Origin of the sequence: Streptomyces sp. NPDC005794, assembly GCF_042871445.1 — a bacterium.
In the GTDB taxonomy this organism is placed as follows: domain Bacteria; phylum Actinomycetota; class Actinomycetes; order Streptomycetales; family Streptomycetaceae; genus Streptomyces.
Genome location: NZ_JBIAIN010000023.1, coordinates 1 through 54,088 on the forward strand (window position 1 = coordinate 1; position 54,088 = coordinate 54,088).

A 54,088-nucleotide genomic window follows, 5' to 3' on the forward strand; every position below is an offset into this window, starting at 1 on the left:
ACGCTGTTGAGTTCTCAAGGAACGGACGCTTCCTTCGGTCCCGTTTCACCGGGGCCCTCCGGGCGCTTCCCTTCGTTCTTGCGTTTCCGACTCTACCAGACTCTTTCGTGTCCGATTCCCGGTCGAAGCGGGTTCTTGCTTTTTCGCTTTCCAGTTCTTCGCTTTCGCGTTTCCCTTTCGGCGTGGTCACTACATTAGCCGATTTCCTCGGCGACTCATAATCGAGCCGTTCGGGAGAATTTCGGCATGCCGAAATCACACCCGCCAGGGGTGAATCGTAGGTAGTGGTTGGCCCTCTCACGATGCTTCGGTCCGGTCCGATGGACCACACCAAGAACAACTGCATCCGTTCAAGCGGCTCGGACTACACTAGGGAAACAGCAGGGGCGAGTCAAGTTGCGCGGCGGCGGGGCGTGTGAGCCCGGTAAGGGCTGACCGTGGGGTCGCCGTCGATCCAGAAGCGCCAGGGCTGGTGTGAGCCGTCGCCGCCAACCCCCGTGCGGGGACCGCTCCGGACCTGGTCGGGAGATGGCGGAGTACCCCGTAGGACGGACAGCGGCCGCTGCGGGCCGTGCACCACGTCCACCCCGTTCAACGCGCGGTCGACGTCGAGGGCGGTGGCCAGTCGCGCCGGCCCTTTGGCCAGTTCTCTGTCATACCGGGCCGAGAATCGACGTTTGCGGGCCATCTCCGCTCCGATGCCGATCTCCCCGGCCCGGAGCAGGACACCGCTCGCCATGCCCTCGGGGCCACAGACCAGATTGAGGCAGTGCCACATGCCGTACGTGAAATAGACGTACGAGTGACCCGGCGGTCCGAACATCACGCTGTTGCGCGCTGTCCGGCCGCGGAAGGCGTGGGAGCCCGGGTCGATCTCGCCCGCGTACGCCTCCACTTCCGTCAGGCGCAGCTCGATGGGGCCCTCGTCCGTGGTCCGGACGAGGGTGCGGCCCAGAAGATCGGGCGCCACGTCCAGCACGGGCCTGTCGAAGAAGTCCCGCGTGAGCGGCGTACGGTCCATGCCCTCGTTCATGGCGTCCGAGGGTACTGGGCTCGGCGTGGCGGGAACCGGCTACGGTCGTGGCGCGTATGTAGAGGTCAGGACCAAGGAGGAAAACATGGGCTTCAAGCGGTTGCTCGCGAGCATGGGTGCCGGCGGTGCTTCGGTCGAGACCGAACTCACCGAACTCAATGTCGTCCCCGGCGGGGTCGTCCAGGGCGAGGTCCGGATCCAGGGCGGCTCCGTGGACCAGCAGATCGAGGCTCTCTCGGTCGGCCTGCAGGCTCGGGTCGAGGTCGAGGGCGGTGACCAGGAGACCAAGCAGGACATCGAGTTCACCAAGCTGCGCCTGGGTGGTGCCTTCCAGGCGCAGGCCGGTGCGGTACACGTCGTGCCGTTCGGGCTGGAGATCCCCTGGGAGACGCCGATCACGATGTTCGCCGGGCAGCAGCTGCGCGGCATGAACATCGGGGTGACCACCGAGCTGGAGATCGCCCGCGCCGTGGACTCGGGCGACCTGGACCCGATCAACGTGCACCCGCTGCCCGCGCAGCAGGCCATCCTGGACGCCTTCGGGCAGCTGGGCTTCGGCTTCCGCAGCGCCGACATGGAGCGCGGCCACATCCGCGGCACCCGCCAGCGTCTGCCGTTCTACCAGGAGATCGAGTTCGTCCCGCCGCAGCAGTACCGGGGGCTGAACCAGGTCGAGCTGACGTTCGTCGCGGACGACCGGGAGATGGACGTCATCCTGGAGATGGACAAGAAGCCGGGTCTCTTCAGTGAGGGCAGCGACTCCTACCGCGCCTTCCAGGTGGGTCTCACCGACTTCCAGGGCACGGACTGGGCCGCGTACCTCAACCAGTGGCTCGCCCAGGTCGGCGGCCAGCGCAACTGGCTCTGACGCCCCTTAGGGTCGGTGGGAAGACACCGCACAGCCGATCCAGGAGAGGTGCTGACGTGACCGAGCCGAAGAGGGCGCCGCTGCCGCACGACTTCCATCCCGAGGTCCCCCCGTTCACCGTGGTGAGCGAGGACCTCGCACAGGGGGCCGTGCTGACGGACGCCCAGGTGTACGCGGCGGGGAACACCTCGCCGCAGCTGCGGTGGGAGGGCTTCCCCGCGGAGACGAAGAGCTTCGCCGTGACGTGCTTCGATCCGGACGCCCCGACGGGCAGTGGGTTCTGGCACTGGGTGCTCTTCGACATCCCCTCGTCCGTCACGGAGCTCCCCGCCGGTGCGGGCAGCGGGGCGTTCGAAGGGCTGCCCGAGGGTGCCGTCCAGGCGCGCAACGACTACGGGGCCAAGGAGTTCGGCGGTGCCGCGCCTCCTGCCGGTGAGAACCACCGCTACGTCTTCACCGTGTACGCGGTGGACACCGAGAAGCTCGGCGCGGACAGCGACGCCTCGCCCGCCGTCGTCGGTTTCAACCTGCGGTTCCACACGCTGGGCCGAGCCCAGCTGATCGGGGAGTACGCCGCCCCCGAAAGCTGAAGGTTCGCCTGCCGTTTGCCCTGCCCTGGTCTTGGAGAGATCAGGGCAGGGCACTTTTTATTGCGTTGTCCGTCACGGCTCACCCGGACAGAGTTGATCCGGGCCCGCCGACAGACGGGCGGCACAGGGGAGGTGGGCAGGATGCGGGACACACTGGTGCTCAACGCGAGCTTCGAGCCACTGTCGACGGTGACGCTCAACCGTGCGGTGGTTCTGATCCTTCAGGACAAGGCCGTCGTCGAGCAGTCGCATCCCGGGCTCCGTATGCGTGGTGCCGCCGTGGACATTCCGGTCCCCAGGGTGATCAGACTCTGCCGGTACGTACGGGTGCCGTTCCGAAGACACGCGCCGTGGTCCAGAAGGGGTGTTCTCATACGGGACCAGCACCGGTGCGCGTACTGCGGGCGGCGGGCGAGCACCGTGGACCATGTGGTGCCGAGGGCCCAGGGGGGCCAGGACACCTGGTTGAACACCGTGGCCTCGTGCGCGGAGGACAACCACCGCAAGGCGGCCCGGACGCCGGAGCAGGCGGGCATGCCTCTGCTGCGTCAGCCGTTCGTGCCTTCGCCGGCGGACGCGATGCTGCTCGCGTTGGGGGCCGGCGACCGGTCGGCGCTGCCGGAGTGGCTGGCGCACTCTGCGGCGTGACGCCTTGGACGTGTGCGGAAGCCCGCTCCCCCGTACCGGAGGGGGCGGGCTTCCGTCCGTCAGCGCAGCAGCAGCTGGACGATGGCCGCGGTGCCGACGACGACGATCAGGGTGCGCAGGAAGCGCGGGCTGAGCCGGCGGCCGACCTTGGCGCCTATCTGGCCGCCGATCGCGGAACCCACCGCGATGAGCACGACGGCCGTCCAGTCGAAGTCCGCGACGAAGAGGAAGAAGAGCGCGGCGACGCTGTTGACGACGGCGGCGAGGACGTTCTTGACGGCGTTGAGGCGCTGCATCGTGTCGTCGAGCAGCATGCCCATCAGGGAGAGGTAGATGATGCCCTGCGCCGCCGTGAAGTAGCCGCCGTAGACGCTGGCGAGCATCAGGCCCGTGAACAGGAGGGGCCCGCCGTCGGGTCGGGCGGGGGTGCCGGTGCGGTCGCGGCGGCGCTGGACCGCTGTGCTGATGCGGGGCTGCAGAATGACCAGCACGAGCGCGAGGGCCACCAGGACGGGGACGATCGTCTCGAACGCCGTGGCGGGCAGGGCGAGCAGGAGGGCGGCCCCGGTGAGTCCGCCGATCAGTGCGCCGACGCTCAGCTTCAGTACGCGGCGGCGCTGGCCTGCGAGTTCCTCGCGGTAGCCGATGGCTCCGCTGATGGCCCCCGGGATCAGGCCGAGCGCGTTGGACACGGTGGCGGTGACCGGTGGCAGACCGGTCGCGAGGAGCACGGGAAAGGTGATCAACGTGCCGGAGCCGACGATGGTGTTGATCGTGCCCGCGCCGACCCCGGCCGCGAAGACCGCGAGAATCTCCCAGATGGACAAGGCCATCTCCTTCGATGGTCAGTGACGCCTCCCCGCCATGAAGGTCGAGGGGCCTCACTGATCATGCACGAAGGTGTGTCCCGGTCAGTCGACCGGGGGCTGCTCCCGGCGTTCCACGGCGTTGCCGTTGTTGCCGTTGTTGCCGGTGTTGAAGCCGGGGACTCCGCCGCCGAGGTTGCCGAAGGCGCCGCTGAGGCCCTTGAGCGCGTCGCCGATCTCGCTGGGCACGATCCAGAGCTTGTTGGCATCGCCCTCGGCGATCTTCGGGAGCATCTGGAGGTACTGGTACGAGAGGAGCTTCTGGTCCGGGTCTCCGGCGTGGATGGACTCGAAGACCGTACGGATGGCCTGGGCCTCGCCCTCGGCGCGCAGCGCGGACGCCTTGGCCTCACCCTCGGCGCGCAGGATCGCGGACTGCTTCTCGCCCTCGGCCGTGAGGATCGCGGACTGCCTGATGCCTTCCGCGGTGAGGATGGCGGCGCGCTTGTCGCGGTCGGCGCGCATCTGCTTCTCCATCGAGTCCTGGATGGAGGTGGGCGGCTCGATGGCCTTGAGCTCGACGCGGTTGACGCGGATGCCCCACTTGCCGGTGGCTTCGTCGAGGACCCCGCGGAGCGCCGCGTTGATCTCCTCGCGGGAGGTCAGGGTCCGCTCGAGGTCCATGCCGCCGATGATGTTGCGGAGCGTGGTGACGGTGAGCTGCTCGATCGCCTGGATGTAACTGGCGACTTCGTAGGTCGCGGCGCGGGCGTCGGTCACCTGGTAGTAGATGACCGTGTCGATGTTGACGACGAGGTTGTCCTGGGTGATCACCGGCTGCGGCGGGAACGGGACGACCTGTTCGCGGAGGTCGATCCGGTTGCGGATCGAGTCGATGAACGGGACGACGATGTTCAGCCCGGCGTTGAGCGTGCGGGTGTAGCGGCCGAAGCGCTCCACGATGGCGGCACTGGCCTGCGGGATGACCTGGATCGTCTTGATCAGGGCGATGAAGACGAGCACCACCAGAATGATCAGGACGATGATGATCGGTTGCATCGTGTGCCTCGTGCCCTTCGGTTGCCGGCGGATCGCGGTGATCGATGTCCAACTGCCATGGTCGTCATGGCCGTTGCACTCTCATGATGATCGACTTCGAGTGTGTCAGACTGCGGGCTTCCCCGTGACCGGTTCGCTCACATGACCACGGCCGTCGCACCGTCGATGTCCACGACGTCCACCTGCCGACCGGGTTCGAAGGTCTGGTCGCCGTCGAGCGCGCGGGCGGACCAGACCTCGCCGGCGAGCTTGATGCGCCCGCCACTGCCGTCCACCCGTTCCAGCACGACGGCCTGACGGCCCTTCAGCGCGTCGATTCCGGTGGCCTCCCCGGGCCGGCTCGCACGGTGTCTGGCCGCGATCGGGCGGACGACGGCGATCAGCGCCACCGACACCACGACGAAGACCAGGACTTGGGCGACGACGCCCCCGCCGAGGGCCGCGACGACCGCTGCGGCCACCGCCCCGACGGCGAACATCCCGAACTCGGGCATCGCGGTCAGGACGAGGGGAATGCCCAGTCCCACCGCTCCGATCAGCCACCACACCCACGCATCGATGTCCACAGGGTCATCGTAGGACCGAGAGTGCGCTCGCCGACAGGGCGCCGCAGAGGTTGGCCGTGGTGCGACTACCCGCCGAGGGGAAGTCCGCGGGCGGTGTAGCGGTCGCCGTGGTGCTCGACGACGAGCGGCAGGCCGAAGCAGAGGGAGAGGTTCCGGGAGCTGAGCTCGGTCTCCATGGGGCCTGCGGCGAGCACCTTGCCCTGACGGATCATCAGGACGTGGGTGAAGCCGGGCGCGATCTCCTCGACGTGGTGGGTGACCATGACCATGGAGGGGGCGTACGGGTCGCGGGCCAGCCTGCCGAGGCGGCGGACCAGGTCCTCGCGTCCGCCGAGGTCGAGCCCGGCGGCGGGCTCGTCGAGGAGGAGCAGCTCGGGGTCGGTCATCATGGCGCGGGCGATGAGGGTGCGCTTGCGCTCGCCCTCGGAGAGCGTGCCGAACTTGCGGTCGAGGAACTCGGTCATGCCGAGGCGGTCGAGAAAAGCGCGGGCGCGCTCCTCGTCGACGGCTTCGTAGTTCTCGTGCCAGGTGGCGGTCATGCCGTACGCGGCGGTGAGCACCGTCTGCAGGACGGTCTGGCGCTTGGGGAGCTTTTCGGCCATGGCCACACCGGCGATACCGATGCGGGGGCGGAGCTCGAAGACGTCGGTGCCGACCCCGCCGAGCCGCTCGCCGAGGACCGTGGCCGTGCCGGTGCTCGGGAAGAGGTAGCTGGAGGCGAGGTTGAGGAGGGTGGTCTTGCCCGCGCCGTTCGGCCCGAGGATGACCCAGCGCTCCCCCTCCTTGACCGACCAGGAGACGTCGTCCACCAGAGCGCGTCCGTCGCGGACCACGGATACGTCCACCAGCTCCAGTACATCGCTCATGGCGCGTTGTCTCCCCATACAGTGTCGAGATCGTCGCGTGCCTGTGGGCACAGCTCCCAGGGAAAACCTACGCCACCCGTGGAGTGCTCAGGCCGTGGGGCCGTTCCCTAGGCTGTTCCCATGCTTTCGGAACCACGCTCAGGGCGGCTTGCCGCATGGGGAAACGCGCTTATGGCGGGACTTGCGTCACCGGACGACGCGGCGCTCGCAATCGTCGGCGAGGACGCGGTGCACCGCGTCGAGGGGCTGCCGGGTGAGGCGGGGCCCGTCGGGCTCACGCTGGCGCTCGGCCGGCTGAGGGGGCTCGGCGCGACCGGTTTCCGGGTCGCCCTGCCGGTGCCCGGGCATCCGCTGGGGCTCAGCGGGCCGCCGGACTTCAACGCCCGGGCTCTGGAGGCGGAGGAGGCGGTGGTCACGTCGGGGGCGCCGTACGGGCTCGTACCGGAGGTGAGTGAGGTGGGGCCCGCCGGGGATCTGCATGTCGAGGTGGTCTGGCGCTGTCTGTCTGTCCGGGAGGCGCCGCCTGCCGATGTGCCGTCGCTGGGTGAGGCGGAGCGGGAGCTCGCCGAGGCGTTGCGGGACGCGACGGCGGTACTGTCGCGGCTGGATGTCGCCGGTTCCGGGCCGGTCGCGGAGGCCGCGGTGGATGCCTACCGGGCGCGGGCGGAGCGGGGACGGGAGGTGCTGGCTCCGGGCTATCCGCCGAGGGCGGTCCGGGTGCTGGAACTGGCTCAGCGGGTGGGGCTGCTGGTGTCGGTGGCCCATGAGAACGGGCACGGCGGCGCGGTGAGCGCTTCCGAGATCGCGGCCCGGAGTGAGGCGCTGCGGCCGGTGGAGCGGGTGGCCCGGCGGGCGCAGGTCGCGGCGTACAACGCGTACGTGGAGGAGCGGGGGCGGTAGTCCCCCGGCCGCCGGAGGGCTCGGGTGAGCCCTCCGGCGGCGAGGTGCGAGGCGTCGGTCAGCCGTTCAGGCCGAAGTTGCCGAAGGCCGGGTTGAGCAGGCCCACGACGTTGACCGTGTTGCCGACCACGTTCACCGGGACGTGCACCGGGACCTGGACGACGTTGCCCGAGATGACGCCCGGGGAACCGACGGCCGTGCCGTGGGCACCGGCGCCACCGTGTCCCGTGGCGGAGGCGGCTCCGGCACCGGCGGCGATGATTCCGCCCGCGATCATGGTGACGGCTGCGGCCTTCTTCAGGTTCTTCACTTCAGGATCCTCCTCGCGTCGCCGCGGCCGACCGCCGCAGCACGCATGGAGAACGCCCGTACGCCGCCGAGGATGCGCCGTACGGGTGACATACACCCGACAGTATGAATCGCGGACTGGAGTGAACCCGTCCGCTTGTCTGACAAACTCCCCCGTCGGCAGCGCCGCCGTCAGCCCGCCGCTCCGTGCCGGACCGCCCACAGCGCGGCCTGGGTCCTGTCCGACAGGTCGAGCTTCATCAGGATGTTCGAGACATGGGTCTTCACGGTCTTCTCCGACAGGACCAGCGCCCGGGCGATCTCCCGATTGGAGCAGCCGTCGGCGATCAGTCCGAGCACCTCCCGCTCCCGCTCGGTCAGGGTGCTCCCCCGCCCCGTGCCGTTGCCCGTGTCGTCATGGGCCAGCAGCGCGCCGGCGACCTCCGGCTGGAGCAGGATGTGGCCGGCGTGGACCGAGCGGATGGCGCCGGCCAGGGCGTCCGGGTCGACGTCCTTGTACACGTAACCCGATGCTCCCGCCCGCAGGGCGGGCACGACCGTGCGCTGTTCGGTGAAGCTGGTGACGATCAGTACCTTGGCCGGATTGTCCAGCTCCCTGAGCCTGCGCAGTGCCTCGATGCCGTCCGTGCCCGGCATCTTGACGTCCATCAGGACCACGTCGGGCCGCAGCTCCTCGGTCCTGGCGACGCCCTCGGCCCCGTCGGACGCCTCGCCGACGACCTCTATGTCGTCCTGGACCTCGAGGAACGTACGCAGTCCCCGGCGGACCACCTGGTGGTCGTCGACCAGCAGGACCTTGATGATCTTGTCAGCCACAGGGGACCTCCATCTGGATCGTGGTGCCCTTGCCGGGCTCCGAAGCGACGGTGAGCCGGCCGCCGACGCCGCCGGCCCGGTGCCGCATCGACACGAGGCCCAGGTGCCGTCCGGCGCGCCGGACGGCACCGGTGTCGAAGCCGCCGCCGTCGTCGGTGATGCGCAGCACGGCCGTGGTCGCCTGCCGGGTGAGTGTGACGGTGACCTGCCCGGCGCCCGAGTGGCGCAGGGCGTTGTGCAGGGCCTCCTGGGCGACCCGGAGCATCGCCTCCTCCTGGGTGGCGGGCAGGGCTCGCACCCCGGAGCTCTCGAACGTGACCTGGGCGCTGTGGGCGCGGTTCAGGACCTGGATCTGGGTACGGAGGGTGGCGACGAGGCCGTCCTCGTCCAGGGCGGCGGGGCGCAGCTCGACGACGGCCGCGCGCAGCTCGTCCACGGCTTCCCCGGCCAGGTCGGCGACCTGCTGGAGCTCGCCCTTGGCCCGTGCCGGGTCGCGGTCGACGAGAGCTGCGGCGGCCTGGGCCGTGAGCCGGAGCGAGAAGAGTTTCTGGCTGACGGCGTCGTGCAGCTCGTGGGCGAGCCGTGAGCGCTCCTCGGCGATGGTGAGCTCACGGCTGCGTTCGTAGAGCCGGGCGTTGGTGAGGGCGATGGCCGCGTGCTGGGCGAGGATCCCGAGGAGCTCCTCGTCCTCCTCCGTGAAGTTGCAGCCGTCCGTCGGCCTGGGACAGCGCTTGTTGGCGAGGAAGAGCGCGCCGATGGTCTCGTCGCCGTCCTGGATGGGCAGGCCGAGGAAGTCGGACATGTCGGGGTGGGCGTCGGGCCACCCCTCGAAGCGGGGGTCCTCGCGGACGTCGGCGAGCCGCTGGGGTTTCGCCTCGTGGAGCATCGCCGCGAGGATGCCGTGCTGCCGGGGCAGCGGTCCGATGGCCTTCCACTGTTCGTCACTGACCCCGTCGACGACGAACTGGGCGAAGCCGCCGTGGTCGTCCGGCACTCCGAGGGCGGCGTACTCGGCGTCCAGGAGTTCGCGGGCCGAGGCCACGATGGTCTTGAGGACGTCCCTCACCTCGAGGTGCCGGCTCATGGCGAGCAGCGCGGCACTGACCGCGGCGAGGCCCGACGGTGGGCGATGACTCATGTGCTCACCGTACCGGCGGGGGTACGGCCGTCGTATCGGGCTGCGGGCCCCCGCCGCATGGGGCCTGGGTCCTAGGCCGAAGTACCTCGGGCGGCTGCGGCCGATGGACGACGCGGCGGACGCGGACTGGGCGCCGTTCCTACGTTGGTGGCGTCGGAGCGTCACGAGGTTCGAGGGGATGGCTGTCATGCCGATCGCAGTGATCACGGGTGGATCGAAGGGGCTGGGGCGCGCGCTCGGCGCGGCTGGTCAACGCGGCACGGGCGGGTGGGGGCAGGGCGATCGCCGTGAGGCCGACGGCGGTGCGGGCCCTGGAGTCCGCGGCCGGGGACGACGGGGCGGTGCGGGCCGCGGCGGGCTGGACGGATCTGGTCGTGACGCCGCGGCGCGGCGTGCGGGTGGTGGACGGGCTGCTGACCGGGCTGCACGAACCGGAGGCCTCGCACCTGCTGATGCTGGAGGCCGTCGCGGGACGGGAGGCGCTGCGGCAGGGGTACGCGCAGGCATTGGGCCACCGGTATCTCTGGCATGAGTTCGGGGATGCCCACCTCCTGCTGCCTCCTGCCCGAAATCCCCTTACGCCCCGCATTACAGGAGCAACTTTCAGTGAGCCCGGAGGGGGCCCCGTGTGAGCCCAGGCATAGGACCCACGTCACTTACGAAGAGGGATAGTTGACCCATAACGGGCAACTCACCATGACTCAAACCGGACAAGGAGGAAGGAACGAGACCCTCACCCACTACCCGGCTTCGTACGTCACACCTTTGCCAGGCCATTTTGCTGGAGCTAAGAATTGCAGCTGTCCCCGACGGAGATGCCCCCCGGCGCTTCCGTCCGCGTCCTCGCCGAGGACCCCTGCTATTCGAAGAGGTACGACTGTATGTCCGTGTCCCGCATCTCCAGCCGTAGCCGTCGCCTGAACAAGGCGCAGAAGCTCTCCGTCGCGGGGGTCTCCACCCTGGCAGCCGCCGCTCTCGCCTTCTCGCTCGTCCCCGACGACGCCTCGGCCACGACCGAGCCGCAGGCTGCCTCGGCCGCCCAGCCGGTGGCCTTCACCGGCTCGCAGGCGAAGGACGTCCGCGCCAGTGTCATCGAGCAGAACTCGACGGCCGAGCAGCTCGTGAAGGCGGCCGACGCCGCCAAGGCCAAGGAAGCCGCCGCGAAGAAGAAGGCCGCAGCCAAGGCCGAGGCAAAGGCCAAGGCCGTCGCCGAGGCCAAGGCCGATGCGAAGAAACGTTCCGCCAAGAAGGCCAGCCGCGCGGCCGACCGCAAGCCGGTCTACGCCAACAACCTGGACGGCTGGATCCGTGAGGCTCTCGCCATCATGGACAAGAAGAACATCCCCGGTACGTACGAGGGCCTGCACCGCAACATCATCCGCGAGTCCAGCGGTAACCCGCGCGCCATCAACAACTGGGACATCAACGCGATCAACGGCGTCCCGTCCAAGGGACTGCTGCAGGTCATCAAGCCGACCTTCGACTTCTACCACGTCAAGGGCACCAAGCACGACCAGTACGACCCGGTCGCCAACATCACCGCTGCCGCCAACTACGCGGCGGACAAGTACGGCTCGATCGACAACGTCGACAGCGCGTACTGAGCCACGCACCGAGCAGAACCTGGCAGAGCTGACCTGCCGGTCCGCAGCGTCGCGTGACCGGCGGCACATGCCGAAGGGCGGCACCCCACGGGGTGCCGCCCTCGGGCGTTTCCAGGACCGGTACGGCCCGGCGCGCGTTACTTCCGCATCACCTCGGGCTCATGGCGGCGCAGCATCCGCGAGACCGCGAAGAAGAGCACGGCGCTCATGAAGAGCATCACCGCGATGTTGATCCCCCACTGCCCGGCCGAGTGCTCCCAGAGCGGGTCCAGGTCGGTCGGGTTCTTCGGGTCCCACGGCGGCATGAGGTGGGCGAGGTCCAGCGTGGTGCCGGCCGCGGCCACCGCCCAGCGCGACGGCATCAGCCAGGCGAACTGCTCCAGGCCCGGCGATCCGTAGACCTGGAAGAGCACACCGGTGAAGACGACCTGGACGATGGCGAACATGACGAGCAGCGGCATGGTCTTCTCGGCGGTCTTCACCAGCGCGGAGATCATCAGGCCGAACATCATCGAGGCGAAGCCCAGCGCGATGATCGACAGGCAGATCTCCACGGCCGGGGGCATGAAGAGGCCCTCCTCCGGCAGCTCGCGGGTGGAGAAGCCGATCCCGCAGATGATCACGCCCTGGAAGGCGGTGATCACACCGAGGACGATCACCTTGGACAGCAGGTAGGCGGAACGGGAGAGGCCGGTGGCCCGTTCCCGCTCGTAGATCACCCGTTCCTTGATCAGTTCACGTACGGAGTTGGCCGCGGCGGCGAAGCACATGCCGACCGCGAGGATCAGCATGATGGTCCCGGCCTTGCCGTTGAAGCGGGACGGCGGATCGGGTTCCGCCAGGCCGAACTCCGCCGGGATGACCACGCTGACCACGCCGAGAACGGCCGGCAGGAGCACCATCAGGAGCAGGAAGCCCTTGTCGGACACGATCACCGAGACGTATCGGCGCATCAGCGTCCACAGCTGGGCCAGCCAGCCCGACGGCTTCGGCGGACGCATCTGCTGCGGCGACGGCATGTGTACGGACTGTGCGGCGACGGCGTCGATGTCCGCGGCGTACATCTGGTAGTGCTGCGAGCCGCGCCAGCGTCCCGCCCAGTCGTACTCACGGTAGTTCTCGAACGCGGAGAAGACGTCGGCCCAGCTGGTGTAGCCGAAGAAGTTCAGCGCCTCCTCGGGCGGGCCGAAGTAGGCGACGGAACCGCCGGGCGCCATCACCAGGAGCTTGTCGCAGATGGCCAGCTCGGCCACGGAGTGCGTGACCACGAGGACCGTACGGCCGTCGTCGGCGAGGCCGCGCAGCAGCTGCATGACGTCGCGGTCCATGCCCGGGTCGAGGCCCGAGGTCGGCTCGTCCAGGAAGATCAGCGACGGCTTGGTCAGCAGCTCCAGGGCGACCGACACGCGCTTGCGCTGGCCACCGGAGAGCGAGGTGACCTTCTTGTCCTTGTGGATGTCGAGCTTGAGCTCGGCGAGGACCTCGTGGATCCGGGCGGTGCGCTCGGCCTCGGTGGTGTCCGCGGGGAAGCGGAGCTTGGCCGCGTACTTGAGGGCCTTGGTGACCGTCAGTTCCTTGTGCAGGATGTCGTCCTGCGGGACCAGGCCGATGCGCTGGCGCAGCTCGGCGAACTGCTTGTACAGGTTCCGGTTGTCGTAGAGGACGTCGCCCTGGTTGGCGGGCCGATAGCCGGTGAGCGCCTTGAGCAGGGTGGACTTGCCGGAACCCGACGGGCCGATGACGGCGATCAGCGACTTCTCCGGGACGCCGAACGAGACGTCCTTGAGGATGTCCTTGCCGCCGTCGACCGTCACCGTGAGGTGACGGGCCGAGAAGGAGACCTCACCGGTGTCGACGAACTCTTCCAGCCGGTCCCCGACCAGCCGGAAGGTCGAGTGACCGACACCGACGATGTCGTTCGGACCGATGAGAGCGGTACCGGACTTGCTGAGCGGCTGGCCGTTGACGTACGTGCCGTTGTGCGAGCCGAGGTCGCGGATCTCGAAGCGGCCGTCGGGCGTCGCCCGGAATTCGGCGTGCAGGCGTGAGACCTGCAGGTCGGAGACGACCAGCTCGTTCTCCAGCGCACGGCCGATGCGCATGACGCGGCCGAGGTCCAGCTGGTGGAACGTGGTGGGGCTGCGGTCGCCGTAGACCGGCGGCGCCCCCGCCGCGCCACCGGGACCGCCCGCCCCGTGGCCCTGCTGGTGCGGGACCGGGGCCTGCTGCATCTGCTGCATCTGCGGTGCCTGCTGCCAGGCCGCCTGCTGTTGCTGCGCGGGACCACCACCCGGCCAGCCGGCGGCGCCCTGCGGCTGCTGTGCCTGGTGCTGCGGCTGTTGCGCGGGGGCCTGCTGCGCTTGCTGCGCAGGAGGTGCGGGCGCCGTCTGCACTCCCGCCGCCGCCTGCCCGCCGTGGACTCCGGCGCCCGCCGCGGCGGTGAGGCTCAGCCGCGGTCCGTCGGTGGCGTTGCCCAGGTGGACCGAGGTTCCCGGGGCGATCTCCATCTGCTGGATACGGCGGCCCTGCACATAAGTGCCGTTCGTGCTGCCGTGATCCTCGATGGACCAGCTGCGGCCGTTCCAGCTGATCGTGGCATGCCGCCACGACACTCTGGCGTCGTCGATCATCACGTCGCCCTGCGGATCACGTCCGAGGGTGTACGGCCTGGACGGATCGAGCGCCCAGGTCCTTCCATTCAATTCCAGTACGAGTTCCGGCACTCCGCGCCCCACTAGTTGTCCCCCGAGTTGCCCCCGTCGCAGGAGGCCTAGGGATGCTGAACATCGTGGGGAACTATTCCAGGAGCGGTCCCGTAACGGAAAGCCGGGAGGCGTGAAGACGGCGCGGAAGCTATGCGTCCCTCCCCCGACTCGGGAGGAATGCGTCCGGAGCATCCCATCCGATGCGCCCGGTTCCCGGGCCGTCGTCCCCACCGGGTACTGTCCGGCACTCGGGACGGCTTCTGGACCCGCCCTGCGGCCCTATACGGTGGGACCACCATGAGCGCACCTCAGCCACCTCGGTCACCCCGGTCTCCTGAGCCCCCCGAGTCTCCTCGGGGCACGGACGCCCCCACGCTTCTCGTCAAGATCTTCGGGAAGGACCGGCCTGGTATCACCGCCGGACTTTTCGACACCCTCGCCGCCTACGCCGTCGATGTCGTGGACATCGAGCAGGTCGTCACCCGTGGCCGCATCGTCCTGTGCGTCCTGGTGACCTCGCCGGCCCCGGGCGGCACGACCGAGGGCGACCTCCGGGCGACCGTGCACAGCTGGGCGGAATCCCTGAAGCTGCAGGCCGAGATCATCTCGGGCACGGGCGACAACCGCCCGCGCGGCGACGGCCGTTCCCATGTGACCGTGCTGGGACACCCGCTGACAGCGGAGTCCACAGCGGCCATAGCGGCCAGGATCACTTCCACCGGCGGCAACATCGACCGGATCTTCCGCCTGGCGAAGTACCCCGTCACCGCCGTCGAGTTCGCGGTGTCCGGCACCGGGACCGAAGAACTGCGGACCGCGCTGGCGACGGAGGCCGCCGGCATCGGCGTCGACATCGCCGTCGTGTCGGCCGGGTTGAGCCGCCGGGCGCAGCGTCTGGTCGTCATGGACGTGGACTCGACGCTCATCCAGGACGAGGTCATCGAGCTCTTCGCGGCCCATGCGGGCTGCGAGGCCGAGGTCGCCGCGGTCACCGAGCAGGCGATGCGCGGCGAACTCGACTTCGAGCAGTCCCTGCACGCGCGCGTCGCACTGCTGGCCGGGCTCGACGTGTCGGTGGTGGAGAAGGTCCGGGCGGAGGTCCGGCTGACCCCCGGTGCCCGCACCCTGATCCGGACGCTGAAGCGGCTCGGCTACCAGGTGGGCGTGGTCTCGGGGGGCTTCACCCAGGTCACGGACGACCTCAAGGAGCGTCTGGGGCTCGACTTCGCCTCCGCCAACACGCTGGAGGTCGTCGACGGCAAGCTCACCGGCCGCGTCGTGGGCGACATCGTGGACCGGGCGGGCAAGGCCCGGCTGCTACGCAGCTTCGCGGCCCAGGCGGGGGTGCCGCTGGCGCAGACGGTGGCGATCGGTGACGGCGCGAACGATCTGGACATGCTGAACACCGCGGGCCTGGGTGTCGCCTTCAACGCCAAGCCGGTCGTCCGCGAGGCCGCCCACACGGCGGTGAACGTCCCGTTCTTGGACACCGTGCTGTATCTGCTCGGGATCACCCGTGAAGAGGTCGAGGCCGCCGACGGCCTGGTGGACTGACCACGCGGGTCCGGTACGACGGGGCGTCGGCACACAGGGTGTGCCGGCGCCCCGCCGCAGGCGGTCGGTCAGTCGTTCGGCGTCCAGTACTCGACGAGTGTGCCCGCGCCGTGTTCCAGGCTCTTCCAGGAGCCGGAGAACTCGACGACGGCGTAGGCCGCGGTCGGGAAGCCGTCCCTGGTCATGCGGGCGAGCGCGTCGCCCTCGGACCGGCCGGAGAGCGCGTCCGCGGCACCGTGCATACCGGGATTGTGGCCGATGACGAGCAGATTCCGCACGTCGTCGGGGGTCTCGTCGAACAGGGCGATCAGTTCGCCGAGGGAGGCCTCGTACAGCCTCTCCTCGTACACGGTCCTGGGACGCTGTGCGAATTCGTGGACCGCGAGCTTCCAGGTCTCGCGGGTCCGGGTGGCGGTCGAGCACAGAGCCAGGTCGAAGACGGTTCCCGAATCGGCCAGCTTGCGGCCGGCGACGGGCGCGTCCTTCCTGCCCCGTTCCGCCAGTGGCCGCTCATGGTCGGACTGCTGCGACCATTCCGCCTTTGCATGCCTGAGAAGGACGATCCTGCGAGGTGTATCGGCGCTCATACAGCTCAGCTTCGCACGAAATGCGCCTCCGGGCGCAGGGTGTTGACGGGCTCCCTCGCTGGGGGTGATGACGGGCGGCGAGGTGTGTAAGGGGCCGGTCAGGCGGGCATCAGGCCAAGAATGTGCCCGAACAGCCGTCCGATCGCGGGGTCACCGGCCGCCGCGTGCGCCTGGCCGGGTTCGACGATCAGCAGGAGGAGCGCGGCGAAGGCGAGGGCGGGCAGCACGACGGCCCACCACGGCAGCCGGGCGTCGGCGACGGCCGTGGCGGGGCGGTGGGTCCGGGTGTTCGTACGGGCCGGCATGTCCGCCTCCGTGGGTCCTCGGCTGTGTTACCCAGAACCTACGGGCCGGCCGGCGGCGGTCCCATCCGGTGACCCACCCACTCGACCCTGAACCTGGCCCCCTAGGGGACAGGGGGGCCGGCCCCACCCCCAAGGGCTCAGGGGGAGGCGATCGTGGCGATCACGCCGATGACTACGGAGATGAGAAGCATCGTCCCGAACACGAGGAGGAGCTTCTTCTGGCCGTTCTGGGGATTCGGATCGAGCACTGGCATGCGCACAGTCTCGCATCTCAGCATTCGTCCTCGATCTTCCGGTCCCGCCCCGCGAGCATTCCCGCGACGGTCTGGGGCACGAGGAGGCCCGCCATGAGGGCGAGGGGCAGCCCCCAGCCGCCGCTGTGCTGGTAGAGCACGCCGACCAGCAGGGGGCCGGGGATCGAGAGCAGGTAGCCGGTGGACTGCGCGAAGGCGGAGAGCCTGACGACCCCCGCGCCGGTGCGTGAGCGCATCCCGATCATGGTGAGGGCGAGCGGGAAGGCGCAGTTGGCGATGCCCAGCAGCAGCGCCCAGAGCCAGGCGCCGCCCGCCGGGGCCAGGTAGAGGCCGGCGTAGCCGAGGAGCCCGCAGCCACTGAGGACGAGGACGATCGGACCCTGGGTCCGCAGCCGGGAGGCGACCCGGGGAATGACGAAGGCGAGGGGGACGCCCATCGCCATGGTCACGGCGAGCAGGACGCCCGCGGTGCCTGCCGGGATCCCCGCGTCACGGAAGATCTGCGGCATCCAGCCCATCGTGATGTACGCGGCTGTGGCCTGCAGCCCGAAGAAGCAGGCGAGCGCCCAGGACGTACGGCTGCGGGTGATCCGGAGCGCGGGCGGAGCCGGAGTTCCGGCGGCCCGCCCGGAGATGTCCCCGCGGTCCTTCACGAACGGGATCCACGGCAGGACCGCGACCGCGGCCAGTGCCGCCCAGACCACCAGCCCCGTCTTCCAGCTCCCGCCCAGCGCGTCCGTCAGAGGCACGGTGAGGGCGGCCGCGAGGGCGGTGCCGAGGGCCAGGGCCATCGAGTAGAGGCCGGTCACGGTGCCCACCCGGTCGGGGAACCAGCGCTTGACGATGACGGGCATCAGGACGTTGCTGACCGCTATGCCCATCAGGGCGAGGGCGCTGGCGGCGAGGAAGCCGGCGGTACCGCCCACGAAGGGGCGCAGCAGCAGACCGGCGGTGATGGCCACCATGCCCGCGCAGACGACGGCGCCGGCGCCGAACCGGCGGGCCAGCCGGGGCGCCATGAAGCCGAACAGCGCGAAGCAGAGCGGCGGCACGGAGGTGAGGACACCGGCGACGCTGCCGCTCATGTGCAGTCCGTCCCGGACCTCTTCGAGGAGGGGGCCGAGGCTGGTGATGGCGGGCCGGAGGTTGAGCGCGGCAAGGACCAGGCCGAGGGTGACGATCCGCAGCACCCAGGGGGAGGGACCGGGCGCGGACGTGCCGGACGCCGGGGCGCCGGGGGCTGCGGGAGGGCTCAGGGTCGGGGTCTCGTCGTGACGCATGAGACCCATCATAGAATCATGGGATGATTGACTGTCCACTTCCGTTCTCTCCCTGAGACAATCGGGGTGACGATCCGACGGGCCCGCACCTCCCGGACCACCTCTTCCGGACCATCCCCCCGAACACGAGCAAGGAGCACCATGGCGCTGACGTCCACGCGGCGTTCGGCACTCGCCGATCAGGTGATTGCCCAGCTGAGGAACCAGATCACCGCGGGCGAGTGGCCGGTGGGCTCACGCATCCCCACCGAGCCCGAGCTGGTCGAGCAGCTCGGGGTCGCCCGCAACACGGTGCGCGAGGCGGTGCGCGCCCTGGCGCACAACGGACTGCTGGACATCCGCCAGGGCTCCGGCACGTACGTGGTGGCGACCAGCGAGCTGGCCGGGGTGATGCAGCGCCGCTTCGCGGACGCCGACCCGCGGCACGTCGCCGAGCTGCGCTCCACGCTGGAGTCCTCGGCGGCCCGGCTCGCCGCCGCGCGGCGCACGGACCGGGACCTGCGGCAGCTGGACACGCTGATGGCGCGGCGCGAGGAGACCTGGGCGTCGGGTGACGCCGAGGCCTTCGTGGCCGCCGACGCGACCCTGCACCTCGCCGTGGTCGCCGCCTCGCACAACGACGTGCTGACCGAGCTCTACGCCGACCTCAACGACCTGCTCCGCGACTACCTGCGCGACGACGTGGGCTCGAAGCTCGGGCCGGAGGAACTCATGGACCACGCGCGGCTCGTCGAGGCGATCCGGGCGGGCGACGCGGAGACGGCCGCCGCCGAGGCCGCGGCCCACGCGCTGGACTGTCTGCGGGAACGGGCCTGAGGGCTGACCGCTCAGGAGGTCACCGAGTGGCTGATCCAGGCCGAGCCGACCTCTTTCCAGCAGCGGTCCTCGAGCTTGACCGTCCGGCCCGGCTGCACCGCGACCGCGCCGCCGTCGGCGTCGACGTCCCACCAGCGCGCGCACTCGGTGTGGAGCTGGACGAGATCGGTCGTGGGGTACGGGTTGTGGCAGTAGGCGATCACCCGGGATCCCTCGACCGACGTACGGCATTCGGAACCCAAGGGCTCCGGTTCCGGTGCGAGGGGCGCCGCTGCTCCGCTCCCCGCCCGGTTGGCCGCGCTCACGGCCATCGGGGCCAGGAGCCCCGCGACGACGGCGGCCGCTGCGAGCAGGGCCCAGGTTCGGCGACGTGTGGAGCGCACAGCGATCTCCTCCCCACAGCCTGACCAAAAGTCCGGTTCCACCACATTCTGCGGTGGGGCGGCCATCTTTTCGACTCGAGCGCCGGGAGAGCCTGTCGGCAACGCACGACGGCCGCGTACCCGGGCGAGGGGTACGCGGCCGTCCTGCGTGCCGTGAGCGGTCAGGCGCCCATCATGTGCACGCCACCGTCGACGTGGATGATCTCGCCCGTGGTCTTCGGGAAGAAGTCCGAGAGCAGCGCGACGACACCGCGGCCGGCCGGCTCGGGGTCGGCCATGTCCCAGGCCAGCGGCGACCGGGTGTTCCAGACCTCGGCGAGGTCACCGAAGCCCGGGATGGACTTGGCGGCCATCGAGCCGATGGGGCCCGCCGAGATCAGGTTGCAGCGGATGCTGTCGCCGCCGAGGTCACGGGCGAGGTAGCGGGAGGTGGCCTCCAGCGCCGCCTTCGCCGGGCCCATCCAGTCGTACTGCGGCCAGGCGAACTGCGCGTCGAAGGTGAGGCCGACGATCGAGCCGCCCTCGCTCATCAGCGGCTTGCAGGCCATGGCGAGCGACTTGAGCGAGAACGCCGAGACGTGCATCGCGGTGGCGACCGACTCGAAGGGCGTGTTCAGGAAGTTGCCGCCGAGCGCGTCCTGCGGCGCGAAGCCGATGGAGTGCACGACGCCGTCGAGCGAGCCGAGCTCGTCCTTGACGAGGCCCGCGAGCCGGTCGAGGTGCTCGTCGTTGGTCACGTCGAGCTCGATGACCTTGGCGGGCTTGGGCAGCTTCTTGGCGATGCGCTCGGTCAGCGTCGGCCGGGGGAAGGCCGTCAGGATGACCTCGGCGCCCTGCTCCTGGGCCACCTTGGCGGTGTGGAAGGCGATGGACGACTCCATCAGCACCCCCGTGATGAGGATGCGCTTGCCGTCGAGAATTCCGCTCATGGTGATCAGTGACCCATGCCCAATCCGCCGTCAACGGGAATGACGGCTCCAGTGATGTACGACGCGTCGTCGGACGCGAGGAAGCGCACCGCGGCGGCGATCTCGGCGGGCTGCGCGTAGCGGCCGAGCGGCACCTGCGACACGATGCCCTTGCGCTGCTCGTCGGTGAGCACCTGGGTCATGTCGGTGTCGACGAAACCGGGTGCGACGACGTTGAAGGTGATGTTCCGTGAGCCCAGCTCACGGGCCAGCGACCGGGCGAAGCCGACCAGGCCCGCCTTGGACGCCGCGTAGTTGGCCTGTCCGGCCGAGCCGAGGAGGCCCACGACGGAGGAGATCAGGACGACACGGCCCTTCTTGGCGCGCAGCATCGCGCGGTTGGCCCGCTTGACGACGCGGAAGGTGCCGGTGAGGTTGGTGTCGAGCACGGACGTGAAGTCGTCCTCGGACATCCGCATCAGCAACTGGTCCTTGGTGATACCGGCGTTGGCGACCAGCACCTCCACGGGACCGTGCTTCTCCTCGATCTCCTTGTAGGCCTGCTCCACCTGCTCGGTGTCGGTGATGTCGCACCGGACCGCGAGAACGCCCGCTTCGGTGAGCGCCTGTGGCGGCTCCCCCGAGCGGTAGGTGACGGCGACCTTGTCGCCGTTGTCGGCGAAGGCGCGGGCGATGGCGAGGCCGATGCCCCGGTTTCCTCCGGTGACGAGAACCGAGCGGCTCAACGGATCACCCTTTCCTTGGCGGTCTGGTACATCGAAAACCTATCGGTACCACTCCACATCCAGGGAATCGGCCTCTGACAGCGCCGCCGGGCCGCGACTGTCGGGTTCCCACAGTCGCGGCGGCCGCCTCAGTCCGCCGTGCCGGGCGCGAACGCGACCAGCCCCGCCTCTCGGGCCGCGTCGAGCATCCGTTTGTCGTACGTGATCAAAGAATCGATGGCATCGCCGATCGCCAGCGCGCTCGCCACATGGATGGCGTCCAGGGACCGCAGAGAGGCAGGAACCCTGGCGGCCAGGTCCCGGACCTCTTCAGTGAGAAGGATTTCGGTGACCATGGAGTCGAGATCCGCGAGAGCATGAGGGAACGATCCGACTCTGTCGAGCTGCCGAACCGTCTCCACCACACCGACCGTACTGGTGGCGATGGGCAGTCCAGGTCGGTCGGCCAGGAAGCTCCTGAGTTCTCCGGCGTTGGTCCGCCCGGTCAGCAGAGTCAGAAGGGCGGACGAATCCATGTAGATCAACGGCCCTCTTCCTCTCGCTCGGCGAGAAGGAGTGCCACCGGGTCGGGCGCGTCCTCAGGGAGTTCGTACGCGGCCATGCCGGCGAGTTCCGAGGTGGTGGCCGACTTGAGCCGTATCTTCCCCTGTGCGACGAGGTCGGAGTAGCGCGCCATGGGCCCGGAACTGGGGAGAAGCATGGCGATGACATTGCCATGACGGGTCACCTGGACCGCCTCACCCTTCTCCACGCGGGCGAAGACGGCGCTCGGGTTGTACGAGAACTCGCGAACGGAGATCGTGCTCACGGGGGGCTCCCTTCGACGTCCCACGGAAAAGTACCTACATTCGTGAATTGTACCTACAACGAAGGCAGTACGGGCCAGGAGCTACACGGTCGGGGACGGCAGTTTCGCCGCGCGAGAGCTCGTGGGCAGCGACTCCGCGAGGGTTGCGGCAAGCCGGTCGATCCGGTTCCTCGGCTCCTGATGCGGCAGCCCCAGATCCAGCACGTGCCGGTGCAGCCTTATCTCACCGCCTCGACATCGCGTGAGGGAGCGGCCCGCTCGGGCTCCGGTCCGACGAGCGGCTCAAGACGGGACGCGAAGTGGCTGATGTCGACGATGCGCGCGTCCGCGTCGGCGACGCGGCCCGTCAGCTCACTGGGCAGGTCGCGGACGAAGTCGAGCGGTGCGTCGAGGTTCTGCCAGGCGACGGACCGGGTGTAGTGGGCCGCGTCGTCGCTCGGCGCCGAGTAGCCGGCGGGTCCTCGCACCACGCCCAGGTACGCCTTCGGCCCGTCGGTGCACACCACGATGTCCCCCTCCTGTTATCCGGGAGAGGAAGATGTGGAGCTCCTCGGCCCGGCGGTCACGCTGGGCACCGGTCGCTCCGGAGTCGGCATCGTCGACGGCTTTACGGACCCGCTGCGGACCTGTGCCCTGCGGTAGCGGTGGCAGCCTGTCGGCAGGCAGCGTCACCACGCCTTCGTCGCGCCAAAGGGTACGAATCAAGCTCGCACCCCGCTGGTCCGCACCCCGGATGATCCAGACCCGGCGCGGACGCTGCGGAACGCCCTCCTGGCCGGGCTCCTCCCCCAGCACGAGTGCGGTGAGCTCCTCCGCTGTCAGCCGTCTGTCTGACAGCGGAGGTACGACATCGAGGCTCGACCTCGCCTCGTCGAACAGCTCGTCGCGTTCGAGGAGCAGCCGCCATGCCTCGGTCTCCGCCGATGCCAGCCATCGGGACGGGTCCCCTCCTGCAAGCAGGCAGCCAGCGCCTCCGCGTCCACGTCGTACTCGCCCGCCACGTCCTCCAGACTCACCCACCGTTCGTCGGGCAGCGTGGACAGGACTTTGGCGGCGGCGTCGAAGCCGGTCCTTTTGCTGACCCAGTAGTCGTATCGGGCGTTCGCCTCCCAGAGGAAGGTGACCTCATCCGGGTAGGCGCCGAGCGCTTCGAGGCCCAGACCGGTCAGCCGCCAGATGCGGTTGGCGCGGGTCAGCCACCCGGCCTTGCTCAGCGCGGTCGCGGTGTAGCCGAGATTGGTGTCCACGTCGCTCTTCGCCCTGGGGCCACGAGCGGCGACCCAGTCATCCGCCAGGGCAGGATCAGCCCGGTGGATCGACCGCTTCACTTCGCGGAGGGAAGGCCGTCCGGGAGATGCTCGGCAAGGACGGTCGCTGCCAGACGGACGGCACGGGCGCTGATCTCGAATGCGGTGGGCACAAATTTCTTTCGTGGGGCCGCGGAGTGTTCAGTCGAGGGCAACGGGTGTAGTTGGCTCCACGGCGCCGTTGACGGTGACCAGCAGCAGGTCACCGACGGTCGCGTCGTCCCCGAGTCCCAGGTCCGATACGGGCCGTGACCCTGGAATCTCACGTGCGGCGACCGGCATGAGATGAAGCTCGTTCTTCTCTCCCTGGAAGGCGAGCAGCACACAGGTCTCGTCTGCATGGATCTTCGACGCCACAGCGCTGAGGCGGTCGGGGAGCACGGCGCAGACCACGGTCAACCGCTGCCTTTCGGCCCGGGGGAAGGCCGAGATCATTTCCAGCAGCCCGGGGGCGGAGAGGGTGCCTTCCAGCAGGCGCGCCACACCTGCCCGGTCGCCTGACCGCTCGTCCTCCTGCGCATGCACGAACCGCACGATCGGCAAGCCGTCGTCCAGCACCTGTTGCCAGCGGGGCAGCATGAAGTCGATGTGCAACGCGTCCTCACGGGTCGCTCCCGCGTCGCCGACACGCTCGCCGAGGCCGGCCAGCCAGGCATTGATCTCGGCCCAGCGCCAGACGAGCGAGCGCCCGACCGTGCCCTCCGGGTCCGGAAACGCGCCGGCGTCTGATCGGCGCTCCCCGTTCACCCATTGGAGGACGTTCTGCCGACTGCGGCCTGTCCGCTCTGCGATATCCGACACGCCCACCAGATCGGGGTCCAGCCGCAGCAGTCGCAGCTGGGGCAGAGCGCTTCTCAGCCGTACGACCAGGCGGTGTGCGGCGTCGATGGCGCTGTCTCCCGACTCGGACAGGTCAAGCAGGTGCTTGTCCCTGTGCTGAGTGAGCAGTCCGTCGAACTCGTCGAAAATGACGCCGACCGCCAGGTCGTCGTCCACGCTGATGCCGTCCACGACGAATAGAAACTCGTACTCCATCTCGCCCTCGCCCCCCTTTGGCTGTGCTGTCACATGCCTACGCGCCAGGGTTCGCCACCCCTGTGAGGCAGACTTACCCAGGACCCATGCGTTGTCAAACGACAACACCCCCGCCAGGGGCACGGCGCGGGTCACCTTCCGGGAGCGGGCAGAGCTTCGCGCGCCGCGCGAGGTTACGTGCCGCGCGCCCCGGGTTCTTCGCCGTACCCGGGACCGGGATGGTGAGGCAGCCCCCTTCGGGGCGGGAGCAGGCAACGGACCTGCTTGCCTACGGGTGTCAGCGCGACGTCCCAGCCGGGCGCGAGGAGGTCCATCAGCGGGAGCCCATGACCGGACTCGGCGGCAGGGTCGTCGAGTTGGAACCCTGAGCGATGCGGCAGGCGGCGCCGGTCGGGGTCGTGGAGCCGGACCCACACTCCGGCCGGGTCCGACTCGACCTCTGCGATCAGGGGGACGCAGTCGCCGCAGGCATGGACGGCGTTGCCGTAGAGCTCGGAGAGGACGAGCTGGGCGGAGTCGACGAGGTCGCGAGCGACGCCCGCCCCGAGCAGGGTCGCCTCGGTGAGGCCACGGACCGCGCGGAGGTTGCGCGGGGAGGCGGACATGCGGAGGGCGAAGCCGGCAGGGGTCGGGGTGAGGTGGTGACCCGGGTCACCACCAGGTAGTCGTGTCCGCAGTCGCGGCAGAATGCCAGAGGAATCAGCGACTTTTCCCGGTGCTCAGGCACGCTGACCTGGTACTGGCTGGTCAGGTGGCGTTGCCCGGCAGGTTCGAAGCTGGTGTAGACCGTGTCGCCCTTGGAGAGGAACTGGTGCAGTCGGAAGGCGAACAGCGGGCGCCGATGCTGCGGGTGCCGCGCCTCGGCGCCCGCCCGGAGAATAGCCTCGATGGCACCTCGGCACAGGGTCTCGGGCTGCCCGCTCGCCTTGGCGAGTGCATGGCCCGCGTAGGGCACGGTGAGGTGTCCGGCGCACGAGCCGCCCGCCGGACTTCTTGTCCTCCACCAGGCCGAAGAAGTCCTCCACGTGCTCCTTGGAGCGGGAGTAACGGCGGCACCCATGGTGCAGGAGACCTTCGTCGACAAGCTCCGCGACGGTTCCCCCGCTACGGAAACTGGGGTTGAGCGAAATGCGCGGGTCCGGCCAGCGGGCCTTGCGGTTTCGCTCCTCGTCGAGGTGCCGTTGGATATCCCGGTCCCGCACGCCGATCAGCGAGCTGGTGAAAGCGTCATAGTCCCATTACCTGCCGTGATGCGCGGCCCTGCCGACATCACTGCCGGCCCCCCGGCCATCGGTGACGATCAGCCTACTGCCGCACGACACCCTCGGGACCCGGGAAACGTGTGGCCGACCGGAGCCGTGCCGTTGCATGGTTCACTCCGAGGTACTCAGAGAGAAGGGGAGCCCTTCGTGGCCCACGAGGTAGATCAGTCGTTCCTGGCCCTGCCGTTGCGCGCCCTCGCCGACGCGGCACTCGCCCGCGCCCGTGCGCTCGGCGCCGTACACGCGGACTTCCGGTTCGAGCGGGTGCGCGGCGCGTCCTGGCGGCTGCGGGACGCCCGGCCGTCCGGGACGTCGGACACCACCGACACCGGGTACGCGGTCCGGGTGGTGCACGGCGGGGCGTGGGGGTTCGCCTCCGGGGTGGACCTGACGATGGACGCGGCGGCGAAGGTGGCCTCGCAGGCCGTCGCCATGGCGAAGCTGTCGGCGAAGGTGATCGCGGCGGCCGGTTCCGACGAGCGCGTGGAGTTGGCGGACGAGCCGGTGCACGGCGAGCGGACCTGGGTGTCGTCGTACGAGCGGGACCCCTTCGACGTACCGGACGCGGAGAAGGCCGGGCTGCTCGCCGAGTGGAGCGCCCGGCTGCTGGCGGCCGACGGGGTCGCGCATGTGGACGCCTCTCTGATGACCGTCCACGAGAACAAGTTCTACGCGGACACGGCGGGCACCGTCACCACCCAGCAGCGGGTGCGGGTGCATCCGCAGCTGACGGCGGTGGCCGTGAACGGTACGACCGGTGAGTTCGACTCGATGCGGACGATCGCTCCGCCGGTGGGCCGGGGCTGGGAGTACCTCACGGGTACCGGCTGGGACTGGGACGCCGAGCTGGAGCGCATCCCGGGGCTGCTGGCCGAGAAGATGCGGGCGCCGAGCGTCGAGGCGGGGACGTACGACCTGGTCGTCGACCCGTCCAACCTGTGGCTGACCATCCACGAGTCGATCGGCCACGCGACCGAGCTGGACCGTGCGCTGGGCTACGAGGCGGCGTACGCGGGAACGTCGTTCGCGACGTTCGACCAGCTGGGGAAGCTGACGTACGGCTCCCCCGTGATGAACGTGACCGGCGACCGCACCGCCGAACACGGCCTGGCGACCATCGGGTACGACGACGAGGGCGTCGAGGCCCAGTCCTGGGACCTCGTCAAGGACGGGACCCTGGTGGGCTACCAGACGGACCGGCGGATCGCGAAGCTGACGGGCCTGGGCCGGTCCAACGGGTGCGCGTACGCCGACTCCCCTGAGCACGTCCCCGTGCAGCGCATGGCGAACGTCTCGCTGCAGCCGGATCCGGGCGGGCTCTCCACGGAGGACCTGATCGGCGGGGTGGAACGCGGGATCTATGTGGTCGGCGACCGGTCCTGGTCGATCGACATGCAGCGCTACAACTTCCAGTTCACCGGGCAGCGGTTCTTCAGGATCGAGAACGGCAGGCTGGCGGGCCAGCTGCGGGACGTGGCGTACCAGGCGACGACGACGGACTTCTGGGGCTCGATGGAGAAGGTCGGCGGTCCGCAGACCTATGTCCTGGGCGGCGCGTTCAACTGCGGCAAGGCCCAGCCGGGTCAGGTCGCGGCCGTCTCGCACGGCTGCCCTTCCGCCCTCTTCCGAGGCGTGAACATCCTCAACACGACGCAGGAGGCCGGACGATGAGCCGGGTCAGCAAGCCCTACGAGATCGTCGAGCGCGCACTGGAGCTGTCCACCGCCGACGGCTGCGTGGTCATCGCGGACGAGAACTCCTCCGCCAATCTGCGCTGGGCCGGAAACGCGCTCACCACGAACGGGGTGACGCGGGGACGGACCCTGACCGTGATCGCGACCGTGGACGGCGCCGAGGGAACGGCATCCGGTGTGGTGTCCCGCTCGGCCGTCACCGCCGACGACCTGGAACCGCTGGTGCGGGCCGCCGAGGCCGCCGCGCGCGGCGCCGGGCCCGCCGAGGACGCGCGGCCGCTGGTCTCCGGTGTCCCGGCGTCCGCCGACTTCACGGAACCGCCGGCCGGGACCGGCTCCGATGTCTTCGCCGATTTCGCCCCCGCGCTCGGTGACGCCTTCGCGCGGGCCCGCTCGGGCGGCCGTGAGCTGTACGGCTTCGCCCACCACCAGCTGAACTCGACGTATCTGGGTACGTCGACGGGGCTGCGGCTGCGCCATGACCAGCCGAACGGGACGCTGGAGCTGAACGCCAAGTCCCCCGACCGGACCCGTTCCGCCTGGGCGGGCAGGGCCACCCGGGATTTCAAGGACGTCGACCCGGCGGCCCTGGACGCCGAGCTGGCACAGCGCCTCGGCTGGGCGGAGCGCAGGATCGAGCTGCCCGCCGGACGCTACGAGACGCTGCTGCCGCCGACCGCGGTGGCCGATCTGCTGATCTACCAGTACTGGTCGGCGGGCGCCCGGGACGCCGCGGAGGGCCGGACGGTCTTCTCCCGGCCGGGCGGCGGTACGAGGATCGGCGAGACGCTGTCCGAGCTGCCGCTGACCCTGCGCAGCGATCCGCACGCTCCGGGGCTGGAGGCCGCCCCCTTCGTGATCGCGCACTCCTCGGGTGACGGCTCCTCGGTCTTCGACAACGGGCTGCCGCTGGCCCCGACGGACTGGATCAAGGACGGCCGGCTGGAGCGGCTGACCACGACCCGGCACTCCGCCGGGCTGACGGGCCTGCCGGTCGCCCCCTCGATGGACAACCTCGTCCTGGACGGCGGCGGTGAGCGGTCCCTGGAGGAGATGGTCGCCGCGACGACCGGCCGGGCCCTGCTGCTGACCTGCCTCTGGTACATCCGGGAGGTGGATCCGGCCACCCTGCTGCTGACCGGTCTGACCCGGGACGGGGTCTATCTGGTGGAGGACGGCGAGGTCGTCGGCGAGGTGAACAACTTCCGGTTCAACGAGTCGCCGGTCGGGCTGCTGTCCCGGGCGTCGGAGGCGGGCCGTACGGAGAAGACGCTGCCGCGCGAGTGGGGCGACTACTTCACCCGGGCCGCCATGCCCGCGCTGCGCATCCCCGACTTCCACATGAGCTCGGTCAGCCGGGGCGTATGACCGCCATAGACTGACCGGGCAACCGATCGAACCCAGTCGAACCCTCAGAGGAGAGAAACGACCGTGACGGACATCGTCGACGAGCTGAAGTGGCGCGGGCTGTTCGCCCAGTCCACCGACGAGGACGCATTGCGCAAGGCTCTCGCGGACGGCCCGGTCACCTTCTATTGCGGCTTCGACCCGACCGCGGCGAGTCTGCATGTGGGCCACCTGGTGCAGGTGCTCACCATGCGCCGGCTCCAGCTCGCGGGGCTGAAGCCGCTCGCCCTGGTCGGCGGGGCCACCGGCCAGATCGGTGACCCGCGGCCGACCGCGGAGCGCACGCTGAACGACCCGGAGACCATCGCCGCGTGGGTCCAGCGGCTGCGCGGGCAGATCGAGCCCTTCCTCACCTTCGAGGGCCCGAACGCCGCCACGATGGTGAACAACCTGGACTGGACCGCGGGCCTGTCCGCGATCGAGTTCCTCCGGGACATCGGCAAGCACTTCCGGGTCAACAAGATGCTCACCAAGGACTCGGTGGCCCGTCGGCTCGAGTCCCAGGAAGGCATCAGCTACACGGAGTTCAGCTACCAGCTCCTCCAGGGCATGGACTACCTGGAGCTGTACCGGCGCTACGGCTGCACCCTCCAGCAGGGCGGCAGCGACCAGTGGGGCAACCTCACGGCGGGGATCGACCTGATCCACCGCCTGGAGCCGGGCGCCGCCGTGCACGCCCTGGCGACACCGCTGATGGTGAAGGCCGACGGCACGAAGTTCGGCAAGTCCGAGAGCGGAGCCGTCTGGCTCGACCCGGAGATGACGACGCCGTACGCGTTCTACCAGTTCTGGCTGAATGTGGACGACCGGGACATCTCGACGTACATGCGCATCCTCAGCTTCAAGAGCCGCGAGGAGCTCGAGGAGCTGGAGAAGCTCACCGAGGAGCGTCCGCAGGCGCGTTCCGCTCAGCGGTCGCTGGCCGAGGAACTGACGACGCTGGTGCACGGCGGCGCGCAGTGCGCGGCGGTCATCGCGGCGTCGAAGGCGCTGTTCGGCCAGGGTGAGCTCGGCGAGCTGGACGAGGCGACGCTGAGTGCCGCCCTGTCCGAGGTGCCGCACGCCCAGGTGACCGAGCTGGGCCCGGTGGTGGACCTCCTGGTCGAGGTCGGGCTGTCCGCCAGCAAGTCGGCCGCCCGCCGTACGGTCAAGGAGGGCGGGGCCTACGTGAACAACACGAAGGTCACGGACGGCGAGAGCGCTCCGGCGCGCGAGGAACTGCTGCACGGGCGCTGGCTGGTCCTGCGCCGGGGCAAGAAGAACCTGGCAGCCGTCGAGGTCACCGCCGGCTGACGCCGACGAGCACGGCACTGCGGCCGGTCACGCGTGACGCGTGGCCGGCCGCGGTGCCGTGTCACCCCCGGGTCAGGCTCTCTGCCTCTTGGCCCGGTTGCCCCGGATGGACTGCCAGAGCATGTCTCCGACCCCGACGACGACCACGGCGCCGATCAGCTGCAGCACATGGCGGATCCAGTCGATCCCCTTGGTGTCGTTGACACCGATCCAGGTCGCGACGGCGTTGCCGAGGATGCTGCCCAGGATGCCGAACACCACCGTCAGCCAGAGGGGGATGCTCTGTTTCCCGGGCAGGATCGCCCGGGCGAGCAGGCCCAGTACCAGACCCACGATGATTGCCCACAACCAGCTCATATCGCCTCCTCGTGCGGCGCGGTGTGCGCGCGTTCGCCCAGTCTCGGCCTGCCGGGCGTACGCCGCATGCCGGACAGGGCCGTACGTGGAACCGCGGTACGGGCCCGTGCGTACCGGGCTCGCCCCGGCCTCGAATGCGGCGGACGCCGGGCGTACCGTAGGAGCGGCGCCGTCCGGGAAGTCCGGCACAGAGATCTGGTGGTGGAATCACTATGCGGAAGCAGAGCGGCACGGAGGTCTTCCGGATCACGGGCGCCCGGCAGGGCCTCGCCGATGATGTACGCGGCAGGCAGCGGCGCTACATCATCTCGATGTCCGTGCGCACCGTCTCCGTGGTGCTGGCCGCGACCCTGTGGAACGTCGAGAGGCATGTGGCCGTGGTGGCGCTCGCGTTGGGCGTTCTGCTCCCTTATGTCTCGGTGGTCATCGCCAACGCCGGCCGGGAGAACACCCCTTCCCTCCCGTCCACGTTCGTGCCCGCGCCGATGCGGCCCGCCCTCGGCGCGGCCCCTGCGACCGGTCCCGCCGAGCCCGCTCCGGAGCCCGGCGCCGCCGGTCACGGAGGCGCTTCGCGCCCTGCGGACTGAGCAGGAGCACTCCACGAAGCCCAAGAGGGCTCAGATCAATCGTGCCGTTCCGGTGCACCGGACCCCGACCCCCGTGACATACTTCGTGGGCGCTCCGCATCCCCCGTCGGAGCGACGGACCGACGCCGGGCAGCTCCCCCCGTGGCTGCTCGGCGTCGCCTTTCTCCGGCGGGGAGATGTGCGCAACGGTCCCGGACGGGACCGCTTAGGGTTGAGGCCGTGAACCTCCCCGACACTTCCGCCGAGAGCGCCACCGGCGCACCCGTCTGTTCTGCCAAGGGCTGCCGTGCCGACGCCGTATGGGTGCTCGCCTGGAACAACCCGAAGCTGCACACTCCGGAGCGCCGCAAGACCTGGCTGGCCTGCGACGAGCACCGGGAGCATCTGTCCTCGTTCCTCGGTGTGCGCGGCTTCCTCAAGGACGTCGTCACACTCGCGGAGTGGGAGTCCTCAGCCGCCGATCGCTGACATCGGGCGGTCGGGCTGCAGGAAGGTGGGGTCGTCGAGGCCGGAGCCCGCCTTCTTGCCCCACATCGCGAGCTTCCAGATCCTGGCGATCTCCTCGTCCGGCGCGTCGGAGCGCAGGGCGCCGCGCAGATCCGTCTCCTCACGGGCGAAGAGGCAGGTGCGGACCTGTCCGTCGGCGGTGAGCCGGGTGCGGTCACAGGCCTGGCAGAAGGGCCTGGTCACGGAGGCGATGACGCCGACGCGGTGCGCACCGCCGTCGACGGTCCAGCGCTCCGCGGGTGCGGATCCGCGCTCCTCCTCCCCTTCCGCGGTGAGGGTGAAGCGCGTGCGCAACGAGGCGAGGATGTCACCTGCGGTGATCATTCCGTCGCGCTTCCAGCCGTGCTGTGCGTCGAGCGGCATCTGTTCGATGAAGCGGAGCTCGTAGGCGTTCTCCACGGCCCAGGCCAGCAGCTCCGGGGCCTCGTCCTCGTTGAGGCCGGGCATGAGGACGGAGTTGACCTTGACCGGGGTGAGTCCCGCTGCGCGGGCGGCCTGGAGTCCTTCCAGGACGTCCTTGTGCCGGTCACGGCGGGTGAGCGTCTTGAAGACGTCGGGGCGCAGGGTGTCCAGGGATACGTTCACCCGGTCCAGGCCTGCCGCCTTCAGGGCGGCGGCGGTGCGCTTGAGCCCGATGCCGTTGGTGGTGAGCGACATCCTGGGGCGGGGCTCCAGGGCGGCGCACTGCTCCACGATGGAGACGAGGCCGGGGCGCAGCAGCGGCTCACCGCCGGTGAAGCGGACCTCCGTGATGCCGAGATCGGTGACGGCTATACGGATGAGCCGGACGATCTCGTCGTCGCTGAGCAGCTCGGTCTTGGAGAGCCACTGCAGGCCTTCTTCGGGCATGCAGTAGGTGCAGCGGAGATTGCACTTGTCGGTCAGGGAAACACGCAGGTCGGTGGCGACCCGGCCGTAGGTGTCGATGAGCACTGTGGGCCCCCTCCCCCGGGTGATGTCCGCGCGGTTGCGGTCTGACTCCTCCGAGAGTACGCGAGACCGGTGACATCGAGGGGGCTCGGTTGACACGAGGTGCCACGGGGCCCCGTCGTAGGTCTCTACGACGGGGCCCCGTCAAGGCGCGGCAGGCGGCAGGCGGATCAGTGGGCTCCGGTGCCGGTGAGCGACTTGACCTCGAGTTCGGCGTACTTGCCCTTGTCGGGCTCCTCCTTGGACAGGACCGATCCGACCCAGCCCAGCAGGAAGCCCAGCGGGATGGAGATGAGGCCGGGGTTCTCCAGGGGGAACCAGGCGAAGTCCACGTCCGGGAACATCGAGCTGGCCTTCCCGGAGACGACCGGGGAGAACAGCACCAGGAAGACGGACGAGGCGAGACCGCCGTAGATGGACCAGAGGGCGCCCTGGGTGGTGAAGCGCTTCCAGAAGAGGCTGTAGAGGATGGTCGGCAGGTTGGCCGACGCGGCGACGGCGAAGGCCAGGGCCACGAGTCCCGCGACGTTCAGGTCGCGGGCCATCGCGCCGAGTGCGATGGAGACGACACCGATGGCGACGGTGGCCCACTTCGCGGCGCGCATCTCCTCCTTCTCCGTGGCCTGTCCCTTGCGGATGACATTGGCGTAGATGTCGTGGGCGAAGGAGGACGAGGAGGCGAGGGTGAGGCCCGCGACGACGGCGAGGATCGTGGCGAAGGCGACGGCCGAGATGACGGCGAGCATGATCGCGCCGCCCGTGGTGCCCACCCCGCCGAGGTACTCGGCGAGCTGTGGTGCCGCCGCGTTGCCCGCCGGGTTCTTCGCCGTGATCTCCTCCGGGCCGATCAGGGCCGCGGCGCCGAACCCGAGGGCGATCGTCATCAGGTAGAAGGCCCCGATGATGCCGATGGCCCAGTTGACCGACTTACGGGCGGCCTTGGCGGTCGGCACGGTGTAGAAGCGGATCAGGATGTGCGGCAGGCCGGCGGTGCCCAGGACGAGCGCGATGCCGAGGGAGATGAAGTCCAGCTTCGAGATGTCGGTGGCGCCGTACTTGAGGCCCGGCTCCAGGAACGCGGCGCCGTGGCCGCTCTTCTCGGCCGCGGTGCCCAGGAGGTCGGAGACGTTGAAGTCGAACTTCCAGAGCACCATGACCGTCATCAGCAGTGCGCCCGCGATGAGCAGCACGGCCTTGACCATCTGGACCCAGGTGGTGCCCTTCATCCCGCCGATGGTGACGTAGACGATCATCAGGACGCCGACCAGCGCCACGATGAGGATCTTGCCCGCGTCGCTGGTGATGCCGAGCAGCAGCGAGACGAGGACGCCCGCACCCGCCATCTGGGCCAGCAGGTAGAAGATCGACACGACGATGGTGGAGACACCCGCGGCGGTGCGTACGGGCCTCTGCCGCATCCGGTAGGCGAGGACGTCGCCCATGGTGTAGCGGCCCGAGTTCCGCAGCGGTTCGGCGACGAGCAGCAGGGCGACGAGCCAGGCGACGAGGAAGCCGATGGAGTAGAGGAAGCCGTCGTAGCCGAAGAGGGCGATGGCACCGGCGATCCCGAGGAAGGACGCCGCCGACATGTAGTCGCCGGAGACGGCGAGGCCGTTCTGGAAGGCGGTGAACTGCCGCCCGCCCGCGTAGAAGTCCGACGCGCTCTTGGTCTGCCGGCCGGCCCAGACGGTGATGCCCAGGGTGGCCGCGACGAAGACCGCGAAGAGGCTGATGATCAGCGGTCGGTGCTCGGTCGTCGACGACGACGCGGCGAGCTGGATCACGGTGTGCGATGCGTACCCGGCGCTCATGCGTCGGCCTCCAGACGGGACTTGATGGCCGCCGCCTGCGGGTCGAGCTTGTTCGTGGCGTGGCGCGAGTAGAACCAGGCGATGAGGAACGTGGTCGCGAACTGCGCGAGGCCGAACACGAAGGCGACGTTGAAGTTCGCGAAGACGATCTTGCTCATGAAGTCGTCGGCATAGCTGGACAGCAGCACGTACAGCAGGTACCAGGCGATGAAGCCGACGGTCAGCGGAAAGGCGAAGGAGCGGTGGGAACGACGCAGTTCGGCGAACTCCGCACTGTTCTGCGCCTCGAGGAACGCCTCGGTCGTGGGCTGGACGGGACTGCCGTCCTCAGGGCTCTGGGGCGGCGGTGCTTCGGTGGCCACGGATTCTCCTCGCGACGCGGGTGCGGTAGTGGGAACGGTGGAATTCACGGGGAGTCCTCTGCGAAGTGAGGGTTCGTGCACGACTCCCTGTGCAACGGCACGGAGAGCGCGACGAAGCGGTTCACCGCAGGTTCGGTCTTCTCCGGCCGAGTCATACGGACGCGACTCGCGGAGGTCACACCTCGAACTCACTTGCCCGTATCCGTTGATGCGCCGGGAAGATCAGCGATAACTTCACTGGTCATGTACCGGACCGGACACGCCTGTGTCCGACTCCACCGGCACGGATGATGTGGAGAACCCATGGCTCATCTGGCATCCAGACGGACTCGCGTACTCACGCTGCCCGTCGGACTCGCGCTCACGGCCTCGCTCGGCTTCCTCCCGACGGGGGCCGCGGCCGCGGCACCCGCGGACGAGCCGACGGCTGTGGTTCGCACGGACGGCCCCCAGCTGTCGTACGTCGTGAACACGCGGGCGGGTCACGGCACCGTCAAGCAGGTACGGAAGGCGATATCCGCGGCCGGCGGAACCGTCGTGACGTCGTACGACACGATAGGCGTCATCGTCGTCCACTCGACGAACCCGGACTTCGGCGCGACGATCCGCAAGGCCAAGGGCGTCCAGTCGGCCGGCGCCACACGCACCAACCCGATCGTTCCGCAGGCGACGAAGGACATCGGGGTCGAGCAGCCCCTGACCGCCGCACAGGCGCGGGCGGCATCCGAGGACGCGGTGGCGGGCCAGGACCCCCTGGAGCCCCTGCAGTGGGACCTGCCCGCCATCAAGGCGGACAAGGCGCACGAGAAGTCACTCGGCAGCAGCAAGGTCACGGTCGCCGTCATCGACACGGGTGTGGACGACACGCACCCGGACCTGGCCCCGAACTTCGACCGTGCGGCCTCGGTGAGCTGTGTGTCCGGCGTCCCGGACACCACGGACGGCGCCTGGCGGCCCGCGGCCGGTGAGAGCGACCACGGCACGCACGTCGCGGGCACCATAGCCGCCGCGAAGAACGGCACCGGCGTCACCGGCGTCGCGCCCGGGGTGAAGGTCTCCGGCATCAAGGTGTCCACGCCGGCCGGATTCTTCTACGCCGAGGCAGTCGTCTGCGGCTTCGTCTGGGCCGCCGAGCACGGCGTCGATGTGACCAACAACAGCTATTACACCGACCCCTGGCTGTTCAACTGCAAGAACGACCCGGACCAGGGCGCCCTGGTCGAGTCGGTCACCCGCGCCACGCGTTACGCGGAGGGCAAGGGCGTCGTCAACGTCGCCGCGGCCGGCAACTCCGACCACGACCTGGCGCTCGACGCCATCGAGGACACGACGAGCCCCAACGACACGACGACGGTCACGCGCACGGTCGACCCGAGTGCCTGCCCCGACATCCCGACCATGCTGCCGGGTGTCGTGACGGTCTCCGCGACCGGTGCGAAGAACCTCAAGTCCTCGTACTCGAACTACGGTCTCGGGGTCGTCGACGTGGCCGCCCCGGGCGGTGACTCGACGCGCTACCAGGCGCCCGAGGCGCCGGCGGACAACGGTCTGATCCTCTCCACGCTGCCCGGCGGTGGATTCGGCTACAAGGCCGGTACGTCGATGGCGTCCCCGCACGTCGCGGGTGTCGCGGCCCTGATCAAGTCGACCCACCCGCGCGCCTCGGCGGCCGGGGTGAAGGCGCTGCTGACGCACCAGGCCGACGCCACCGCGTGCGGCGCGCCGTACGACATCGACGGTGACGGCACCGTCGACGCGGTCTGCGAGGGCGGCAAGCAGTACAACGGCTTCTACGGAGCCGGTGTCGTGGACGCGCTGGACGCTGTCCGCAGGTAAGGCACGCGGAAGGGGCCGGGGACAGCTGTCCCCGGCCCCTTCCGCGTTGCGGCTACGGGCTCACGGGTCACGGCTTGATGAGGACCTTGAGCGCGGTGCGCTCGTCCATCGCCTTGTAGCCTCCCGGCACCCCGTCCAGCCCGACCGACAGGTCGAAGACCGGCGACGGGTCGATCGTGCCGTCCAGCACGTCGGGGAGCAGTTCCGGGATGTACGTACGCACGGGGGCTACGCCGCCCCGCAGTGCGATGTTCCGGTCGAACATCACGCCGAGGTCGACGCCGGTGCCGCTGCCGTGCGGGACCCCGACATATCCGACGGAGCCGCCGTCGCGGACGATGCCGAGGGCCGTGCGCATCGACTGCTCCGTGCCGACCGCCTCGATCACCCCGTGGGTGCCTTCGCCCCGCGTCAGTTCCCGTACGGCCGCGAGTGCCGCCTCGCCGCGCTCGGCGACGACGTCCGTGGCGCCGAAGGCGCGGGCGATGTCGGTACGGGCCTGATGGCGGCCCAGTGCGATGATCCGCTCGGCGCCGAGCCGCTTGGCCGCCATGACACCGCACAGGCCGACCGCGCCGTCACCGACGACCGCGACGGTGCTGCCGGGCCTGACCCCCGCGCCCAGCGCGGCGTGGTGTCCGGTGCCCAGGACGTCGGAGAGCGCCAGGAGCGCGGTGAGCAGCCGTTCGTCGGACGCGGCCGCCGCCGGGAGCCTGACCAGGGTGCCGTCGGCGAACGGGACGCGGACGGCCTCGCCCTGGCCCCCGTCGGAACCGGCCGATCCCCAGAAGCCGCCCTGGGGGCAGGAGGTGGTGAGCCCTTCCGCGCAGTACGTGCAGGTGCCGTCGGACCAGACGAAGGGGGCTACGACGAGGTCACCGACGGCGAAGCCGTTGACCCCGGAGCCCACCTCCTCGACGACGCCGAGGAACTCATGGCCGATACGCTGACCCGGCTGCCGGACCGATTCGCCGCGGTAGGCCCACAGGTCACTGCCGCAGATGCAGGCCCTCAGGACCCGAAGGACCACGTCGGTGGGCTGCTGGACCGTGGCGTCGGGCACCTCCTCCACACGGATGTCGTGGGGGGCATGGATCACGGTGGCGCGCATGCGTGCGGGTCCTCGCTCGTCTCAGATTCTGATACTCCCTTCACGGTACGCCCCGGGGGCGGCGCCGGCGGAATCCACCGTTCCGCCGAGCGCCCCACGGGTGAGCAGGTACTGCGCCGCCAGGTAGGTCAGCATGATCCAGAAGTCGTGGGCGGGGAGCTGCGGCCGGTCCGCGATGCCGGTGGCGATGAGGCCGTCGGAGAGCAGGAAGAGCGCGCCGCCGAGCACCGCGTACCGGCCGAGGGCGCCCGCGCGCCAGGCCATGGCCGCGAGCAGCACGCTGTAACCCGTCAGCGGGATCCGCAGCTCGCCCGGCAGGCCGGGCCACAGGAAAGCGAGGAAGGCCACGAGCGCGGCGGCGTACACGAGGCCCGCTGCCGGCCGGAGCCGGGAACGGCCGAAGAGCAGGAGATAGCAGACGTGGCCTGCGGCGAAGCAGGCCATCCCGGCGAGGAAGGCGGCCTCCGAGTCGGGCATCAGCAGGACGTCCCCGGCCCAGCCGCACAGCAGCGCGGCGACGAGCAGCCGGGGGCCGCCGCGCGCCGCCGCGCAGGCGGCGAGCAGGGGCATCAGCAGCGGCTTGGCGACGAGGTGGGCGGTCTGCGCCCCGGGACGTTGTTACCGACAAGCATGTGAGACGCGGCGTCATCAGGATGTGGCGGGTTCCGCCAACTGCCCCGCGAACCTCCCTGCCGGTCACGTCCGTTCCTTCCGCCGAGTGGCGCCCCCTCACACCCCCGCCGCTCCCAGCAGCGTCCCCGCCCCGTACGTCACCCCCATGGCCACCGCTCCCCCGGCCACGTTCCGCAGCACCGCCCGTCCCACCGGCGCCTCGCCCAGCCGGGCGCTCCACCACCCCGTGAGGGCCAGCGCCGCCAGCACGGACAGCACGGTGACGGGCAGCCGCGCCGAGGACGGCGGCAGCACGATCGCCAGGAGCGGCAGCAGCGCGCCCACCGTGAAGGCCAGGAAGCTCGCTCCCGCCGCGTGCCACGGGTCGGTCAGTTCGTCCGGGTCGATGCCCAGTTCGACCTCGGCGTGGGCGCGCAGCGCGTCCCGCCGCGTGAGCTGGACGGCGGCCTCCCGGGCGAGGCGGTTGCTCAGCCCCTTCTCCTCCAGGAGTCCGGCCAGCTCGGCGAGCTCGGCCTCCGGGGTCTCCTCGAGTTCCCGCTTCTCCGTCGCCAGCGCGGCCTTCTCCGAATCGCGCTGGGTGGACACCGACACGTATTCGCCCGCCGCCATCGACATGGAGCCCGCGAGCAGCCCGGCCAGGCCCGCCGTCAGCAAGGCGGAACGGTCCCCGGTGGCCCCGGCCACACCGACGACCAGGCCGGCTGTGGAGACCACCCCGTCGTTGGCTCCGAGCACCGCGGCCCGCAGCCAGTTGAGCCGGGCGCCCAAGCCGCCCCCGTGAGGTTCGTCGTGTGTCCGCGCCTGGGTGTCCGTCACCCCGGAAGCGTCTCACCGCACCCTTCCCTGACGCGTCCCCGACCCGCGGTTCCCTCACCCGGGTCAACTCCGCTCCTGAGCCGACGGGTTCACGGGCGGGGCCGCCCGGATAGGTCGCTGTCGGTCCCGGCCCGTATTCTCTGTGACCATGCTCGACGACCGTCAGACCGCAGCGCCGTGGCCGGCCGCGTATCCCCAGGGATACGCGGTCGTCGACGTGGAGACCACCGGACTCGCCCGCGACGACCGGATAGTGTCCGCTGCCGTGTACCGCCTGGACGCGAGAGGTGAGGTCGAGGACCACTGGTACACCCTGGTGAACCCCGAGCGGGATCCCGGTCCCGTCTGGATCCATGGGCTGACCAGCGATGTCCTGGAGGGCGCGCCGCTCTTCCCGGAGATCGCCGCGCAGTTGTCCGAGCGGCTCGCCGGACGGGTGCTCGTCGCCCACAACGCGGCGTTCGACTGGTCGATGATCGCCCGGGAGTACGCGCGGGCGGCGGTCACCGCGCCCGTGGAGCAGCGACTGTGCACCATCGCGCTCGCCAAGGAGCTGCGGCTCCCCCTGCCCAACCACAAGCTGGAGTCGCTTGCCGCGCACTTCGGAGTGGTGCAGCAGCACGCGCACCACGCGCTGGACGACGCGCGGGTGCTGGCCGAGGCGTTCCGGCCGAGCCTGCACGCGGCCGCCGGCGGCGGGGTGCGGTTGCCGCTGCTGGAGTGCCGGCCGCTGACGGAGTGGTACGACTCCCCGGTCGCCCCGCGCGCCGGTTACCGGCCGTCGCAGGGTCAGGGCCAGGGCAGCTGGCGCCCCTCCCGCAAGCGGCCCGCGTGCCCGTATCCCAACCCCGGGCGCTACGAGTCGGACAAACCACTCATGCAAGGCATGCGAGTGGCCTTCTCCGGGGACACCTCGATCGAGCGGGAACTCCTGGAGGACCGCGCCGTGGAGGCCGGTCTGCACGTGGCGACCAGTGTGTCGCGGCTGACGAGCCTGCTCGTCACCAACGACCCGGACTCGGCGACGTCCAAGACGGTGAAGGCCAAGTCCTTCGGCACCCCGGTTCTGGAGGAGAGTGCCTTCACCCACCTGTTGAGGGATGTGGCACCGGCCAGGACGGTCGCCGTGCCGAAGCCGTCACCGTCATCGGAGTGAACCCGGGACGACTCGCCCCGCGCCGGCTCGCCCGCCGCCACCCGGCATCCCACCCTGTGGCGCATGGCACGTTGTGAGGTTTGCGGAAACGACTACGGGATGTCCTTCGAAGTGCACGCGCAGGGCGCGATTCATGTCTTCGACTGCTTCTCCTGCGCCATTCACCGCATGGCGCCCATCTGTGAGCACTGCCGGGTCCAGGTCATCGGCCAGGGCGTCGAGGTGGACGGCCACTGGTACTGCGGCGGCCACTGCGCCCGCGCCGAGGGAAGGGCGGGCATCGTGGACAAAGTATGACGGGGCCTCCCGTCCGCACGGGGACCCTCCGTGCCGCACCCCATGACCCCAGTTGTACGGTCATGGGGTGTACCGCTTCCTGTTGACCCGGCAGTGGGTGATTCTCACCCTCCTCGTCCTCGCCATGATCCCCACGATGGTGGAGCTGGGTTTCTGGCAGTTCCACCGGCATGAACACCGGGTCGAGCAGAACGCGCTCATCACCCGGAACCTCGAGGCGGACCCGGTCCCCGTCACCCGCCTCACCTCTCCCGGGCACACGGTCCCCCGCTCCGACTACTGGCGCGCCGTGACGGCCACCGGGACGTTCGACACGGAGCACGAGGTGGTCGTGCGCCGCCGCACCTCGCAGGACGAGCGCATCGGCGTACTGGTCCTGACCCCCCTGGACCTCAAGGGCGGCGGCACCGTACTGGTCAACCGCGGCTGGGTCCCGGCCGCGGACGACCAGCAGGCCTTCCCCGAGGTCCCCGCCCCGCCGAGCGGCGAGATCACCGTCACGGGCCGGCTCAAGGCGGACGAGACGACGAGCGCCAGCGGCATCAAGGACCTGGAAGGGCTGCCGGACCGCCAGGTGATGCTGATCAACAGCTCCCAGCAGTCGCACCTGCTCGACCGCCCGGTGCTGGGCGGGTACCTCGAGCTGACCGGCCCCGAACCCGCCGACGGCAGCCCCGAGACGATCGCCGCCCCCGACGACAGCTCCATCGGGCCCCACATGGCGTACGCCGTCCAGTGGTGGCTCTTCACCGCCGGGGTCCCCGTCGGCTGGGTCATTCTCGTACGCCGTGAGAAGCGCGACCGCGAAGAGGCCGCCAAGGACGGCGAGACCGCGCAGCAGCCGGAGCCGGCCACCGCCTGAGGGCCGTCACGCCCGGTGCGTTCGCACCTGTTCCGCTGCTTAGCGGAGCCCAGGTTCGGGAAGACGCCAGTGCGTGACCCCACCTATCGAGGACTACGCCGTCATCGGCGATCTCCAGACGGCCGCCCTGGTCGGCAGGAACGGTTCTGTCGACTGGCTGTGTCTGCCCCGCTTCGACTCGGGCGCCTGCTTCGCGGCCCTGCTCGGCGACGAGGAGAACGGCCACTGGCGCATCGCCCCCCAGGGCGCGGACAGCACCGACACCTGCACCCGGCGCGCCTACGTGGACGACTCCCTGGTTCTGGAGACCTTCTGGGAGACCAGGACCGGGACCGTCAAGGTCATCGACTTCATGCCGCAGCGCGACAAGGCCCCCGACGTCATGCGGATCGTCGAAGGGGTCAGCGGCAGCGTCGACATGAGCTCCGTCATGCGGCTCCGGTTCGACTTCGGCTCGGTGGTCCCGTGGATGCGCCGCTCGCACGGTCACCGGGTGGCCGTCGCGGGCCCCGACTCCGTCTGGCTGCGCAGCGAGCCGCCGGTGAAGACGTGGGGCCAGCAGTTCAGCACGTGCTCCTCCTTCACGGTCACCGAGGGCGAGTCGGTGGCGTTCGTCTTCACCTGGCACCCCTCGCACTCCCCCCGCCCGAAGCTGATCGACCCTCACAAGTCGCTGAAGCACACCCTGACCGACTGGGCGAAGTGGTCGGCGCGGTGCACCTACCGAGGCAGGCACCGGGAGGCGGTGCTCCGCTCCCTGATCACGCTGAAGGCGCTCACCTACGCCCCCACCGGCGGGATCGTGGCGGCCCTCACGACCTCACTGCCGGAGGAGATCGGGGGCGTACGGAACTGGGACTACCGCTACTGCTGGCTGCGGGACTCCACGCTCACCCTGGGTGCCATGATCTCCGCCGGATACCTGGAGGAGGCGGCCGCCTGGCGGGACTGGCTGCTGCGGGCCGTGGCCGGTGACCCCGCGGACCTCCAGATCATGTACGGGCTCGCCGGCGAACGCAGACTCCCCGAGACGGAGCTGCCGTGGCTGAGCGGCTACGAGAACTCACTGCCGGTCCGCACGGGCAACGCGGCGGTGCGGCAGCGGCAGCTCGACGTGTACGGCGAGGTCATCGACTCGCTCAGGGTGGCCCGCGAGGCCGGGCTCGACGACAAGCCGCACGCCTGGAATCTGCAGCTCAGTCTGCTCGGCTTCCTGGAATCCACCTGGCGCGAGCCGGACGAGGGCCTGTGGGAGGTACGCGGGCAGCGCCGCCACTTCGTGCACTCCAAGGTGATGGCCTGGGTCGCGGCCGACCGCGCGGTGCGCACCCTGGAGGAGCACCCGGCGCTGCCGGGCGACGCCGACCGGTGGCGGGCGATGCGGGACGCCGTACACGCGGAGGTCTGCGAGAAGGGCTACGACCCGGTGCGCAACACCTTCACCCAGTACTACGGCTCCCGGGAGCTGGACGCCTCGACGCTGCTCATCGTGCGCACCGGCTTCCTGCCCCCCGGTGATCCCCGGGCCATCGGGACCGTCGACGCGGTGCGCGACGATCTCGCCCACGACGGTCTGATCCGCCGCTACAGCACCGAGGGCGTGTCGGTCGACGGTCTCCCCGGCGACGAGGGGGCGTTCCTCGCGTGCTCGTTCTGGCTGGTGGACGCCCTGCTGCGGACGGGCCGGAGGGCCGAGGCCGAGGCGCTGTTCGACCGGCTGCTGGACCTGCGCAACGACGTGGGGCTGCTGGCCGAGGAGTACGACCCGGTGACCGGCCGCCAGCTCGGCAACTACCCGCAGGCGTTCAGCCACATCGGTCTGGTGAACAGCGCGGTCGACCTCGCCGGTGAGGACTTGGCAGGATAGGGCCATGGATCTTGGACTGAAGGACCGTGTCTACATCGTCACCGGCGCGACGCGCGGGCTGGGCAACGCCACCGCTCACACGCTCGCCGCCGACGGCGCGAAGGTGATCATCTCCGGCCGCGACGAGAGGAGCGCGGCCGAGGCCGCCGCCGAACTGGGCCCCGACGCGGTCGGACTCGCCGCGGACAACGCCGACCCGCTGGCCGCCCGGCGGCTGGTGGACACCGCGAAGGAGCGCTTCGGCCGGCTGGACGGCATTCTCATCAGCGTCGGCGGCCCAGCGCCGGGCTTCCTGGCCGACAACACGGACGACCAGTGGCAGTCGGCCTTCGAGTCGGTCTTCCTCGGTGCCGTACGCCTGGCCCGTACGGCGGCCGAGACACTCGGCGAGGGCGGTGTCATCGGCTTCGTCCTGTCCGGGTCGGTGCACGAGCCGATCGCCGGCCTGACGATCTCCAACGGGCTGCGCCCGGGCCTCGCCGGTTTCGCCAAGTCCCTCGCCGACGAGCTGGGCCCGCGTGGCATCCGGGTCGTCGGGGTGCTGCCGGCCCGGATCGACACGGACCGGGTGCGCGAGCTCGACGCCCTGTCCGGCGACGCCGAGGCGTCCCGTACGGTCAACGAGGCGCGCATCCCGCTGCGCCGCTACGGCACCCCGGAGGAATTCGGGAAGACCGCGGCCTTCCTGCTCTCCCCGGCCGCCTCCTATCTGACGGGCATCATGGTGCCCGTCGACGGCGGCTCCCGGCACGGGTTCTGACGGTCCGCCGACGGCGGACCGTCAGTTCACCCGGTCCGCGCGGTGCTTGACCGCCTTCAGACGGACCTCGGCGGGCAGCTCGTCCAGCCCGGCCGAGGTCCGCGCGTGAGCCAGCACACCCTCGGAGAGGCCACGCAGCGCCAGGCTCGGGGCCGCGTGCGGTTCCATCAGCAGCCGGATCCGGGCCCGCGGGGCGGTACGCCTGCCGGTCAGCGTGGCCTTGGCGTCGGAGACCCCGTCAAGGGAACCCGCCTCGTCACCGAGCACGCCCTCCAGGGCCCTGCCGCGCAGCAGCGCGCCCTCGCCGTCGCCGCTGTCGACCAGCACCTCGGCGAGGCGCCCGCGGCGCAGCTGGGCGAGGAGCCACCACAGCGCGAGGACCACCAGGACGGCGAGGACCGCGATGACGGTGGGCCACCACCAGCCCTCGTCCCGCCACCTGGTCCGGTCGGCCGTGCTGAGCAGCACGTCGCCCTTGCCGTCGAACGGCCACCAGGAGGGTACGGACAGGCCGAGACCCGTCGCGAGGACGGCGCCGCCGAGGACGAGGAGGATCAGTCCTGCCAGGCCGAGCAGAACCCGGTTGACGGTTTTGATCACGGGGTCACCCCTTCTTCGCCGGGCGGCGCACGTGCACGGAGAGGCCGGGCGGCCGCGCCAGACCCAGTTCGCTGACGGCCGTACCCAGCACGGTGTCCAGGTCGGCCCTGACGTCGTCGAGTTCACGGAAGTGCGAGACGACCCGCACGGTCGCCTTGCGCCGGCCCACCTTCACCCGCACGGACTGCACTCCGGCCACCTCCACGGCCCGGTCGCGCAGGACGAAGCCGGCGGCGGTCCGGTCGAGCCCGGCCCGTACACCCGCGTGCCGGCGGCTCATGGGGAGCACGGCGCGCAGTCCGGGGGTGAGGGCGAGAAAGAGCAGCCAGAGGCCGAGCGCGGCCGCCAGGGCGGATCCCGCGAGGACCCATACGTCGTCGAGGTGACGGCTCGCCAGGTCGTCGGCGGCGGAGCGCCGCCACCGCATGGCCGGGTGGTCGGCCCGCACCGCCGCGACGTCGTAGAGCAGGAGTCCGGAGCCGCCGAGGACGATCAGGGCGACCACTGCCGCGGGGATTCTGCGCCCGGACCAGAAGCGGCCCGCTCTGCCTCCCGGCTGCTCCGGCACGGGGGTGGGTTCGTAGGTCGAGCCGGACGCGGACTGGTCCATCTCGAGCACGCCGCCGGATGGCGCCGACTCGACGGCGGGCAGGCGCTGCGTACCGTTCTCCGGGCCGTGGGGCTCACTCATCGGATGCTTCCCTCCGGTGCGGTGCCCGCTCCCGACAGATGCAGCCGTTCGACCTGCACCGCCACTTCGGGCACCTCCATCCCCGCCAGTGCTCTTACCCGCTGGGCCACTTGCCGACGCACCGCCCCGCACTGACGGCCGATGTCGCCGGGGTAGGCGAGCTCGAGACTGACGCGCACGCGCGCGGTGTCACGGTGGACGGTGACAGTGGCGCGCGGGGCGGCGGCGTCGCCGGGCCGCTCGTCGACTGCCTCCTTCGCCGCCTGCGCGGCGATCTTCGCGACGACCCGGTCGGCGATCCGGGTCTGCCCGCGCCCGGCCGCGTCGGCCCGGCCTGTCACCCCCGTCACCGTCGCCGGTCGCCGCGCTCGCGACTCCGGAAGAAGTCGCCGGGTTCCAGGTCGCCGTCCAGGAAGCGGCCGGCGACGAAGCCGACCGCGCCCAGCGCGGCCACCAGCAGAAAGGCCCCGAACCCGCCGAAGTATCCGGCGAAACCGAGCGCCATGCCGGCCATGAGGCCGACCACAGCCATGCTCATCGTGTGCTCCTCAACTGCTGGACGTGGGAGGCCTACTGGACGCGTGACTCGGACTCGTCCTCGTCGTCCGCCTCATCGGGCAGTTTCACGTCGCTCACGGCGATGTTGACCTCGACGACCTCCAGGCCGGTCATCCGCTCGACCGCCGCGATGACGTTCTCACGCACGTCCCGTGCCACCTCGCTGATCGCCACGCCGTAGTCGACGACGATCTCCAGGTCGAGGGCGGCCTGCGATTCGCCGACCTCCGCCTTGACGCCCCGGGACACGGACTTGTTGCCGCCGGGAACACGGTCGCGTACGGCGCCGAACGTCCGCGAGATGCCGCTGCCCATCGCGTGGACCCCGCCGACGTCCCGTGCCGCCATTCCGGCGATCTTCTCGACCACCCCGTCGGCGATGGTGGTGCGGCCACGGGTCGCCGGGGCGCCCCCGCCGCGCTTGCTCAAGTGGCTCTGTCTGCCGTCGTCCCCGCCGGACACGCTGCTGGGGCTGTCGGGCCGGTTCCGCTGTGGGCTCTCGGTCATCGCCGCTCTTCCCTTCGGGGCAGGGGTGAACTTCCGTGGCCCACAGTAAGTGCGCTTGCCCCGTTCCGCCCCGTGGATGGGGCAGGGTGGAGCAATGACAACGGCTGACAGCCCGCACCGGGCCGACGGATGGACCACTGCCGTACGCCAACGGCTCGGCCTGGGCAGACTGCTCCCTCTGGGCGACCCTGCCGACGGTTCCTGGATCGCGGAGAGAGCGGCGGCAGCGGTGCTGCGGGACGCCGCCACCGGGTCGGGGGCCGTGCTGGGGACGCTCAGGATCGCCCCGGCCGACGAGGACCACGCCCCGGACCCGGTGGTGCCCGGCCCTCCCAGCGCGCTGCCGCCCGGACCGCTGCGGATCGAGGCCGGTTTCTCCGCGACGGCGCGGCGGCCCCTGACCGTGACCGCGGACGCGTTGCGCGACGCTCTGCTGACCGCGGCGGCCCAGCGGCTCGGGCTGGTGGTCGACGAGGTGGACCTCCGGGTCACGGAGCTGCTGGAGGAGGAACCCCGCCCCTCCACGGAACCGCCCGCCGACCTCCGCACGGTGGAACCCGAAGGGCCCGCCGGGACCGCGGCGGCCGGGGTGCCGGGCGTCGTCTCCCTGACGCGGGTGCTGGGCAGCGCCGTTCACCGCGCGGAGGGTCACATCCGGGTGGAACTCGCGACGGCCGGGGACCACCGGGCGCTCGATGTGGCGCGGGCGGTGCGTGTGGCGGTGGCCGGAGCCGTGGAGGGCCGTCCGACGGTCGCCGTGCTGATCGCGGCCGTCGTGGACCGGGACTGACGCTGCCCCGCGCCGTACGGCGAGGCGCAGCGTGTGTCAGGGTTCCGGCTGTTCAGTCGGCGAGGCCGGCGAGGTCGCGCAGACGGCGGCCCTGGGCGGCCCGCTCTGCGGTGCGCTGCTCCTCGTACGTACGCGACACGGCGCCGCTCAGCAGGGCCTTGGTCTCGACGACCGCGTCGCGGGGGGCGGCGAGCAGCGCTGCGGCCAGATCGCGGCCTGCCGCGTCGAGCTGGTCGGCGGCGACCACGAGGTTGGCGAGGCCGGTGCGCTCGGCCTCCTCGGCGTGCACGAAGCGGCCGGTGGCGCAGATCTCGAGCGCACGGGCGTATCCCACCAGGTTCACCAGGGGGTGGGTGCCCGTCAGGTCGGGAACGAGACCGAGGCTGGTCTCGCGCATGGCGAACTGCACGTCCTCGGCGACGATCCGCAGATCGCAGGCGAGGGCGAGCTGGAAGCCGGCACCGATCGCGTGCCCCTGGACGGCCGCGATCGACACGATGTCGTTGCGGCGCCACCAGGTGAACGCCTCCTGGTACTCGGCGATGGTCGCGTCGAGCTCGGTCTCCGAACCGCGCGCCATGTCGAGGAAGGACGGCTCGCCGTCGAATCCCTCGGGTGCGAAAGCCTGCCGGTCGAGGCCTGCGGAGAAGGATTTTCCCTCGCCGCGCAGCACAACGACCCGCACGCTGCCGGGGAGCGCTCGTCCGGCCTCTGCCAACGCCCGCCACAGAGCGGGAGACTGAGCGTTGCGCTTGGCCGGGTTGGTGAGCGTCACCGTTGCAACCGCGTCTTCGACGGTGAGCCGTACGCCGTCCTTGTCGAGCACAGAGTCGAGCGAGGTCATGGAGCGCCTCCGGATCGGGTGCTGTCAGCACTTACTGGCAAGTAACTGAACAGTAACCACCCGGACGACCTGATGGTCGGCCGGGTGGCCACCCGTGTTCCGGTGGGACCCCGGAGCCGGCCTGCACCGGCCCCTGACCGCTGTCCGCCGTCAGACCGAAGCGGCCTTCTTGCCACGAGTCGCTCCGCCGCGTCCCCGCAGCGTGACTCCGGACTCACTGAGCATCCGGTGGACGAATCCGTAGGAGCGGCCCGTTTCCTCGGCCAGCGCCCGGATGCTCGCACCGGAGTCGTACTTCTTCTTCAGGTCTGCCGCGAGCTTGTCGCGCGCGGCGCCGGTTACCCGGCTGCCCTTCTTCAGAGTCTCGGCCACCCGTGCCTCCTCAAGGAAGTGCGCTCTGGACTCTCATGATCACCCCTCCTGCGCTTCCTGGCCACCCATTCGGCAAGGTCCGTGCGACGGGATTACGCAGCCCGAAGCGGTCCGCCACAATCGGAATCAGGAATTCCAAGGGCTCCGGAGGCCCCTCGGGGCGGGATGCGGGAGAAAGGGCCAGGTCAGGGCCGTACGGGGCGGGGCGGCCGGAAATGAGTGCGCCCGGCAGGTAGCTGCCGGGCGCCGCGCCGGTGTACGAGACCTGCTCATCCAGATGATGGATCACCGATGGGCCGAATGATCCAGACGCGTTGGATCACCGGGCTCCGCACCGGTTCCGGGGCCCCTGCGGGTCAGGCGAGGGCGACCAGGTCCCGGTAGTCCGAGCCCCAGAGGTCCTCGACGCCGTCGGGCAGCAGGATGATCCGCTCCGGCTGGAGCGCCTCGACCGCGCCCTCGTCGTGGGTGACGAGGACGACGGCACCCTTGTACGTGCGCAGGGCCCCGAGGATCTCCTCGCGGCTGGCCGGGTCGAGGTTGTTCGTCGGCTCGTCGAGCAGCAGGACGTTGGCGGAGGAGACGACGAGCGTCGCCAGGGCGAGCCGGGTCTTCTCACCACCGGAGAGCACTCCGGCGGGCTTGTCCACGTCGTCACCGGAGAAGAGGAAGGAACCGAGCGTCTTGCGGACCTCGACGAGATCGAGGTCGGGCGCCGCGCTCCGCATGTTCTCCAGGACGGTGCGCTCCGGGTCCAGGGTCTCGTGCTCCTGGGCGTAGTAGCCGAGCTTGAGGCCGTGGCCCTCGATGATCTGGCCGGTGTCGGGCTTCTCGGCGCCGCCGAGGAGCCGCAGCAGCGTGGTCTTGCCCGCACCGTTGAGGCCGAGGATGACGACGCGCGAGCCCTTGTCGATGGCGAGGTCCACGTCGGTGAAGATCTCGAGCGATCCGTAGGACTTGGAGAGGCCCTCGGCCATCAGCGGGGTCTTGCCGCACGGGGACGGCTCCGGGAAGCGCAGCTTCGCCACCTTGTCGGAGACCCGCACGGCCTCCAGCCCCGAGAGCAGGCGCTCGGCCCGCTTGGCCATGTTCTGGGCGGCGACGGTCTTGGTCGCCTTGGCGCGCATCTTGTCGGCCTGCGAGTTCAGGGACGCGGCCTTCTTCTCGGCGTTCTGGCGCTCGCGCTTGCGGCGCTTCTCGTCGGCCTCGCGCTGCTGCTGGTAGAGCTTCCAGCCCATGTTGTAGATGTCGATCTGGGCGCGGTTGGCGTCGAGGTAGAACACCTTGTTGACCACCGTCTCGACGAGCTCGACATCGTGGGAGATCACGATGAAGCCGCCGCGGTAGGTCTTGAGGTAGTCGCGCAGCCAGACGATCGAGTCCGCGTCGAGGTGGTTGGTGGGCTCGTCGAGAAGCAGGGTGTCGGCGTCCGAGAACAGGATGCGGGCGAGCTCGACACGGCGGCGCTGCCCGCCGGACAGGGTGTGCAGGGGCTGGCCGAGCACCCGGTCGGGCAGGCTGAGCGCCGCGGCGATGGTGGCGGCCTCGGCCTCGGCGGCGTATCCGCCCTTGGTGAGGAACTCCGTCTCCAGGCGCTCGTACCGCTTCATCGCCTTCTCGCGGGTGGCTCCCTTGCCGTTCGCCATCCGCTCCTCGTTCTCCCGCATCTTGCGCAGGATCTCGTCGAGCCCGCGGGCCGAGAGGATGCGGTCGCGGGCCAGGACGTCGAGGTCGCCGGTGCGCGGGTCCTGCGGGAGGTAGCCGACCTCACCGCTGTTGGTGATGGTGCCGCCGGCCGGTGTCCCCTCGCCTGCAAGGCACTTGGTGAGGGTGGTCTTGCCGGCGCCGTTACGGCCGACCAGGCCGATGCGGTCACCCTTGGCGATACGGAAGGAGGCGGACTCGATGAGGATGCGGGCGCCGGCACGCAGCTCGATGCCGGAAGCGGTGATCACGGAAAAACTCCAGGGCGGTATGGACGGCGGAGGGACAGCGGACTCACGACTCGACGCCGTCTAATGCACAAGGAGAATTGCCATGGGACTCAGTCTACTGGCGGTGTCCACCTGCTTTTCCGCATGCTCCCGGCCCGTCACCGCGTCACAGCGGTACGTCACATAATCGGGCACAGTTCATCGAACTGGCTGATACTCGGCGCAGGACGGAACACGCGCCGTGGAACGGCCGGAGCAGAGGGTGGTGGCCCATGCAGTTCGATGACGACGCCGGTCTGGACACGTCCGAGGTCCGTGACGTGCGTGGCAGCCGGATCCCGGGTGGCCGGGCCACCCTGGGCGGCGGCGTCGTCGGTCTGATCGCGCGTCTGGGCGAACCACGCGACGACCACGCCGGCGGAGTCGGGGCGGCCACTGATCACGGAGCTGACCGAGGCGGACCTCCGGGACGGTCTCGACGCGGCGGCGGCCGTCGGCGACGACCGGATCCAGGAGAAGTTCCAGGGGAGTGTGAACCCGGAGTCCTGGACGCACGGGTCGTCCGCGCAGCGACGGCAGTGGTTCACCACGGGATTCCGCACCGGGGACCCGAGCCGGTGCGACACCTTCGGCTGAGGGTGCCGGTGACCACCGGAAGGCTGAGACGGAGATCACATCACAACGGTGTGTATGAGAAGGAGAAGGTGAGCGGGATGGCAGGCACGGACGGCGTTCCCACGGTCTTTCCGACGATTCTGTACGACGACGCGAGGACCGCGATCAGGGTGCTCACCCAGGCCCTGGGCTTCACCGAGGAGGCGGTGTACGAGGGTGAGGACGGCAGCGTGCTCCACGCCGAGCTGTCCTGCGGCAACGGCAGGGTGATGCTCGGCTCCAAGGGGCGCGGGGGTGTCTTCGCCGAGGCGATGGCCGGCGCCGGGCCCGCCGGGGTGTACGTGGTGGTGGACGGGGTCGACGAGCACCACGCGCGGGCCGTGGAACACGGCGTGGAGATCCTGATGCCGCCCACCGACCAGGACTACGGCTCGCGCGACTACATGGCGCGCGACGCGGAGGGCAACGTCTGGAGCTTCGGGACGTACGCCCCGGGGTCCTCGGACTGAGTGCCCCGGGGCTGTGCGAGCGGTAGCGGTCAGACCCCGCCGGTGTGCACCTGGAAGGCCGCGCGGCGTACGGCTTTGGCGAGGGCGGGGTCCGGGTGGGCGGCGGCCAGGGCCACCAGTACCTGGACGGTCCTCGGATGGCCGACGGCCCGTACCTCGTCCAGGAGCGCGGGGACCGTGCCCTGGACGGCGGAGTCGAGATGGCGGACCAGCAGCCCGGTCTCGCCGTGGTCGGCCACGGCCGCGGCGGTGTCGACCCAGAGCCAGGTGGCTTCCTCACGGCTGAGGACGTCCTGGGCGTCGTCCGGGTCGGTGCCCTCGTACTCGGCGAGCCAGAGCAGCGCGTACGGGCGCAGCGGCGCTTCGGTGACGACGGAGCGGACGACGGGCTCGGCGGGGGCGCCGACGACGCGCAGCGCCTCGAAGGCGAGACCGCGCAGCAGGGCGTCCTCACCACGGGCGACGGCCAGCAGTTCGGCCACCGCGCTGCCGACGGGCCGGGCGGCCAGCCAGGCGCGGTATTCGGCGCGTGCCGGGCCGGGGGTGAGCCGGGCGCAGCCGAGCAGCATGTCGGCCGCGGGCTGCTCGATGTTACCGGCGGGGCTCTGCGCGGCCACGCAGATCTGCTCCAGCTTGACCCAGACCGCCCAGTTGCCCAGCGGGGTGAGGGTGGCGTGACCCGCGCCGAGGGTGAGGGCGCCTACGGAGGCGAGTCCCTCGAGGGCCCAGTCGAGCAGCAGCGCGTTCAGGTCGGCGGACTGCTCGCCGGTGGGGGCGGGCTTCTCCTGCGGCCCGTACGGCACCTCGCACCGCTCCTCGTGGAGTTCCGCGACACGCTGTCCGAGCAGATCGAGGAGCGCGGGCACGGTGACGGCGCCCGCCGAGAGCTGGAGGAGGGAGAGCACCTGGGGCACGGCCTCGACGGCCTCCGCCACCGCGGTGGCCTCGATGCCGTCGGGTGAGGCGTGGACGAGCGACCAGGCGTCGAAGAGCGCGACCCAGCCACGGAGGACGGCGGAGTCGTCGCGGTCCCAGGCACGCAGCCGCCAGCCGGGGCGGGCGGTGTCGCCGTGCATCTCGATGAGGCCGGCCAGCCTGGCCCGGTCCCAGCCGGCCATCACCTGAACCGGGGACAGGTCGAGTGCGGCGGCGGCCCGTTCCAGGGCCTGGGCGGCGAGCGGGACGGAGCCCGGGCTCGTGCCGTCAGCCGCCCAGTGGGCGATCCGCACGGCGTCGGCCAGTACGGCCCTGGCCTGTCGTGCCAGTTCCGCCGGTGGCGGTGTGCCCTCGGGTGGGCGGGGGGCCGGCCTGGCGTACCGGGTCGTCACGGCCCTACGGGCGGTCGCCTGGGGTCGCGGGCGGACAAGTCGCAGCCTGGAGTCGCGCGGGGTACGGGACGTCACGAGGAGCAGTCTTGCCTCTGACGGGCCGAAAGCCCAAACGGAAGCCGTGTCACCGGGATACGGGAGGCAACGGAACCGGGGCACCAACCGGGCGGTTCCGCCGCATCAGCTCACATCAGGGGCGTGAGGAAGCGCCGGAGTGCCTCCTCGTAGCCGTCCGGGTCGGCATTCCACATCGCCGCATGCGGAGCCTGCGGTACGGAGTGCAGGGTCACCAGGTCGGGGCGGCGTGCGGCGAGTTCCCGGGACTGCCGCCAGGGGGCCAGGGTGTCGTCGGGGCCGTGGACGATGAGCGTGGGGGCGTGCAGGGCCGTCGGCACCGAGGTGTCCAGGAGCGGGGCGCCGCGCAGTCCGGTCTGGCCCTGTGCGGCCCGGACGGCCAGCGGAAGCAGCGCGGAGGGCACGCCCCGGGCCGAGGCGAGCGCCCGCAGAGTGGTCTTCCAGTCCAGGACCGGGGAGTCGAGGACGAGGCCGCTGATGCGATCACGGAGGGCGGAGTTGACGGCCGCGTGCAGGGCCATCGAGGCTCCCGAGGACCAGCCGTGGAGGATGACCTTCTCGGCCCCGTAACGCACGGCGTAGCGGATGGCCGCGTCGAGGTCGCGCCATTCGGACTCACCGAGGTGGGCGAGGCCGTCCGGGGAGCGCGGGGCACCCGCGTCACCGCGGTAGGCCAGGTCGAGCACGGGAAGCTGCTGGGTGTGGAGGAACCCCATCACGTTCATGGGGTGGTCCCGGGTGGCGCCGAGACCGTGGACGGTGATCACCCAGGTGTCGCGGGCGCCGGGCACGAACCAGGCGGGCAGGGCGCCGAGCTCGCCGGGGACCTCGACCTCCTTGTATCCGAGGCCGAGGGCGGTGAGCGGGTCGCCGCGGTGGAGCTCCGGGGTGAGGCGGACCCTGGCGCCCGGCTTCAGGCTGCCGAGGGTCACGCGTTCCAGCCGGCGTACGACGGTGTCGGCGGAGGCCGCGGAACCGCCGGGCGGCTGTTCGATCACCGGGCCGACCACCGCGTGGACGCCTCGGCCGGTCAGTCCGTACGTGCCGGGGCGCAGCGCGGTGAAGGAGCGGGTCAGGGTGATCTGCCCGGCCGCGGTGGCGTGCACGGTGAGCCGGCGGTCGCCCGGGAAGGGGTGTGGCGAGGGCGCCCCGAGGGCGGCGTCGCTGGCGTAGCGGCCGGCGGCGACCGCTGCCGCGCCGACGCCGAGGATCGAGGTGGCGGCCACTGCCGCCGCTGTTGCCGGGCGCACGGCTCCAGTGTCCCGGGCGGCGACGTCGGCTGCCAGTGGGCGTCGGCCGTACGGTGCGGCGCGCCGGGCTCAGCCGGGCTGGCCGTACCCCTCCAGGGCGTCCTGCACGTCGCGCAGCTGGGCGGGGGTGAGGAGGTTCGGCCGGTGCCCGGGAACGGAGCTCGCGGTGAGCCAGAGCCTGCACATCCATTCGAGCTGGGCGGTGCGGTCGTAGGCCTCGTCGAGGGTCGCTCCGTAGGTGACGGTGCCGTGGTTCTGCAGCAGGCAGGCCGTGCGGTCGCGCAGGGCGGCCAGCATGTTGTCGGCGAGCTCCCGCGTCCCGTAGCGCGCGTAGGCGGCGGTGCGGACGGTGCCGCCGAGCATGGCCGCGGCGTAGTGCACGAGCGGTACCTCGGGGACGAGGGTGGAGACGGCCGTGGCGTGCACGGCGTGCGTGTGGACGACAGCCGCGGCGTCGGTCTCGCGGTAGACGGCCAGGTGGAGCGGGAGCTCGCTGGTCGGGACCAGGTCGCCCAGGACCTGACGCCCTTCGAGGTCGACGCCGACCGCGTCCCCGGGGCCCAGCCGGTCGTAGGG

60 protein-coding genes and 3 pseudogenes (1 of these 63 cut by a window edge) are annotated in these 54,088 nt (G+C 70.5%); 22 read left to right on the top strand and 41 right to left on the bottom strand.

The features are described from left to right. Positions 1-391: 391 nt before the first annotated feature. On the bottom strand, positions 392-1,033 hold the full coding sequence (locus ACFYQ5_RS29875; protein WP_389202027.1) for a DNA-3-methyladenine glycosylase: 642 nt from the start codon (positions 1,031-1,033) through the stop codon (positions 392-394). Between the two features lie 85 nt (positions 1,034-1,118). On the opposite strand from ACFYQ5_RS29875, the gene ACFYQ5_RS29880 reads away from it, so the two are divergent. The 3 genes from ACFYQ5_RS29880 (at position 1,119) to ACFYQ5_RS29890 (ending at position 3,139) form a co-directional block, all read left to right on the top strand. Then, positions 1,119-1,901 carry a sporulation protein gene (locus tag ACFYQ5_RS29880; RefSeq protein WP_389202029.1) on the top strand — a complete coding sequence of 261 codons (783 nt, stop codon included), beginning with the start codon at positions 1,119-1,121 and terminating at the stop codon, positions 1,899-1,901. Positions 1,902-1,957: 56 nt separating this feature from the next. Then, positions 1,958-2,491 (top strand): YbhB/YbcL family Raf kinase inhibitor-like protein, encoded by a 534-nt coding sequence (locus ACFYQ5_RS29885; protein ID WP_389202031.1) that lies wholly within the window; start codon positions 1,958-1,960, stop codon positions 2,489-2,491. A gap of 141 nt (positions 2,492-2,632) precedes the next feature. Continuing rightward, complete coding sequence (locus tag ACFYQ5_RS29890; protein ID WP_389202033.1) at positions 2,633-3,139, top strand: HNH endonuclease; 507 nt, start codon at positions 2,633-2,635, stop codon at positions 3,137-3,139. Positions 3,140-3,198: 59 nt separating this feature from the next. Here the strand turns inward: ACFYQ5_RS29890 and ACFYQ5_RS29895 are convergent, their stop codons facing one another. From ACFYQ5_RS29895 to ACFYQ5_RS29910, 4 genes are all read right to left on the bottom strand, one after another. Continuing rightward, positions 3,199-3,972, bottom strand: coding sequence for a sulfite exporter TauE/SafE family protein (locus tag ACFYQ5_RS29895; protein WP_389202034.1), 774 nt, complete (start codon positions 3,970-3,972; stop codon positions 3,199-3,201). A 78-nt stretch (positions 3,973-4,050) separates the two neighbouring features. Then, positions 4,051-5,004, bottom strand: a complete 954-nt coding sequence (locus ACFYQ5_RS29900) for an SPFH domain-containing protein (protein WP_389202035.1) — start codon at positions 5,002-5,004, stop codon at positions 4,051-4,053. Positions 5,005-5,141: 137 nt separating this feature from the next. Further along, entirely contained in the window at positions 5,142-5,570 is a 429-nt protein-coding gene (locus ACFYQ5_RS29905) for an NfeD family protein (RefSeq protein WP_389202036.1), read from the bottom strand. A 65-nt stretch (positions 5,571-5,635) separates the two neighbouring features. Continuing rightward, the gene (locus ACFYQ5_RS29910) at positions 5,636-6,436 is read right to left on the bottom strand and encodes an ABC transporter ATP-binding protein (RefSeq protein ID WP_389202038.1); all 801 of its coding nucleotides are present in this window, start codon (positions 6,434-6,436) and stop codon (positions 5,636-5,638) included. Positions 6,437-6,556: 120 nt separating this feature from the next. Here ACFYQ5_RS29910 and ACFYQ5_RS29915 point away from each other — a divergent pair, with 120 nt between their 5' ends. Next, positions 6,557-7,336 carry a hypothetical protein gene (locus tag ACFYQ5_RS29915; protein WP_389202039.1) on the top strand — a complete coding sequence of 260 codons (780 nt, stop codon included), beginning with the start codon at positions 6,557-6,559 and terminating at the stop codon, positions 7,334-7,336. Positions 7,337-7,394: 58 nt separating this feature from the next. Here the strand turns inward: ACFYQ5_RS29915 and ACFYQ5_RS29920 are convergent, their stop codons facing one another. The 3 genes from ACFYQ5_RS29920 to ACFYQ5_RS29930 all read right to left on the bottom strand — a co-directional run bounded on the left by ACFYQ5_RS29920 (position 7,395) and on the right by ACFYQ5_RS29930 (position 9,599). Continuing rightward, positions 7,395-7,646, bottom strand: coding sequence for a chaplin family protein (locus ACFYQ5_RS29920; RefSeq protein WP_389202040.1), 252 nt, complete (start codon positions 7,644-7,646; stop codon positions 7,395-7,397). Between the two features lie 170 nt (positions 7,647-7,816). Then, positions 7,817-8,461 carry a response regulator gene (locus ACFYQ5_RS29925; protein WP_389202041.1) on the bottom strand — a complete coding sequence of 215 codons (645 nt, stop codon included), beginning with the start codon at positions 8,459-8,461 and terminating at the stop codon, positions 7,817-7,819. Beyond that, complete coding sequence (locus tag ACFYQ5_RS29930) at positions 8,454-9,599, bottom strand: GAF domain-containing sensor histidine kinase (RefSeq protein WP_389202042.1); 1,146 nt, start codon at positions 9,597-9,599, stop codon at positions 8,454-8,456. The genes ACFYQ5_RS29925 and ACFYQ5_RS29930 overlap by 8 nt, the downstream gene beginning before the upstream one ends. 236 nt (positions 9,600-9,835) lie before the next feature. On the opposite strand from ACFYQ5_RS29930, the pseudogene ACFYQ5_RS29935 reads away from it, so the two are divergent. Together ACFYQ5_RS29935 and ACFYQ5_RS29940 are read left to right on the top strand one after the other, a co-directional pair. Then, a pseudogene (locus ACFYQ5_RS29935) lies at positions 9,836-10,231 on the top strand (S-adenosylmethionine:tRNA ribosyltransferase-isomerase); the annotation flags it as partial. A 249-nt stretch (positions 10,232-10,480) separates the two neighbouring features. Next, positions 10,481-11,203 carry a transglycosylase SLT domain-containing protein gene (locus ACFYQ5_RS29940; protein ID WP_389202043.1) on the top strand — a complete coding sequence of 241 codons (723 nt, stop codon included), beginning with the start codon at positions 10,481-10,483 and terminating at the stop codon, positions 11,201-11,203. A 137-nt stretch (positions 11,204-11,340) separates the two neighbouring features. On the opposite strand, the gene ACFYQ5_RS29945 is transcribed toward ACFYQ5_RS29940, so the two are convergent. Then, a complete protein-coding gene (locus tag ACFYQ5_RS29945; protein ID WP_389202045.1) occupies positions 11,341-13,938 on the bottom strand; it encodes an FHA domain-containing protein in 2,598 nt (865 codons plus the stop codon). Between the two features lie 267 nt (positions 13,939-14,205). Here ACFYQ5_RS29945 and serB point away from each other — a divergent pair, with 267 nt between their 5' ends. Further along, on the top strand, positions 14,206-15,462 hold the full coding sequence (gene serB, locus ACFYQ5_RS29950; RefSeq protein ID WP_389202046.1) for a phosphoserine phosphatase SerB: 1,257 nt from the start codon (positions 14,206-14,208) through the stop codon (positions 15,460-15,462). Between the two features lie 68 nt (positions 15,463-15,530). Here serB and ACFYQ5_RS29955 read toward each other — a convergent pair whose 3' ends face one another. From ACFYQ5_RS29955 to ACFYQ5_RS29970, 4 genes are all read right to left on the bottom strand, one after another. After that, positions 15,531-16,049 (bottom strand): SixA phosphatase family protein, encoded by a 519-nt coding sequence (locus ACFYQ5_RS29955; protein WP_389202048.1) that lies wholly within the window; start codon positions 16,047-16,049, stop codon positions 15,531-15,533. 98 nt (positions 16,050-16,147) lie between these two features. Continuing rightward, complete coding sequence (locus tag ACFYQ5_RS29960) at positions 16,148-16,354, bottom strand: hypothetical protein (protein ID WP_389202049.1); 207 nt, start codon at positions 16,352-16,354, stop codon at positions 16,148-16,150. A 137-nt stretch (positions 16,355-16,491) separates the two neighbouring features. Then, complete coding sequence (locus ACFYQ5_RS29965) at positions 16,492-16,608, bottom strand: SGM_5486 family transporter-associated protein (protein WP_086010434.1); 117 nt, start codon at positions 16,606-16,608, stop codon at positions 16,492-16,494. A gap of 17 nt (positions 16,609-16,625) precedes the next feature. Then, entirely contained in the window at positions 16,626-17,888 is a 1,263-nt protein-coding gene (locus ACFYQ5_RS29970; protein WP_389202051.1) for a CynX/NimT family MFS transporter, read from the bottom strand. Positions 17,889-18,029: 141 nt separating this feature from the next. Here ACFYQ5_RS29970 and ACFYQ5_RS29975 point away from each other — a divergent pair, with 141 nt between their 5' ends. Next, entirely contained in the window at positions 18,030-18,704 is a 675-nt protein-coding gene (locus ACFYQ5_RS29975) for a FadR/GntR family transcriptional regulator (RefSeq protein ID WP_389202052.1), read from the top strand. Between the two features lie 11 nt (positions 18,705-18,715). Here the strand turns inward: ACFYQ5_RS29975 and ACFYQ5_RS29980 are convergent, their stop codons facing one another. From ACFYQ5_RS29980 to ACFYQ5_RS30020, 9 genes are all read right to left on the bottom strand, one after another. After that, a complete protein-coding gene (locus tag ACFYQ5_RS29980; protein WP_389202054.1) occupies positions 18,716-19,087 on the bottom strand; it encodes a hypothetical protein in 372 nt (123 codons plus the stop codon). Positions 19,088-19,248: 161 nt separating this feature from the next. Continuing rightward, positions 19,249-20,016: an enoyl-ACP reductase FabI gene (gene fabI / locus ACFYQ5_RS29985; protein WP_351279000.1), complete on the bottom strand. Its 768-nt coding sequence runs from the start codon at positions 20,014-20,016 to the stop codon at positions 19,249-19,251. Between the two features lie 5 nt (positions 20,017-20,021). Next, the gene (gene fabG / locus ACFYQ5_RS29990) at positions 20,022-20,741 is read right to left on the bottom strand and encodes a 3-oxoacyl-[acyl-carrier-protein] reductase (RefSeq protein ID WP_103513612.1); all 720 of its coding nucleotides are present in this window, start codon (positions 20,739-20,741) and stop codon (positions 20,022-20,024) included. Positions 20,742-20,869: 128 nt separating this feature from the next. Next, positions 20,870-21,256, bottom strand: coding sequence for a type II toxin-antitoxin system VapC family toxin (locus tag ACFYQ5_RS29995; RefSeq protein ID WP_389202226.1), 387 nt, complete (start codon positions 21,254-21,256; stop codon positions 20,870-20,872). Between the two features lie 5 nt (positions 21,257-21,261). Continuing rightward, the gene (locus tag ACFYQ5_RS30000) at positions 21,262-21,549 is read right to left on the bottom strand and encodes a type II toxin-antitoxin system Phd/YefM family antitoxin (RefSeq protein ID WP_389202055.1); all 288 of its coding nucleotides are present in this window, start codon (positions 21,547-21,549) and stop codon (positions 21,262-21,264) included. Between the two features lie 218 nt (positions 21,550-21,767). Next, on the bottom strand, positions 21,768-22,055 hold the full coding sequence (locus ACFYQ5_RS30005; protein WP_389202056.1) for a hypothetical protein: 288 nt from the start codon (positions 22,053-22,055) through the stop codon (positions 21,768-21,770). Between the two features lie 312 nt (positions 22,056-22,367). Beyond that, complete coding sequence (locus ACFYQ5_RS30010) at positions 22,368-22,796, bottom strand: hypothetical protein (RefSeq protein WP_389202058.1); 429 nt, start codon at positions 22,794-22,796, stop codon at positions 22,368-22,370. 201 nt (positions 22,797-22,997) lie between these two features. After that, entirely contained in the window at positions 22,998-23,924 is a 927-nt protein-coding gene (locus ACFYQ5_RS30015; protein WP_389202059.1) for a helix-turn-helix transcriptional regulator, read from the bottom strand. 140 nt (positions 23,925-24,064) lie between these two features. Beyond that, a complete protein-coding gene (locus tag ACFYQ5_RS30020) occupies positions 24,065-24,496 on the bottom strand; it encodes an ATP-binding protein (protein WP_389202061.1) in 432 nt (143 codons plus the stop codon). Positions 24,497-25,300: 804 nt separating this feature from the next. Between ACFYQ5_RS30020 and ACFYQ5_RS30025 the strand changes: the two genes are divergently transcribed. The 3 genes from ACFYQ5_RS30025 to tyrS all read left to right on the top strand — a co-directional run bounded on the left by ACFYQ5_RS30025 (position 25,301) and on the right by tyrS (position 29,547). Beyond that, complete coding sequence (locus tag ACFYQ5_RS30025) at positions 25,301-26,824, top strand: TldD/PmbA family protein (RefSeq protein WP_389202063.1); 1,524 nt, start codon at positions 25,301-25,303, stop codon at positions 26,822-26,824. Continuing rightward, positions 26,821-28,215: a metallopeptidase TldD-related protein gene (locus tag ACFYQ5_RS30030; protein WP_389202064.1), complete on the top strand. Its 1,395-nt coding sequence runs from the start codon at positions 26,821-26,823 to the stop codon at positions 28,213-28,215. Before ACFYQ5_RS30025 ends, ACFYQ5_RS30030 begins: the two co-directional genes overlap by 4 nt. 63 nt (positions 28,216-28,278) lie before the next feature. Further along, positions 28,279-29,547 carry a tyrosine--tRNA ligase gene (tyrS, locus tag ACFYQ5_RS30035; protein ID WP_389202066.1) on the top strand — a complete coding sequence of 423 codons (1,269 nt, stop codon included), beginning with the start codon at positions 28,279-28,281 and terminating at the stop codon, positions 29,545-29,547. A 72-nt stretch (positions 29,548-29,619) separates the two neighbouring features. On the opposite strand, the gene ACFYQ5_RS30040 is transcribed toward tyrS, so the two are convergent. Beyond that, positions 29,620-29,904, bottom strand: coding sequence for a GlsB/YeaQ/YmgE family stress response membrane protein (locus tag ACFYQ5_RS30040; RefSeq protein WP_389202067.1), 285 nt, complete (start codon positions 29,902-29,904; stop codon positions 29,620-29,622). A 212-nt stretch (positions 29,905-30,116) separates the two neighbouring features. Here ACFYQ5_RS30040 and ACFYQ5_RS30045 point away from each other — a divergent pair, with 212 nt between their 5' ends. Further along, entirely contained in the window at positions 30,117-30,491 is a 375-nt protein-coding gene (locus ACFYQ5_RS30045) for a DUF3099 domain-containing protein (RefSeq protein ID WP_389202069.1), read from the top strand. Between the two features lie 219 nt (positions 30,492-30,710). Beyond that, positions 30,711-30,959 carry a hypothetical protein gene (locus ACFYQ5_RS30050; protein WP_389202071.1) on the top strand — a complete coding sequence of 83 codons (249 nt, stop codon included), beginning with the start codon at positions 30,711-30,713 and terminating at the stop codon, positions 30,957-30,959. Here ACFYQ5_RS30050 and moaA read toward each other — a convergent pair. From moaA to ACFYQ5_RS30065, 3 genes are all read right to left on the bottom strand, one after another. Continuing rightward, complete coding sequence (gene moaA, locus ACFYQ5_RS30055; protein ID WP_389202073.1) at positions 30,942-31,931, bottom strand: GTP 3',8-cyclase MoaA; 990 nt, start codon at positions 31,929-31,931, stop codon at positions 30,942-30,944. The two genes, ACFYQ5_RS30050 and moaA, sit on opposite strands and share 18 nt — an antisense overlap. Positions 31,932-32,098: 167 nt before the next feature. Continuing rightward, a complete protein-coding gene (locus tag ACFYQ5_RS30060) occupies positions 32,099-33,739 on the bottom strand; it encodes a cation acetate symporter (protein WP_389202074.1) in 1,641 nt (546 codons plus the stop codon). Further along, positions 33,736-34,101: a DUF485 domain-containing protein gene (locus ACFYQ5_RS30065; protein WP_147962052.1), complete on the bottom strand. Its 366-nt coding sequence runs from the start codon at positions 34,099-34,101 to the stop codon at positions 33,736-33,738. The genes ACFYQ5_RS30060 and ACFYQ5_RS30065 overlap by 4 nt, the downstream gene beginning before the upstream one ends. Before the next feature lie 303 nt (positions 34,102-34,404). On the opposite strand from ACFYQ5_RS30065, the gene ACFYQ5_RS30070 reads away from it, so the two are divergent. Further along, positions 34,405-35,937, top strand: coding sequence for a S8 family serine peptidase (locus ACFYQ5_RS30070; RefSeq protein WP_389202077.1), 1,533 nt, complete (start codon positions 34,405-34,407; stop codon positions 35,935-35,937). Positions 35,938-36,004: 67 nt separating this feature from the next. On the opposite strand, the gene ACFYQ5_RS30075 is transcribed toward ACFYQ5_RS30070, so the two are convergent. From ACFYQ5_RS30075 to ACFYQ5_RS30085, 3 genes and pseudogenes are all read right to left on the bottom strand, one after another. Beyond that, positions 36,005-37,048, bottom strand: a complete 1,044-nt coding sequence (locus ACFYQ5_RS30075; RefSeq protein WP_389202078.1) for a zinc-dependent alcohol dehydrogenase family protein — start codon at positions 37,046-37,048, stop codon at positions 36,005-36,007. Positions 37,049-37,069: 21 nt separating this feature from the next. Further along, a pseudogene (locus tag ACFYQ5_RS30080) lies at positions 37,070-37,657 on the bottom strand (lysoplasmalogenase); the annotation flags it as partial. 120 nt (positions 37,658-37,777) lie between these two features. After that, positions 37,778-38,497: a VIT family protein gene (locus tag ACFYQ5_RS30085; protein ID WP_389202079.1), complete on the bottom strand. Its 720-nt coding sequence runs from the start codon at positions 38,495-38,497 to the stop codon at positions 37,778-37,780. 142 nt (positions 38,498-38,639) lie between these two features. On the opposite strand from ACFYQ5_RS30085, the gene ACFYQ5_RS30090 reads away from it, so the two are divergent. The 5 genes from ACFYQ5_RS30090 (at position 38,640) to ACFYQ5_RS30110 (ending at position 43,439) form a co-directional block, all read left to right on the top strand. After that, positions 38,640-39,653 (top strand): DEDDh family exonuclease, encoded by a 1,014-nt coding sequence (locus ACFYQ5_RS30090; protein WP_389202080.1) that lies wholly within the window; start codon positions 38,640-38,642, stop codon positions 39,651-39,653. Positions 39,654-39,716: 63 nt separating this feature from the next. Beyond that, positions 39,717-39,950, top strand: coding sequence for a hypothetical protein (locus ACFYQ5_RS30095; RefSeq protein ID WP_359476263.1), 234 nt, complete (start codon positions 39,717-39,719; stop codon positions 39,948-39,950). 67 nt (positions 39,951-40,017) lie between these two features. Next, complete coding sequence (locus ACFYQ5_RS30100; protein WP_389202082.1) at positions 40,018-40,812, top strand: SURF1 family protein; 795 nt, start codon at positions 40,018-40,020, stop codon at positions 40,810-40,812. A gap of 73 nt (positions 40,813-40,885) precedes the next feature. Continuing rightward, positions 40,886-42,679, top strand: a complete 1,794-nt coding sequence (locus ACFYQ5_RS30105) for a glycoside hydrolase family 15 protein (protein WP_389202084.1) — start codon at positions 40,886-40,888, stop codon at positions 42,677-42,679. Positions 42,680-42,683: 4 nt separating this feature from the next. Beyond that, positions 42,684-43,439, top strand: a complete 756-nt coding sequence (locus ACFYQ5_RS30110; RefSeq protein ID WP_389202086.1) for an SDR family oxidoreductase — start codon at positions 42,684-42,686, stop codon at positions 43,437-43,439. Between the two features lie 21 nt (positions 43,440-43,460). Here ACFYQ5_RS30110 and amaP read toward each other — a convergent pair whose 3' ends face one another. Genes amaP through ACFYQ5_RS30135 form a run of 5 tightly spaced genes read right to left on the bottom strand, consistent with a single transcriptional unit; the run spans position 43,461 to position 45,795 of the window. After that, a complete protein-coding gene (gene amaP / locus ACFYQ5_RS30115) occupies positions 43,461-44,039 on the bottom strand; it encodes an alkaline shock response membrane anchor protein AmaP (RefSeq protein WP_389202088.1) in 579 nt (192 codons plus the stop codon). Positions 44,040-44,043: 4 nt separating this feature from the next. After that, positions 44,044-44,730: a DUF6286 domain-containing protein gene (locus ACFYQ5_RS30120; RefSeq protein ID WP_389202090.1), complete on the bottom strand. Its 687-nt coding sequence runs from the start codon at positions 44,728-44,730 to the stop codon at positions 44,044-44,046. After that, complete coding sequence (locus ACFYQ5_RS30125; protein WP_389202092.1) at positions 44,727-45,080, bottom strand: hypothetical protein; 354 nt, start codon at positions 45,078-45,080, stop codon at positions 44,727-44,729. Before ACFYQ5_RS30125 ends, ACFYQ5_RS30120 begins: the two co-directional genes overlap by 4 nt. Next, on the bottom strand, positions 45,077-45,268 hold the full coding sequence (locus ACFYQ5_RS30130) for a hypothetical protein (protein WP_351278943.1): 192 nt from the start codon (positions 45,266-45,268) through the stop codon (positions 45,077-45,079). Before ACFYQ5_RS30130 ends, ACFYQ5_RS30125 begins: the two co-directional genes overlap by 4 nt. Before the next feature lie 32 nt (positions 45,269-45,300). Continuing rightward, a complete protein-coding gene (locus ACFYQ5_RS30135; protein WP_389202094.1) occupies positions 45,301-45,795 on the bottom strand; it encodes an Asp23/Gls24 family envelope stress response protein in 495 nt (164 codons plus the stop codon). A 94-nt stretch (positions 45,796-45,889) separates the two neighbouring features. Here ACFYQ5_RS30135 and ACFYQ5_RS30140 point away from each other — a divergent pair, with 94 nt between their 5' ends. After that, entirely contained in the window at positions 45,890-46,585 is a 696-nt protein-coding gene (locus ACFYQ5_RS30140; protein ID WP_389202096.1) for a hypothetical protein, read from the top strand. Between the two features lie 52 nt (positions 46,586-46,637). On the opposite strand, the gene ACFYQ5_RS30145 is transcribed toward ACFYQ5_RS30140, so the two are convergent. The 4 genes from ACFYQ5_RS30145 to ACFYQ5_RS30160 form a co-directional block, all read right to left on the bottom strand. After that, complete coding sequence (locus tag ACFYQ5_RS30145; protein ID WP_389202097.1) at positions 46,638-47,429, bottom strand: enoyl-CoA hydratase/isomerase family protein; 792 nt, start codon at positions 47,427-47,429, stop codon at positions 46,638-46,640. A gap of 150 nt (positions 47,430-47,579) precedes the next feature. After that, entirely contained in the window at positions 47,580-47,801 is a 222-nt protein-coding gene (locus ACFYQ5_RS30150; RefSeq protein WP_024756249.1) for a helix-turn-helix domain-containing protein, read from the bottom strand. A 356-nt stretch (positions 47,802-48,157) separates the two neighbouring features. Further along, complete coding sequence (locus ACFYQ5_RS30155) at positions 48,158-49,756, bottom strand: ABC-F family ATP-binding cassette domain-containing protein (protein WP_356711907.1); 1,599 nt, start codon at positions 49,754-49,756, stop codon at positions 48,158-48,160. 158 nt (positions 49,757-49,914) lie between these two features. Beyond that, positions 49,915-50,178, bottom strand: coding sequence for a hypothetical protein (locus ACFYQ5_RS30160; protein ID WP_389202098.1), 264 nt, complete (start codon positions 50,176-50,178; stop codon positions 49,915-49,917). Between ACFYQ5_RS30160 and ACFYQ5_RS30165 the strand changes: the two are divergent. Together ACFYQ5_RS30165 and ACFYQ5_RS30170 are read left to right on the top strand one after the other, a co-directional pair. After that, positions 50,123-50,371: pseudogene (locus tag ACFYQ5_RS30165) on the top strand (neutral zinc metallopeptidase); the annotation flags it as partial. The gene ACFYQ5_RS30160 and the pseudogene ACFYQ5_RS30165 overlap by 56 nt on opposite strands. Positions 50,372-50,448: 77 nt before the next feature. Beyond that, positions 50,449-50,859, top strand: coding sequence for a VOC family protein (locus tag ACFYQ5_RS30170; RefSeq protein WP_389202100.1), 411 nt, complete (start codon positions 50,449-50,451; stop codon positions 50,857-50,859). Positions 50,860-50,888: 29 nt separating this feature from the next. On the opposite strand, the gene ACFYQ5_RS30175 is transcribed toward ACFYQ5_RS30170, so the two are convergent. The 3 genes from ACFYQ5_RS30175 to ACFYQ5_RS30185 all read right to left on the bottom strand — a co-directional run. Then, positions 50,889-52,187 (bottom strand): hypothetical protein, encoded by a 1,299-nt coding sequence (locus tag ACFYQ5_RS30175; protein WP_389202228.1) that lies wholly within the window; start codon positions 52,185-52,187, stop codon positions 50,889-50,891. Positions 52,188-52,372: 185 nt separating this feature from the next. Then, positions 52,373-53,512 carry an alpha/beta hydrolase gene (locus ACFYQ5_RS30180; RefSeq protein ID WP_389202102.1) on the bottom strand — a complete coding sequence of 380 codons (1,140 nt, stop codon included), beginning with the start codon at positions 53,510-53,512 and terminating at the stop codon, positions 52,373-52,375. 69 nt (positions 53,513-53,581) lie between these two features. Then, positions 53,582-54,088 carry the 3' portion of a class II aldolase/adducin family protein gene (locus tag ACFYQ5_RS30185; RefSeq protein WP_389202104.1) on the bottom strand. Its footprint extends 153 nt past the window's final position, so 507 of the gene's 660 nt are visible here — the last part of the coding sequence; its start codon lies beyond the right edge, outside the window; it ends in the stop codon at positions 53,582-53,584.

Coding starts and splice junctions, on each gene's coding strand:
- ACFYQ5_RS29890 (WP_389202033.1), top strand. CDS start 2,633: ATGCGGGACACACTGGTGCTCAACGCGAGCTTCGAGCCACTGTCGACG.
- ACFYQ5_RS29960 (WP_389202049.1), bottom strand. CDS start 16,354: ATGCCGGCCCGTACGAACACCCGGACCCACCGCCCCGCCACGGCCGTC.
- ACFYQ5_RS30140 (WP_389202096.1), top strand. CDS start 45,890: ATGACAACGGCTGACAGCCCGCACCGGGCCGACGGATGGACCACTGCC.
- ACFYQ5_RS29910 (WP_389202038.1), bottom strand. CDS start 6,436: ATGAGCGATGTACTGGAGCTGGTGGACGTATCCGTGGTCCGCGACGGA.
- ACFYQ5_RS30120 (WP_389202090.1), bottom strand. CDS start 44,730: ATGAGTGAGCCCCACGGCCCGGAGAACGGTACGCAGCGCCTGCCCGCC.
- ACFYQ5_RS30110 (WP_389202086.1), top strand. CDS start 42,684: ATGGATCTTGGACTGAAGGACCGTGTCTACATCGTCACCGGCGCGACG.
- ACFYQ5_RS29955 (WP_389202048.1), bottom strand. CDS start 16,049: ATGAGCGCCGATACACCTCGCAGGATCGTCCTTCTCAGGCATGCAAAG.
- ACFYQ5_RS29895 (WP_389202034.1), bottom strand. CDS start 3,972: ATGGCCTTGTCCATCTGGGAGATTCTCGCGGTCTTCGCGGCCGGGGTC.
- ACFYQ5_RS29930 (WP_389202042.1), bottom strand. CDS start 9,599: ATGAGTCATCGCCCACCGTCGGGCCTCGCCGCGGTCAGTGCCGCGCTG.
- ACFYQ5_RS30020 (WP_389202061.1), bottom strand. CDS start 24,496: ATGTCCGCCTCCCCGCGCAACCTCCGCGCGGTCCGTGGCCTCACCGAG.
- ACFYQ5_RS29975 (WP_389202052.1), top strand. CDS start 18,030: ATGGCGCTGACGTCCACGCGGCGTTCGGCACTCGCCGATCAGGTGATT.
- ACFYQ5_RS30030 (WP_389202064.1), top strand. CDS start 26,821: ATGAGCCGGGTCAGCAAGCCCTACGAGATCGTCGAGCGCGCACTGGAG.
- ACFYQ5_RS30060 (WP_389202074.1), bottom strand. CDS start 33,739: ATGAGCGCCGGGTACGCATCGCACACCGTGATCCAGCTCGCCGCGTCG.
- ACFYQ5_RS29970 (WP_389202051.1), bottom strand. CDS start 17,888: ATGCGTCACGACGAGACCCCGACCCTGAGCCCTCCCGCAGCCCCCGGC.
- ACFYQ5_RS30170 (WP_389202100.1), top strand. CDS start 50,449: ATGGCAGGCACGGACGGCGTTCCCACGGTCTTTCCGACGATTCTGTAC.
- ACFYQ5_RS29940 (WP_389202043.1), top strand. CDS start 10,481: ATGTCCGTGTCCCGCATCTCCAGCCGTAGCCGTCGCCTGAACAAGGCG.
- ACFYQ5_RS30145 (WP_389202097.1), bottom strand. CDS start 47,429: ATGACCTCGCTCGACTCTGTGCTCGACAAGGACGGCGTACGGCTCACC.
- ACFYQ5_RS30075 (WP_389202078.1), bottom strand. CDS start 37,048: ATGCGCGCCACCGTGATCCATGCCCCCCACGACATCCGTGTGGAGGAG.
- ACFYQ5_RS30135 (WP_389202094.1), bottom strand. CDS start 45,795: ATGACCGAGAGCCCACAGCGGAACCGGCCCGACAGCCCCAGCAGCGTG.
- ACFYQ5_RS29915 (WP_389202039.1), top strand. CDS start 6,557: ATGCTTTCGGAACCACGCTCAGGGCGGCTTGCCGCATGGGGAAACGCG.
- ACFYQ5_RS29965 (WP_086010434.1), bottom strand. CDS start 16,608: ATGCCAGTGCTCGATCCGAATCCCCAGAACGGCCAGAAGAAGCTCCTC.
- ACFYQ5_RS30130 (WP_351278943.1), bottom strand. CDS start 45,268: ATGAGCATGGCTGTGGTCGGCCTCATGGCCGGCATGGCGCTCGGTTTC.
- fabI (WP_351279000.1), bottom strand. CDS start 20,016: ATGAGCGGAATTCTCGACGGCAAGCGCATCCTCATCACGGGGGTGCTG.
- ACFYQ5_RS30095 (WP_359476263.1), top strand. CDS start 39,717: ATGGCACGTTGTGAGGTTTGCGGAAACGACTACGGGATGTCCTTCGAA.
- ACFYQ5_RS29900 (WP_389202035.1), bottom strand. CDS start 5,004: ATGCAACCGATCATCATCGTCCTGATCATTCTGGTGGTGCTCGTCTTC.
- ACFYQ5_RS29880 (WP_389202029.1), top strand. CDS start 1,119: ATGGGCTTCAAGCGGTTGCTCGCGAGCATGGGTGCCGGCGGTGCTTCG.
- ACFYQ5_RS30045 (WP_389202069.1), top strand. CDS start 30,117: ATGCGGAAGCAGAGCGGCACGGAGGTCTTCCGGATCACGGGCGCCCGG.
- ACFYQ5_RS29995 (WP_389202226.1), bottom strand. CDS start 21,256: ATGGATTCGTCCGCCCTTCTGACTCTGCTGACCGGGCGGACCAACGCC.
- ACFYQ5_RS29875 (WP_389202027.1), bottom strand. CDS start 1,033: ATGAACGAGGGCATGGACCGTACGCCGCTCACGCGGGACTTCTTCGAC.
- ACFYQ5_RS30040 (WP_389202067.1), bottom strand. CDS start 29,904: ATGAGCTGGTTGTGGGCAATCATCGTGGGTCTGGTACTGGGCCTGCTC.
- ACFYQ5_RS30070 (WP_389202077.1), top strand. CDS start 34,405: ATGGCTCATCTGGCATCCAGACGGACTCGCGTACTCACGCTGCCCGTC.
- serB (WP_389202046.1), top strand. CDS start 14,206: ATGAGCGCACCTCAGCCACCTCGGTCACCCCGGTCTCCTGAGCCCCCC.